Raw genomic sequence first — 57,671 nt, forward strand, 5'->3', positions numbered from 1 at the left:
ACGGCTCTTCCAAGCTGTCGAAACCTTGGCGCACGATCACATGGCAGGTGGTGCAGGCGCAGGATTTTTCGCAGGCATGGTCGATTTCGATGTCGTTGTCGAGCAGCAAATCGCAGATGGTTTGGCCTTCGGGGGCGTTGTCGATGATTTTGCCTTCGGGGCAGAGTTCGGCGTGTGGCAGTATGGTTACTTTCGGCATGTGTGTTCTCTTAAATGAAATGAAGTTATGGTCGGGCGCTATTTTACCCGATACGGCAGGTGCTGCTGCCGGTTTGCTATTAATGTTTTAAATGGGGCGGTAAGCGCTGCTTGAGATTTCCGCCGCTTGTTCGGTTGGGTAAACGGTTTGGTTTTTTCAGGCAAGCAGTTCCAAATGTTCGATCAGAATCGACGAGCCGATCACGATCAGCACGATGCCGCCCAACACTTCGGCGCGTTTGCCCACGGCTTTGCCAAACGAACGACCCAAAACCATGCCGGTGGCGGACATTAATGTGGTGGTGGTGCCGATCATAAAGGCCGCCAGCCAGATGTTGACTTCGACAAAGGCGAGGCCGACGCCGACAATCATGGAATCGATGCTGGTGGCGATGGCGGTAATGACGGTGAGCAGGAAACCGTTTTTCCCTGTGTTTTCGCCGCTTTCTTCTTGGTCGGATAAAGTGCCGTAAATCATTTTGCCGCCCAAACCCAGCAGCAGGATAAAGGCGACCCAGTGGTCCCATTCGGCGATGAAGGGTTTGGCTGCCGAGCCGCCCAGCCAGCCGATTAAGGGCGTAATGGTTTCGATAACGCCGAAAATCAGTGCCGTACGGCCGACGCGCCGCAAGGTCAGGCAATTGCAGTTGCAGGCGGCGCCTTTGGCTATCGAGGCGGCAAAGGCGTCGACAGACATGGCAAAGGCCAGAATGCTTAGGGTGTAGAGGTTCATGGTTGTCTTTTGCGGCCTTGTTCGGGCAACGCTTTATTTTTTTATTCAGCCGTTCGGGTAGGTGCTTGGCGGCTTTAGGGTGGTGTTATTGATTGTGTTATTTTCAGACGGCCTCAAGTTGGGAGGCCGTCTGAAATTTAAATATCGTTTACATTTTGTCCGGCCAGGGCGCGTTGGATGTTGCGGTTCATGCGTCGGCCGGCGAAGTCGTCGGTGGCATGTCCTAACGCGGATACGGCATTGCGGATTTCGTCGGCATTGCCTGTCTGAACGAGATTGTGCAAAGCGGCGATGCTGTCGCGGATGGCGGCGAGTTCGGTTTCTTTGAGCAAATCGCCATCCATTTCCAACGCGGTTTCTACGGCGGCGGTAAGACCTTCGGCTTCCACAACGGCTTCGGCGCGGGCGCGGGCGGCCATGTCGTCGGAGGCGTTCGACATGCTCTCTTTCAGCATGTTGGTGATGGTTTCGTCGTCGAGACCGTAGGAAGGTTTCACTTCGATTTGCGCCTGCACGCCGGTGGATTGTTCGCGGGCGGACACGGAAAGCAGGCCGTCTGCATCCACTTGGAAGGTAACACGGATGCGGGCGGCGCCGGCCACCATCGGCGGAATGCCGCGCAAGGTGAATTTGGCGAGGCTGCGGCAGTCGGACACGAGTTCGCGTTCGCCTTGCACCACATGGATGGTCATCGCGGTTTGGCCGTCTTTAAAGGTGGTGAACTCTTGGGCGCGGGCGGTGGGCAAGGTGCTGTTGCGCGGGATGATTTTTTCCGCCAGCCCGCCGTAGGTTTCGAGGCCGAGCGACAGGGGCGTTACGTCGAGCAGCAGCCATTCGTCTTCGTTTTTATTGCCCGCCAGCACATTGGCCTGCATCGCCGCGCCGAGTGCGACCACTTGGTCGGGGTTGAGGTTATTGAGCGGCGTTTGGCCGAAAAAGGTAGCCACGGCTTGCTGAACGTGCAGCATGCGGGTGGAGCCGCCCACCATAATCACGCCTTTCACGTCGGCCTTGCCCACACCCGCGTCTTTCAAGGCCTGCTTCACCGGCTCGATGGTTTTGGCCACCAGATGTTGGGTGAGGTTGTGGAATTCTTGGCGGGTGATGGCGGTATCGACCGTGCGGCCGTCTGAAAGCACGGTTTGCACGGTGGCGCTAGTGTCGGTGGTGAGGGTTTCTTTGGCGGCGCGGGCAAGGCTGAGCAGCAGTTGGCTGTCTTGCTCGTTGAGCTGCGAGAGTTTGTTTTGCTCCAGCAGCCAGCAGAACAGGCGGTGGTCGAAGTCGTCGCCGCCGAGCGCGCTGTTGCCGTTGGTGGCTTTCACTTCAAACAACCCTTTGGTGAGCTGCAACACGGATACGTCGAGCGTGCCGCCGCCGAGGTCGTACACCACAAACGTGCCTTCCGAGCGGTTGTCCAAACCGTAGGCAATCGCGGCGGCGGTCGGTTCGTTGAGCAGGCGCAAAACGTTTAATCCGGCCAAACGCGCGGCATCTTTGGTGGCTTGGCGTTGGGCATCGTCGAAATAGGCAGGCACGGTGATCACGGCACCGACAAGCTCGCCGCCGAGGTTTTCTTCGGCACGCTGTTTCAAAACTTTCAGAATTTCCGCTGAAACTTCAATAGGAGTTTTAATGCCTTGACGGGTATGCAGTTCGATAATCCGTTCGTTGCTGCCGAAGCGGTAAGGCAGATAGGCGGCTTCTTTTTGTACATCGTTAAGGGTTTTGCCGATTAAGCGCTTGGCGGAGCTGATGGTGTTTAGGGGATCGATTTTTTGTGCTTTTAACGCATCATGGCCCACTTCGATACGTTCGCTTTCGCAATAACGGACAACCGAGGGCAGGGTTACCCGATCTGATTCGTCTTTCAAACAGACGGCGCTGCCGCTTTTGACGGAGGCAACAAGACTGTTGGTCGTGCCTAAGTCGATGCCGACGGCCAAGCGGTGCTGGTGGGGAACGGCAGATAAACCGGGTTCTGCAATTTGGAGTAATGCCATGGTGTGTTGTGCCTTTTTTCGGAGAGATACACCGCGTTGCATGTGCGGCCGTCTGAATATCGTTATCTATTCGGTTGTGCCGGGCCGTAGGCGGTGCATCTTGCTTCATTTTTAAAATCAGCGGTATTTTAGCAGATTCGTTACAGATAGTTGAGTGTTTTTATCAAGAATATTGAGGCCGTCTGAAAAAACGGAGGGATGGATTTTCAGACGGCCTATTTGATATTCAAACTGAAATTTATTGGCGCTCGCGTATCGATTGGATGGTTTGTGTGATGGCGTTGGTTTTGTTTTGGTCGAACCGGCGCTGCTGCTCGGGGGTAAATCCGTTGTGGTTGAGGCTTTCCAGTTCGGTCAGTGCTTTTTGGTAGGCTTTTTTGCCGATACGGGTTTGCTCGATACGCCAAAAAGTTTTTCCGTTTTCTTTGATTTCGGAAGCCGTCCATAAGCCGTGCCGGTGAAAGTGCTCCAGCACCAGGCCGGCAAGGGTTTTCATATTGGTTTTATTGTGCGTTGTACCGATTTTTCGGCCGATACGGTTGTTTCTCAAATCAACGGCTTGGTCTGCCTGATAGCGGTCGGCGTAGTCTTGTTGATCTTCCCGGATACTGGGATTGATTTCATAGGCATCGCCGATTTTTCGGGCAATATCGGCATTGAAACGGGATGTGATGGCGGCTTGCCAAAGCGTGTGGCGGACGGCATTGATTTGTGTGCCCCGGCCGTCGCGGTGGCTGTTGTCTAATTTGGTGGCATTGGAAAGACGGACGGCATTGCTGGTAATGTTTGTTGCCCGGTCGCTGTCGAGACCGATGGTTTGTGCGGCAATAGGGTGGCTGATGATAAAGCGGATGACTTTGCTGCGGCGGCTTTCCGTGGCTTGTGCTTGGCAGGCTGCAAGCAGGCAGACGGAAAGTGTGAGGAGTAACCTTTTCATGTGTTGCCAGAATAAATGAAAAGCGTATTTTAGCGTTGTAACATACAATCAAGGACAGACGGCCGCTGTTTTTACTTGTTTTTTCAGACGGCCGTCTGAAAATTTGCCAAGCTTTTCAAGATCGGGCTTGTCGGATTTCTTGGCGCAATTTGTTTAGGAAACGGCCTTTTCGTACCAGTTCTGCGGCCTGTTCGTATTGAGCTTGCTCGAAAGCGGTTTGCAGTTGGCCGTACAGTGTGTTTTGCTCGCCGGAAATATCGTTGTCCAGATTGGCAAGCGCGGTTTGATTATTTTCTGCCCGGGCATCTTCCAAAGCTTCACGCCATTCCATCTGCTGCATCAGGAAATCGGGAGCAAACGAGGTATGTTCGGGTGCGTCTGCGTCGATTTGCTGTTGTTTGAGCAGATAGGCGGCGCGCTCCAAAGGGGATTTTAAAGTTTGGTAGGCTTCGTTTACCAACGAGGCCATCATCATGGCCTGTTTCTGTTCGAATGAAGAAGCGGCGGCAAATTTGTCGGGATGGCATTGTGCAGCAGCAGTGCGGTAGCGTTGCTCCAAAGCATCGTTATCGAGGGGAAATTGTTCGGGCAGTGAAAACAATTGAAAAAATTGGCTCATAATATTCGGCTGTCGGTTTTAAGGTTTGATGGATCGATTCGGTTGGCGTATGATCCGTTTTTTATTTGGAAAACAAAGTTATGGCACAAAGAAAAATCGAAATCAATAAAGGCGTGATTCAAGATAACGCGCAAAAGGCTTTAGTCCGATCCAATGTGTTCCGCCATAAGGTGGAGCGTCAGAAAAAGGGCAAAGGCAGTTATAACAGGCAGGCTGCGAAAAAATGGCGGGACGGTTTTGAAACTGTCCCGTCTTTATTTATGGCCGTCTGAAATTTTCAGACGGCCTTTTAAATTTTATGCTTAAACGTGGAAGCTCTCGCCGCAACCGCATTCGTCTTTCACGTTCGGGTTTTGGAACTTGAAGCCTTCCTGCAAGCCTTCTTTGGTGTAGTCGAGCTGTGTGCCGTCGAGGTAAACATGGCTTTTCGGATCGACAAACACTTTTACGCCGTGGCCTTCGAATACCAAATCTTCGGGCTGGATTTCATCCACAAATTCAAGCGTGTAGGCCATGCCGGAACAGCCGCTGGTTTTCACGCCCAGGCGGATGCCTTCGCCTTTGCCGCGCTTGGTAAGGAAGTTTTGGATATGGTTGGCGGCTTTTTCGGTTAATGTAATCATCGTCTTATCCTTTACGCTTATGTGCGGGTATCTTGTCATTCCGTAGGGCGGGCATCCCTGCCCGCCGGCAAAATCAGGTTTGCGCTAAAGATTGTCGGTTTTATCAAGCGGCGGGCAGGGATGCCCGCCCTGCGGTTTTTCAGACGGCCTTTATGAGCTTTGAGGCCGTCTGAAAAATTAATTTTGCGCCTTAGCCCATTCTACCGCTGCGGCAATGGCCGCTCTAGCTTGCGGGCTGTTTTTCCAGCAGGTCGAGCCGGTTAACGCCGCGCCTTGCTGCAAAATATCGTCCACATCTGCCGCGGCGAGTTTGGCGGTGTCATCCAAGCCCATTTGCTGCAAGCGTTGCAAAATGGTTTTGCCCACGCCTTTTTGCGCCAGCAGGGATTGCTGTTGTTCGGGAGTGAAGGGCATGGCGATTACCTTGTTTTCAAATGTGTTTGTATTTTCAGACGGCCTATTTTAATTGGCTGTCTTTGCTGCCGCGACGGTTATAGGCCGTCTGAAAAGCCTGTTGTTTGTCGGCTTGTTCTTGGCAGGCAATACATAATTGCACACCCGGCAAGGCTTGGCGGCGGGCTTCGGGAATCGGTTCGCCGCACTCGACACATTCGCGTGCACTTTCACCCGCAGGAAGATGTTGCCGAACCAAAGCCAGCGCATCTTCCAGCGAGGCTTCGATCTGCTCTTGCTCCGCACGGTCCGGCGCCCAGCCGCCCGCCATGTTGTTTCAGCCTTATTCCGCGCCGTGTTTCTTTTTGTAGTCGGAAACTGCGGCTTTAATCGCGTCTTCCGCCAGAATCGAGCAGTGGACTTTTACCGGCGGCAATTCCAATTCTTCGGCGATTTCACTGTTTTTAATCGCCAAGGCTTCGTCGAGGCTTTTGCCTTTTACCCATTCGGTAATCAGTGAAGAAGAGGCAATGGCCGAGCCGCAGCCGTAGGTTTTGAACTTGGCATCTTCAATCACGCCTTCGTCGTTCACTTTGATTTGCAGTTTCATCACGTCGCCGCAGGCAGGCGCACCGACCATGCCGGTGCCGACCGATTCGTCGTTTTTGTCGAACGAGCCGACGTTGCGGGGGTTTTCGTAATGATCAATCACTTTATCGCTGTATGCCATGATGTGGGTTCCTTGTGTATATATTGGGTTATTCGGTTTATTTAAGGCCGTCTGAAAGGAATTCAAGTATTCAGACGATATTATATATTTGATAAATCGAAAGTTTTTAATTTATCAGTCGCAGCATTTAGCAGGTTAGATTGTTAAACCCAACATTTCAGAAAGCTTTACGGGTTTGTTGGGTTTTCAATCTAACCTACGCTTGTTATATTTATTCCATTCCGATACCTATTTCTAGATTTAATCGTTTACACTCGGCAATATATTTTTCAATTTTTTCTAAATGATCTAATAAGAACTTTACATTTCCAGCCTGTGTTGCAAGAGATTCTTTGGCATTAGGGTACACTAATGCATAATGGGTTCCTGAACGGGTGTTATTACAGTCCATGGTGTCAAAGTCAATTTTCAGTTGCTGTTTAATGTTTGTTATTTGAGTATTATTTTTAACAAAATAATACTCAATAAATTCTTTACTATTAACATCATTTACATTTGAGCTATTTATACCTATAAATTTTTCTGAATAGTCTCTAAATAGAGTATTCAAATCTGTGTCAGACCGAAAATTTATCTCTGCTTTTTCCATAAAATCACTTAGCTTTTTTTATTACGTTTTTTGAAGAATTTATTAATAAATTCCATAACTAATTATCCTTACGTTTAGTTAGCAAGTGTAAAACTGTGTTAATAACTCGTTAGTCAGCAACATCAAACACGGTCAATCAAGGGTATTGCAGGCCGTCTGAAAAACCGTATTTCGTCTTTTCAGATGGCCTTTGGCATCAATCTTAATGCTCCGCCCACTCAACCGTATTCAAATCAATCCCTTCTTTAAACATTTCCCACAGCGGTGAAAGTTCGCGCAGTTTGCCGATTTTCGATTTAATCAGTTCGGCGGCGAAAGCCACTTCTTCTTCGGTGGTCATGCGGCCGAAGGTAATGCGCAGGGAAGAGTGTGCCAACTCGTCGTTGCGGCCTAATGCGCGCAGAACGTAGCTGGGTTCCAGCGAGGCGGAGGTACAGGCGGAGCCGCTGGATACGGCGAGTTCTTTTACGGCCATGATCAGGCTTTCGCCCTCGACGAAGTTGAAGCTCACATTGAGGTTGGTGGCGACGCGGTGCTCCAAATCGCCGTTGATATACACTTCTTCAATGCCTTCGATGCCTTTGAGGAAGATTTCGCGCAGCTTGAGGGCGTGGGCGATGTCTTGTTCCAATTCCAAACGTGCCAAGCGGAAGGCTTCGCCCATGCCGACGATTTGGTGGGTGGGCAGGGTGCCGGAGCGGAAGCCGCGTTCGTGGCCGCCGCCGTGGATTTGGGCTTCGAGGCGCACGCGGGGTTTGCGGCGTACGTATAATGCGCCGATGCCTTTGGGGCCGTAGATTTTGTGGGCGGACATCGAGAGCAGGTCGACTTTGGCGGCTTCTACGTCCACAGGGGTTTTTCCGCAGGCTTGGGCGGCGTCAACGTGGAAGATGATTTTGTTTTCGCGGCAGATTTCGCCGATGGCGGGAATGTCTTGGATCACGCCGATTTCGTTGTTGACCCACATCACAGAAATAAGGATGGTGTCGGGGCGGATGGCGGCTTTGAGTTCTTCCAAATCAATCAGGCCGTTTTCCTGCACGCCGAGGTAGGTTACTTCAAAGCCTTGGCGTTCAAGTTCGCGCATGGTATCCAAAACGGCTTTGTGCTCGGTTTTAACGGTAATGAGGTGCTTGCCTTTGGTTTTGTAGAAGTGCGCCGCGCCTTTGAGGGCGAGGTTGTTGGATTCGGTGGCACCGCTGGTGAACACGATTTCTTTGGAATCGGCGTTAATCAGTCGGGCGATTTCGTTGCGGGCGTTTTCTACTGCTTCTTCCGCCGTCCAGCCGAAGCTGTGGCTGTTGGATGCGGGGTTGCCGAAAAGCTCGGTCAGGTAGGGAATCATTTTTTCGGCTACGCGCGGGTCAACGGGGGTGGTGGCGGCGTAATCAAGGTAAATCGGGGTTTTAAGGGTCATGGCAGTGTTCTTTCTTCGTCTGAATTTAAAATTTGCTTGGATTTCGGTTTGTCTTGTTTTGAAAAAGTCTAAATTAATGGATATGCGTAAAGGTAACGGTGTGGTTGCCTTGCGCTGCCTGGTTGTGGTCGTCAACGATATTTTGCAGGGTAATGCTGCTGAGATAGTCGTTGATGGTTTTATTCAGGTTTTCCCATAAATTATGGGTCAGGCAGGGGGCGCCGTTGTGGCAGTTGGCTTTATTGCTGCATTGTGTTGCATCTAATTTATCTTCTGCTGCGGCGATGATTTGTGCGATGTTGATTTTTGAAGCGGGTACGGCAAGGATGTAGCCGCCGCCGGGGCCGCGCAGACTTTCCACCAGCTCTGCGCGTCTTAATTTGCTGAACAGCTGCTCCAGGTAGGAGAGGGAGATATTTTGCCGCTCGCTGATGGCGCTGAGTTTGACTGCGCCCCGTTGGGCATTCATGGCCAAATCGATCATGGCGGTAACGGCAAAGCGGCCTTTGGTGGTTAATCTCATATGGATGTGTCTGCCTGTGTGCTTGGATGTGGTTGTTTTATTTTGCAGGGATTGTCTAATATCCTAGTGATTCAGTCAAGTATGTTTTGTTATGGGGCGGGTTGAAAAAATCAATCTTTCGTTTTTAAAAGCTAATCATATTTATTACGGTTTTATTTTTAAATTTATGTTGATATTAAATATTAAATTTAATGTAAATTTTTATTTTAAAATGCTGTTTTGTGCGGTTGTTTTGCGGTTTTTATTGGAAAAACATTTGCAATGTTGTTTGGCTTGGTATACATTGAAAAATTAAACCGGTTGCTTGGTTGGTATCCGCGGAGACGGGAGGGTTTTCTGTGCGGTTATCCGGTTTTTTGTCAATCTAAAACAGACAGGATATTGATATGAAACGTGATTTAAGCAAAATGACTTGTATTGAGGATTTGCGCCGCGTAGCGAAGCGTAAAGTGCCGAAGATGTTTTATGATTATGTGGATTCAGGTTCTTGGACTGAAACAACTTATCGTGAAAATACAAGTGATTTTGACGGTATTAAGTTGCGTCAAAAAGTTTTGGTCGATATGGAAGGGCGCAGTTTGGCCGCTAAAATGGTCGGTCATGATGTAAAAATGCCTGTTGCGATTGCGCCGACCGGTTTTACGGGTATGCAGCATGCCGACGGTGAAATTTTGGCGGCGCGTGCGGCGGAAAAATTCGGTATTCCGTTTTCGCTTTCTACCATGTCGATTTGTTCGATTGAAGATGTGGCGGAGAATACCAGCGCACCTTTCTGGTTTCAACTGTATGTGATGCGCGACCGCGAGTTTATGGAAAACCTGATTAAGCGCGCTCAGGCGGCTAAGTGTTCTGCATTGATTTTAACCGCCGACTTGCAGGTTTTGGGCCAACGCCACAAGGATATTAAAAACGGCCTGTCTGCGCCGCCCAAGCCGACCATTCCGAATCTGATCAATTTGGCGACCAAGCCCGAATGGTGCATGAAAATGCTGAACACAGAGCGCCGCACGTTCCGCAATATTGTCGGTCATGCGAAAAACGTGGGTGATTTGTCTTCGTTGTCTTCTTGGACTTCGGAGCAGTTCGACCCTCGTTTGAGCTGGGATGATGTTGCCCGCATTAAAGATTTGTGGGGCGGCAAGCTGATTATCAAAGGCATTATGGAGCCGGAAGATGCGGAAATGGCGGTAAAGAGCGGTGCGGATGCGTTGGTGGTGTCCAACCACGGCGGCCGCCAGCTTGACGGTGCGCAGTCTTCGATTAAAGCTTTGCCGGATATTGTCAGTGCGGTCGGCAGCGATATCGAAGTGTGGTTGGATAGCGGTATCCGCAGCGGTCAGGATATTTTGAAAGCCTGGGCTTTGGGTGCGCGTGGCACGATGATCGGGCGTGCGTTCTTATATGGTTTGGGTGCGTATGGCGAGGAGGGTGTTACCCGTGCTTTGGAAATCCTTTATAAGGAAATGGATGTGACTATGGCCTTTACCGGGCACCGTAATATTCAGGATGTCGACAGCAGCATTTTGGTTAAAGGTACTTATTGATTGCTGCAAATGTTATATCGGAGGCCGTCTGAAATTTTCAGACGGCCTTTTGGCATTTATAACAAAATCGTCTTTGATTAAAACCAACGGTTCTTTTTATTTTCAGACGGCCTGTATTACATTGTTTCCGTAGCGGATAAATTTTTTTATGTTTTTCCGGTTATTGGACAGATTTAGAGGAGCGTATATGGAATCGGGTAAGAAGTTTGCGTTGGTGGCTTTATTGGGGAGCGTGTTGGCCGTGTCGGCTTGCTCTAAGCAAGAAGAAGCGCAGCTTCAGGATAAAAATCAGGACGCAGTAACCGGGGAAGTGAAGCTGTTGAATGTTTCTTATGATGTGGCCCGCGATTTTTATAAGGAATACAACCCGATTTTTATTCGGCATTTTAAAGCTCAGAATCCGAATACGGATGTGGTGGTGCAGCAGTCTCACGGCGGTTCGAGCAAGCAGGCTTTGTCTGTGGCAAACGGTTTGCAGGCAGATGTGGTTACGATGAATCAGACTTCCGATGTTGAGATTTTGGAAAAAAAGGGGCTGATCAAGCAAGGATGGCAGGAGCGTTTGCCGGATAATGCGGTACCGTTTACCGGAACAACGGTGTTTTTGGTCAGAAAGGGCAATCCGCTTCAAATCCGCGATTGGTCTGATTTGGCCAAAGACAATGTGAAACTGGTGATTGCCAATCCGAAAACCAGCGGAAACGGTCGTTATACGTTTTTGGGCGCGTACGGATACGGTTTGAAACTGCACAATGGGGACAAGGAAAAAGCCGGCGAATTTGTGGGCAAGGTGCTGAAAAATACGCCGGTATTTGAAAACGGCGGACGTGCTGCAACCACAACATTTACCCAGCGCAATATCGGAGATGTGTTGGTAACCTTTGAAAACGAAGCGAACCACGTCAGCCGTGTATTGGCACCGGGGCAATTTGAAATCGTTTATCCGAGCTATACCATCGCTTCGGACAGCCCGGTGGCCGTGGTGGATACGGTAGCGGAGAAGAAAGCTACGGCAGAAATTTCAGCGGCATATCTGCAATATTTATGGAGCGAGCCTGCACAAGAATTGGCAGCCAAGTTTTATTTCCGTCCGAGCAATAAAGCGGTTTTGGAAATGCACCGCGAGGTATTTCCGGAATTGGAAACATTCCGCCCCGACGAAATGTTCGGCAATTGGGATGAAATTATGCAGACTTATTTTGCCGACGGCGGTTTGTTTGACCGTTTGATTGCGAAGCAGTAAAGCAGTCTGATTGATGACTATCGGAAAGGCCGTCTGAAATTTTCAGACGGCCTTGAATTTATGGATACGGTCAATTTTGATTTAGCTTGCCGTATGCGTATGCCGTTATTGGGTAACGGTTACTTTTTTGATAACGATGGGTTCGACCGGAACATTTTGATGAATGTATTGGCTGGTGGTTTTCACTTTGGCAATGCGTTTAACCACATCCATGCCGCCGACTACTTTACCGAATACCGCATAGCCGTAGCCTTGATGGCTTTTGTTTTTGAAATTCAGAAAATCATTGTCGGCCACATTGATAAAAAACTGGCTGGTGGCCGAATTGGGGTGGATGGTGCGCGCCATGGCGATGGTGCCGACGGTGTTTTTCAGGCCGTTGTCGGCTTCGTTGCTGATGGCTTTTTCAGTGCTTTTTTGTGCCATATCCGGTGTGAAACCGCCGCCTTGAATCATAAAGCCGTCGATAACGCGGTGGAAAATAGTGCCTTCGTAAAAACCTTTTTCAGCGTAGTTGATGAAGTTTTTCACGGTTTTCGGCGCTTTTTTTTCGTCTAACAGCAGCTCGATTTTTCCCATATTGGTTTCGATCAGGGCGCGGGTTTCAGCTTGGGCGTTGAGGGTGGCCAAAGCGAGCAGGGTGCCGGTGAGAAGTGCGGATAAGGTTTTCGTCATTGTTCTTTGCCTTTGTATTAAAATTTTCCGCCGAACCATACCTTGGCAGTTTGGTTTGGCGGATGCCGTTTTCGGCGGCTTCGGTTGTAAAAAACGCTGATATTATCTCGGATTTTGCCGTTGCGGTTTTTAAAAATATGTAAAAGGCCGTCTGAATTTTTCAGACGGCCTGTAAATGCTTATTCAAATGAAAATCAGCGGTGGAGTTTGTGGACGTATTCGACTTCTTCACGGCTGCCGATGACAACGGAAACGCGTTGGTGCAGGCCTTCGGGTTGGATGTCGAGCATGTTTTGAACGGTGTTGCTGCTGGCTGCACCGGCTTGTTCGAGTACCAAACTCAAGGGGTTGGCTTCGTACATCAGGCGCAGTTTGCCGGGTTTGCCCGGATCGCGCGTGTCTTGCGGATACATAAACACGCCGCCGCGCATTAAAATGCGGTGGATTTCGGCCACCATCGAGGCCACCCAGCGCATATTGTAGTTTTTGCCGCGCACGCCGGTGTCGCCTGCCAAAAGCTCGGCAATGTATTGCTGTATAGGCGGGAACCAATGGCGCTGGTTCGACATATTGATGGCAAATTCTTTGGTTTGCGCCGGTACGGTCGGGTTGGCTTGCGTTTGTACGAATTGGCCGTCTGAATCGAGCGTGAACACAAACACGCCGTGTTTCAAAGTAAATACCAGCTGGGTTTGCGGGCCGTACAGCACATAACCGCTGCCGACTTGTTCGCGGCCTTTTTGCAGGAACGATTCGGTAGTCAGTGCGCCTTCGGGTTTGGCGAGAATGGAGAAAATGGTGCCGACGGAAATGTTGACGTCGATATTGGAAGAGCCGTCGAGCGGGTCGAACAGCACGAGATAGCCGCCGTTTTCATTGCAGGCGACAAAAGTGTCTTCTTCTTCGCTGGCCAAGCCGCCGACGTTGGCATTTTGTTTTAGGGCTTGGATTAGGGTGTCGTTGGCGATAACGTCCAATTTCTTTTGGTCTTCGCCTTGAACGTTGCCGGTGCCGGCCTCACCGAGAATGCCGGCCAAAGCCCCCAAGCGTACCTGGTTGTTGATGGTGGTGCAGGCGGCAATGATGGATTCCAATACGCTGCCCAGTTCGGTCGGAATATGGTTTTCGCTCAAATGGGCAGGGAGAAATTGTGCCAAAGTAGTCATAAAGATTCGCTTTCTGCTTGAATGGGAGGCCGTCTGAAATTTCAGACGGCCTTAGTTTGTGCCGGTTGTACCGTGGAACGGTACGGTTATTGATTTAACGGCAATAGTTTATTTGGCTTGAGCGGCAGGCTCGACTTTCAGCAGTTTGATGTCGAACACCAAAGCGGAGTTGGCGGGAATATTGCCGGTTTGGCGGTCGCCGTAGGCCAATTCGGCAGGGATAAAGAATGTGTATTCCGCACCTTCTTTCATCAGCTGAACGCCTTCACCCCAGCCTTTGATAACTTGGTTCAAGGGGAAGGAAATCGGGCCGTTGCTGTTTTTGCTGCTGTTAAAGACGGTACCGTCAATCAGACGGCCTTCATACTCGACGACAACGGTATCGGTAGCTTTCGGAGATTTGCCGGTGCCTTCGCTTTTAACTTGATATTGCAAGCCTGAAGCAGTGGTTTTAATACCTTCTTTTTTAGCGTTTTCGCCCAGGAAGGCTTTGCCTTTGGCCAAGTTTTCTTTAGAGGCTTCAGCCAATTTGGCTTGGGCTTTTTGCTGCTGTTCGGTCAAGAAAGTCATCATGATTTCTTGGGCTTGGATTTCGTTGATTTTGGGCTGTTTGCCGTCCATCATGGTTTGTACGGCTTCGTTAAACAGCTTGAGATCGACGGCTGTGCCTTGGTCTTTCATTTGCTTGAGTGTGCGGCCGATATCGACGCCCATTGCATAGCTGGCTTGCTGTACGGGGTTGCCTAATGAGGCAGGATCGCCGGAAGTTTGCGTTTGCGCTGACTGCGTATTGGAAACTTCCTGTTTGCAGGCAGAAAGAGAAACAAGGGCGGCTAGTGCGATTGCGCTGATTTGTAAGGATTTTTTCATTATTCGAATACTCCGGAAAGAGGAAAAACATTATTATATAGTGAATAAAGGCCGTCTGAAATATATCGGATTTTCAGACGGCCTTTGCATTGTCGGTAACGGCTTTGCAGCAGCGGTACAACTGAGTCGGATACTGTACTTGCGGTTTTCCGATTTGTCTAGAAAATCAATTGGATTGACTGTAAATATCCCAAATGGTTTCGACAACGTTTTTAATTAGAATTAAAGACGGATCTTCTTCGAATTCGGCCGGATAAATAAAGCTGAGCGGCAGGTTTTGCCGGTAGTTGTGGAGAATGGCAACGGGCTTGCCGTCGTTGCGGGCGGATTCGGCTTTGTGTGTCGGTACCATGGCGATACCCATATCGGAAGCGACCAAGTCGATAATGGTTTGGGGATAGTCGCAGATAATTTGATGCTTCGGGGAAATTTTGTTTTTTGCCCAAAATTGATGCAGGTGCTTGCTGCTGCCTGAAACGCCGGACATTTCGATCCAGGCATATTTTTCCAGCTCTGAAATGTTTTTATTTTGAATATTGTCGGCTTCGCCGGCAGGACAGATAAGCGAATATTGGATGTTTTCCAAAAACAGGCAGCGTAAGGCATTGTGTTTGACCGGCCCGAGATAAAAACCGCCGTGCAGCTGCTTGTCCAACACGCGCTGTTTGATTTCATCGCTCATGCCGTATTGGATATGCAGGTGGATGGACGGATTCTGTTGCAATATAGACTGGGTCAGGCGGGCGATTTTGGCGGGATCGGCCGGATGGATCAAACCTAATCCTGCGCGGTGGACGTAGCGTTCGGACAGGCTTTTGGCAAAGTGGTCGAGCTTGTGGTGGTGTTGGAGCAGGGATTCTGCCTCAGGCAGGAAGCGTTCGCCGGCAGCGGTCAGGCTCATGCCGTGCGCATTGCGGTTGAACAGTTGGATATCCAGATTTTTTTCCAGCGATTTGATTTGTGCCGAAACGGCCGGCTGCGATAAATGCAGGCGCTCGGCTGCTTGTGTGAGATTGCCGGTGTGGGCAACGACGGTAAAAGTTCGTAGTTGGGTGTAATCCATTATTGCTCCTTTGCCTCGCAGTTGGTGTGTTCCGCGGAGGTTTTGGCGGTGTGTATTGTTATTTTCTCTATATTTTTAACATATTTAGCGTTAGTCTGAAAAGTTTTTTATGGCTTCCATCAGAATTTTGAATGACTATGCCGTGAAGCCGTTTGGTTTGGAATAAATGGGAAGTTTTGTATCGGAAATTGGGGATAAATATGAATCGAGGCCGTCTGAAATTTTCAGACGGCCTGATTTTTAGTGTTTAACAATTTGATGGTTTCAAATGTTCGGGCTTAAAGCAATAATAGTTTGTTTACGGAGTGGGTTGCCGAAAGCGGATGACAATGGAGGTTTCATGCCCGGATGATGCGGAGTATGTTTATTCTTCAGCATTCCGGCACACATCCACTGCTTCCTGCAAACTGCTCACACCGTAAATCTGCAAGCCCGGGAAATCTTTAGGGTTGCGCGGCAGATTGGCTTTAGGCACGACAGCGCGTTTGAAGCCGAGTTTTTCCGCTTCTTTCAAGCGTTCCTGCCCGCGTGCTACGGGGCGGACTTCGCCGCTCAAGCCGATTTCGCCGAAGGCCACCATTTTTTCGGGCAGCGGGCGGTTGCGGAAGCTGGAGAGCATGGCAAGGATGATGGCGAGGTCGGCGGCGGGTTCGTTGATTTTTACGCCGCCCACGGCGTTTAGGAACACGTCTTGGTCGAAGCAGGCGATGCCGGCATGGCGGTTTAAGACGGCCAACAGCATGGCGAGTCGGTTTTGTTCGAGGCCGACGGTAAGGCGTTTGGGCGTAAAGCCGTGTGCGTCGTCAACCAATGCCTGAATTTCTACTAACAGCGGGCGGCTGCCTTCTTGCGTGACCAGCACGCACGAGCCGGGCACGTCGTCGCGGTAGCTGGCGAGAAAAATCGCCGAAGGGTTGGACACGCCTTTCAAGCCGTGTTCGGTCATGGCGAAAACGCCCAGCTCGTTGGCTGCGCCGAAACGGTTTTTGATGGCGCGTATCATGCGGTAGTTGGAATGCTGGTCGCCCTCGAAATAGAGTACGGTATCGACCATATGCTCGAGCACGCGCGGGCCGGCGATGGCACCGTCTTTAGTAACGTGGCCGACCAAAATCATGGCAATGCCCATCTGCTTGGCTATGCGGGTGAGCTGCGCGGCACACTCGCGCACTTGCGATACCGAGCCGGGTGCGGAAGTGATTTGGTCGGAATACATGGTTTGAATCGAATCAATCACCACCACGGCGGGTTCGTGTTGTTTTAAGGCCGTCTGAATGGCTTCCATGCGGATTTCCGCCAGCAGGTTCACGCCTTCGCTTTGTAAGCCCAAGCGTTGCGCCCGCAGGGCGACTTGTTGGGCGGATTCCTCGCCGGATACATACAGCACTTTGCGGTTTTTCGCCATCATCGCTATGGTTTGCAGGAGCAGCGTCGATTTGCCGATACCGGGGTCGCCGCCGAGCAGAATCACCGCGCCGCTCACCAAACCGCCGCCCAATACGCGGTCGAGTTCGCCCATGCCGGTCGGTTCGCGCGGCACTTCGGTGGCCGTTACTTTGGAAAGATCCTGCACCTGCGCGGTATCTGCCGCCCACGATTGGAAGCGCACGTTTTTCGGTTCGGGCGCGGCAAGGCTTTCCTGCAAGGTATTCCACTCGCCGCAATGCGGGCATTTGCCCTGCCATTTGGGGGTAGTACCGCCGCATTCGCTGCATTGGTAAACGGTTTTCGGTGCTTTTGCCATGGTTGGAAACGGATACTGAAAAGCGTGATTGTAACATTTTCAGTTCACTGTCTGTTTGGTGAATTTAAAGTAAATGTTTTTATGAAACAATAAGTAAGAATGTGTATTGCAGATGAGTTGCCAAAATCGTACGAAAAATGGCGTATTTGTTTTATGGTAACTAAGAGAGTAATTTCTAAAGAAATATATTTGAATTATAATTTAATCACGTAAGTTTTTAAAAACTTAAATTCAAATTGCATAATTAAGAAATTACGACTATGACACATTACAAATCGGATAAAACTCACAAAAATCAAAAAAACTCGGTTAATCGTTCTGCAGATGCGGATTTGCTACCGCAAGAGCAGCCCGAATTGTTTTACCAGCTTGTCGGAGAAGAAGGGGAGCCGATCGAGCAGCCTAAGGTAAAACTTGTTGAAGAAGATATGTGGCTGGAGCTTAATTCCAACACAGAAGGTCATCCTGAGTTTATTTTACAAAATGCGAAAAACCATTATCCGGCCTCTTATGCCGGATATTGGGGTAAACCTGAGCAGGTTTATGAAGAAGCGGTTCTTCCGGTTGCTGAAGAAGTATTGATTAACGGCAGCTTGACCAATTTCCAAAAGGGTATGATCGGCTTGGGTGTTCTGGGTGCCGCTACCGGGATTTCGTTGGGTAGCGCAGGAGGATCCGGTTCTTCAGGCGATTCTGCTGAGAAAGTTGCAGCCAAAGCCCCTGTGATTACATTTAATCCGATTGCGGAAGACGACATTATCAACCTGCTTGAATCCAGACAGGAAAGCACGGTACTTTCAGGCCGTGTGGAACATGCAAAGGATAATGACGAGATCGTCATTACCGTTGGACAGGCTGTTTACAAAGGCTTTATTGCAGATAAACAGTTTTCCGTTTCGGTCGACACCAAGTCTTTATTGAATCACGGTAAAGTCTCTGCAGCGGTAAGCACGGCTGACGGCGAAAGCAATACCTTAACGGGCCATACGGAACATACATATTCTGTAGATACCGAATATGCTCCGACGATTAGTTTGAATAAGATTGCCGGTGACAACGTATTGAATATCGAAGAATCGAATAATACTGTTACCGTTACAGGAACCGTAACCGATGTTGCCGATAATGAGGATATTGTCATTTCATGCGGCTGCGAAAGTTGCGGTAGCGTGAAGTGGATTGATATTGTTACCAAAGTTCAAAACGGTAGCTTCACTGTTGATTTTGAAGGAGCGCAATTATCGAAAAACGGTTACAACCTGATTAAAGCAAAAGTGACTTCTAAAGACACTGCGGGCAATACGGCTGCTGTGGAGACGATTCAAGAATATACCAAAGACTTGGAAGCTCCTCGGGTAAGCGTGGAAATCAATACCATTGCAGGCAATAATATTCTGACCAAAGCCAAGCAAGCACAGCAAGAACAAACTGTCAGCGGCACCATCGGCGGTTTGCAGGAAGGCGAAAAAATCAGAGAAGTTTCGGTTTCTGTCGGCGGACAAAATTATGCGGCGCAGGTGGAGGGTAATCTCTATTCTGTCAATATTCCGTCTTCGGAATTGGCAAAAACAGACAATGTAAACGTATCTGTAACCGTAACCGATAATGCGGGCAACAGTGCAACTGCGGAAAATAGCCGTTCATACAGAGTCGGCGAGCTTGAGCCGGTTATCACCTTGAATGCTATTGCGGATGACAATTTCATCAACCGTGCCGAATTTGAACGGGGTGAGTTTATCCTGAGCGGTAAGGTGGAAAATGTAGAAGACGGAACGGAAATTATTTTGCGGTCAGGCAACAAGACCCTGACCGCCCAAGTGGAAAACGGTGAATTTAGTGTAATTGCCGACGACATATTCTTGGGCATTTTGCCTACTACGGAAAATTCAGACGGCCTCGTTACTGCAACGGTTAAGCTGGATGCGGATAGTGCCGCAGAATCGACGTATTCTGCGCAACAAAGTTATAAAGTCGATTTGCAGAATAAAACTGCTCTGACATTACATTCCGTGACCGACGACAATACCTTAAATGCAACAGAAATGTCGCGCTCGCATGTTACTGTAAGCGGCATCGTGACCGATGGTGCCGAAGGCGGAATCGTGACCATTAAAATCGGTCAGGCAACTTATACCGCACAGATTCAGGCTGACGGCTCTTACAGTGTAGAAGCGGAAATTGCAAAAATCGCTCCCAATGGCAACGACGGCAAATATTGGGTTTCGGCCAGTGTTGAAAGAGTCGATTCTGCAGGTAACGGAGATAAAGGCACGATAAGTTTTGCACGGACATTTTCGATTAACCAATCTGCGCCGAACGGCACAGTGGTGTTTGATCCGATCGCAGATGATAATGTGATCAACAAAACTGAATCAGAACTTCAAACCATACGTGTAACAGGCAGAATCCTTGGATTGGGCGAAGGTGATGATGTTGTTTCAACAACGGTAAGCGTGGGTGGAAACGAATATACCGCAAACGTAACCGGCTCTGCCTTTAATGTGGAAATTCCCGTTAATGTATTGGTTGCCAACAGCCAGATTACCGGCAGAGCGGAGTTAAAAGATGCAGGCGGTCAGACGGCCTCAGCGGTAGAAGGTTCGCAAAACTATAGCCAAAAAATAACTGAGCCCCATGTTGATATAACAATTAATACAGTTAATGGTGGCAAAGCCATAAATATTGAAAGCCTGCATCAAGATATTATTTTGACAGGTTCATTTGAGTTGGGCGAAAACGTCGTTCGCGGTACGGAAGAAGTAACTATTGATATAGGCGGCGTTTCATATAAAGCGGAAGTTTCGGAGACTACTTGGAGGTTGTCTGTCCCTGCTGCGGTATTGGCAGCTCATAACGCTAAACCTGAAATCACGGTTTCTATCAGCGTAACAGACGAGCACGGTAATAAGGCTTCAGATACCGTGAAAGGCCAATATACGGTTGATACTGTTGCTCCCGTTCCTGTTATTGAATTGAATCCGCTAAATCAAAATAATGTGATCACTGATGGTGACGCATCAAATACAACTACGACATTAACAGGCCGTGTAACCGGTGATTTCAAGCCGAATGATAAAGTTGACATTACGGTAGGAAACGTAAAAAAAGAAGTTTTGGTAGGAGCGGATGGCACCTTCCAAGTAGCGCTTGAAACTTCGCAATTAACAGCTTCCGAAAAACCAGTCATTACTGCAGCGATTGCAACGGCAGATGATGCCGGCAACAGCGCCGGCGCACAAACATCGCTGGCATATAGTGTCAACAAAGGTAATCTCGGTATCGAACTTGATGTGATTACCGGAGATGATTTGATCAATGTTACCGAAGCCAAGCAGGAGATTGCGATTTCTGGCAAAGTCACCGGCACTGATGCTAAAGAAGGGCAAATTGTTGATTTGCTTGTTAACGGTAAAACTATTAAAGCTACGGTTGGTAGCGGATTAACTTTTACAACCAAGATTGCGGCTTCTGAGCTTATTTCAGATGGCGACTATACGGTTCAAGCAAGTGTTTCTAACAATGGTTCAACTGCCAAAACCGCGCGCGTGTATAAGTTGTCTTCCGAAGTGGCCGCTTCCATTGATATTACCGGTATTGACAGCGATTTCAGCATTGATACTGCGCAGGCTTTTTCCAATACGCGTATCGGTGGCGTGATTGAGCTCGAGGGTATGTTCGCGCAAGGCTTAAACAGCGGGCGTATGCGTCAAATCACAGTGAATATTGATGATAAAACTTATAAAGCCGGTGTTAAGTCAGACAGAAGCTTTTTCTTAGATATTCCCACCAAAGAGCTGGTCAAACTCAATGGCAAACCAATCAGCTTTAAAGTTGAGGCAGATCCGCAGTTATTCGATTTGACCAAAACCGGAGATAACACATATAGGGTAAACAACTTAAAGCGTTTTGAAGCTGTTCAGGTGAAAGACATTAAGTTTGACAGCCCTTATATTATCAAGGACACAAAAACAGACGGCTATGTTGTCTCTGGCGTAAAAGATTCTGCAGCCGTTATTCACGGTAAAGTCGGAGGTACGGCTAAAGCAGGCGATAAAGTAGTATTGGAAATTGGTCAGAAAGTTTACCAAACCGAAGTAGACTCAACCGGGAAAGCTTTTTCAGTGGAGGTTTCTGCGGCCGATTTGGTTGCCGATAAAGATCAAACCATTAAAGCAGTTTTGAAAACAGCAGATTTATCCGGCCGGTCGGTTACGGTAAGCGATGTGGAAAAGTATACCGTAGTAAAACAAAACGACGGTAAGTTGGTGGAAAGCCATAGCAAACCTGCGATCATAAACAGCGAGCATATTTCCTCCGGATATAATTTCCCTTACTTCATTGATAAAATCGGTAATACCAACGGCAGAAGTTACAATATCCCGTTTGGAGGCGATCAAAACGGCCCTACCGTTGTGAAATACCACTTCATGACTTTAGATGAAATCGGCACATTATCGGAAAATCATAACCGTTATGTGGACCGGATTTCGATGAGAAGCTACCCTTCCGAGCTTCAAGATATTGTGCGTAATGCCTATAAGGAAATTAGTGCGGTAACCAATCTTCAGTTTGTTGAAGTGGGCACGATGGCCGAAGCCAATACCAATTATTATATGGGGGATTTGAAGTCAGGCTTCGAAGGTGCATCTGCTATTGCTTATAACGGCGGATTGATTGCTTGGAACAGCCGCCACAACTATATGGGCTGGGGCAAGGACTTTCTTCACTATACCGTGTTGCATGAAGTAACCCATACTTTGGGTATGACTCATACTTCCCATGGTTTTAAAGGCGATTATGCGCCGGAAGAAAGCATCGAATTTTCCAATATGTCTTATAACGCTTATGCCAATAACGGTTTCTTCATAGAAAAAGGGCAGTTGCGTACTTACGACTTGGCTTACTTGCATTACACAGCCGGTATGAATAAAACCGTGAGAACCGGAAACGATATCTACACGTTTAAAAACTACAATATGTATAGCCAAGATTCAGATCTTTACATTTGGGATGCTGGCGGTGTAGATACGTTTGACGCGTCTCAAGAAAAGGCCGGTGTTCACGTTAACCTTACTCCGGGATCGTGGATTTATGTCGGTAATGAGCTGTCCAAAACATTCGGTGTGAAGAGTGCCGCCACCTACGATATGCGCAGTTATTTTAATTTGGCTCACGATGCGTCGATTACAGGTAACGCCAGAAATGAAAAAGTTACGCTGAATACCTACACCGAAGGCCAAGCGTTTATCGGGTACGGTACGCAAATCGAAAACCTGGTGGGTTCGCAGCATAACGACGTTTTAGCCGGAAACAGAGCGGATAATAATATTTCCGGCGGCGCCGGCAACGATATTATTCGCGGCGAAGCAGGTAACGATTATCTGGACGGCGGGTTAGGCGAAGATACGCTGATTGGCGGGACGGGTGATGACAGTTATGTCATCGACAACGAGCGTGATTCTATTGAAGAGCTTGAGAATCAGGGTACGGATCATGTGTATAGCACGATCACTTACACTTTGGGCAACCATCTGGAAAACCTGACTTTGCTGGGTAGCAATACGATTAACGGTACAGGCAATGCCGCAGCCAATACCTTGCGGGGTAATGATGCGGACAACGTATTGAACGGTATGGATGGAGACGACCGTATTATTGGCGGTGGCGGTAATGACACGCTCACGGGCGGTAATGGCCGGGATACATTCGTATTCGATCAAATTTTGGACGGCAGCGTATCGACGATTAGCGATTTCGTGTACGGCGAAGACACGATTGAGCTGTCTACGGCAATTTTCGGTGAGTTGAAAAATAATCAGTCTTGGTTTAACAGCCACATCAGTTATGAATCAAGTACGGGGCGTTTGTACTACGATGCAGATGGGGCCGGTAAAACAGATAAGATTCATTTTGCAGCATTGAAAGCTGATTTGACCATCGATGAAACCAGTTTCAATATTGTCTAAGTAGCCGATTAAACTAAAGCCTGTTTGATATATTGTTCAAACAGGCTTTTTTTACAGTCGATATTTTCAGACGGCCTTAAAAGCTGCTATTGCTATATCGTATTGTTTGTATTTTAGAAAAAGGCCGTCTGAATTTTCAGACGGCTTTTAGGGGTTTTAAATAAGCTTATTTTAGATTAGTGCAATCGGCTCCTCATTCATGGTAACGAAAGAATCGCTTGCAATGTTTGCGTAAACTGCATGATCCGATGAGCTGTTACCGGAGGAGGCCGGTGCGGCAGTCATCTGATTGATTGCATTATCTAACGCATTTTCTTTTGCTGTGTTTTCAAACAACCCGTCATCCGATAAACCGTTTTCTGCAGTTTTCAGGCTGCTGATTTTGGCTTTGTTGACTGAAGCCGTGTAGCCGGCAGGTATCGCTGCGGATTCGGGAGTAACGGTATTGCCGCCCAAGTCTGCCAAGCCGGTTGGAAGCGGATGGTTTTGAATCAAGTCTTCAAGCGAATAGGTTTCGCCGGAGTCGAAACGGATAGAGCTGACCGTTAAAGCCGGTATGGAGTAGTCAGGAAGATGCAGATCTCCGGAATTTACACCCAAAGTCACGGTATCACCGGTATCTTTTACAGTAATAACGGTTTTGTCTCCCGTATAACGGATATCCAAGTCGTTTAACGTCAGACCGCCGGTAAAATGAATTTCCGGTTTGCTTTCATGCAAGGGATTGCTCGGCGTGACATTGCTTATGCCGGCGTAATGTTGATTAACGATAGTGTCGTGTCCGTCTCCTGCACGGAACACGATAGTTTCGATATGGCTGTTATAGCCATCGAGTTTATCGTTGCCTTTACCGCCGTCGAATACTTTGATCGGATTATTGGCACTGGTTACCGACAGCGAATCATCGCCGTTTCCGCCGTAGAAGCTGATGTTTGCCTGCTCGCCTTCTCTGCCTACATGAACCTTGTCATTGCCGTTTCCGCCATAGGCGCTAATCGATTCAAGAGAATAAGCGGCAGTATATTCTTCCCTGTATTGGCCGAAGTGGAAGTTATCCTGATCAGACGTACCGTAGAAATTGGCGTGGCCGTCTTTATCTATGGTGTAAATTTGGCTGGCGTTTTGAGCGGTTATCTCTTCACCGCTTAAACCTTTATGCTTTAATTCGAAAAACTCGGAAGCGGTATAGGATTGGTTTGCAAATTCAAATACGGCAATTGCTCCCATAACCGGTTTTTGGTTCAAGATGGTCAGGGTATCATCGGTGTTTTTAACTTTGATTATCCAAGTATCGCCGTTCGTCACGGGGTGGGTAGTATAAAATTTATCTAGCGGCGAATTCAGCAGTGTATCGGGCAGGTGATAGCCTTTGTAAATAGAAATCTCCAAGTCGTCCGGCGTGATACCGTCTACAAAGGAAACACGGTTCCTATTGCTGTGGGTATTGAGATATTCGAAGTCGGAAGTCAAGGTGTAGTCGAAGATAACGTCGTGGCCGTATCCTTTTCCGAAAATATAGGTGTCGCTGCCGTCTCCGCCTTCTATAAAGTCGTTTCCGGTTCCGCCGTCTAAATAGTCTGAACCTGTATCTGCATGAAGTGAATCGTTGCCGGCTCCTCCGTCAAGATAATCGTCCCGGTCAGCCCAAGTGCCGCCGTAGTAAGTGCGGCTGTGTTCGACAATAACATCATCCCCGTCTTTGCCATACAGTTTGTCCCTACCGTCGCTGCCGCCGTCAATCTTGTCGTTGCCGGCAGTTCCGGTTAAGACATTGTCTTCATCGGTTCCGGAAAGTACCAAACCGGCTTCCGGTTGGTTTAATGCATCAAAGAACGCCTGTGCGGTATAGGTTTTTCCCTCGACGATAAAAGATGAAATGCTGGTTTTACCATCGCTTGAAAACTGATTGGAAATGGATAAATTGTCTGCAGTATCCGAGATAGAAATCAGCCAGTCTGTACCGCCTTTGTCATTTTTAATGCTTTGCAGGCTTAAATTTTGCAGCGTTACGCTGTTGTCGAATCGAACTGTATTGCTGCCTAAGCTATCGGTGATGGTATCTGAATCATAACCTCTGCCGAATACGTAAGTATCGTTACCGGCACCACCGTACAATGCATCGTTGCCTTCTTCTCCGTTGAGATAATCGTGGCCGTCATCTCCGTGAAGTTGGTCATGACCTTCGCCGCCGTTTAAAGTGTCATCGCCGGCATCGCCGTATACGGTATCGTTGCCGCGACCTGAGTTCAAACGGTTGTTACCGGCATTGCCTTTAAGAATATTGTCCGAATTGTTGCCTGAGCCGAAGATATTGGCGTTACCCATCAATATCAGATTTTCGACGTTGGTATTCAAAGTGTGGCTTACCCAGCTTTTGACTTCGTCAACACCTTCGCCGTTTTTTTCGATAACTTTGTCATTTTTATTGTCGACGTAATAAAGGTCATTGCCGGCGCCGCCATACATCGTGTCGGCACCGCTGCCGCCGTTGATTTCGTCATGGCCTTTATTGCCATATAAGGTGTCGTCGCCTTCGTAGCCGTACAGCTTATCGTTCCCTTCGGTACCGTTTAGGGTCTCGCCTGCTTTACTGCCGCGAATATCCAGTGGATTGTGTTCGGCAGGAGCGGTAATGCTGATATTGGCTTTTTGGGCTATTTCATAGGCGTCATAAGTTTTCGAACCTACCATGAATGATTGAACGGCGGGTTTGTAAGAAGATTTGGTATATTGGTTTTTTACGGTTAATTGCGAATCTTCATTCAATTTGATGATTAAGGAAATATTGCCTTCGGCATCTGTGGTTGACGAAATATTCAGATCTTCAAGCGTAATGTTTTCGTCCAGTCGGACAGTGTTTACGCCTTGATGGTCGATAATGGTGTCAAAGCCGCTACCGGCCTTGAAGATATATGTATCTTCTCCGACGCCACCGGAAAGCATGTCGTCTCCTTTGCCGCCGTTCAAGGTGTCGTTACCTTCGCCGCCGAACAAATAATCGTTGCCTTCTTCGCCGTTAATGTTGTCGTCGCCGCTGTCTCCGTATAGCGAATCATTGCCTTCGCCACCGTTAATGTTGTCGTTACCGCCCTGTCCGTAGACTGTGTCGTTACCGCGTCCGCTGTTTAAGCGGTTGTGTCCGGTGTTCCCGAACAGCGTGTTGTCTGAATTATTTCCCGAGCCATAAATATTTTGATTTCCGACCAGGGTTAAATTTTCGACATTCGTGGGCAGCACGTAATCACTGCTGCTGTATACGCTGTCTTTGCCTTGATTGGGATTTTCTATGATTTTATCGGCACGGTTGTTGACGTAGTAAACATCGTCATCGGAAGAACCGGTAAATGTTTTAGGCTCTGTGGCTTTAGCCATGGTTAAAACCGCATCTGCATGCTTATTTGCGGAAAGGAATGTTGTGTCATTGTTACGCATATTTATCACTCACTTTTTGTAGAAATAATTAAGGTAAGATTATTAGATATGAAATTATGTTGGATAGTTCATTGAAATTTTAAAAAAATATGCATATTTTTTATTATTTTAACTATTATTTTTATTAATTTATATTTAATGAAATTTAATTTATTGTTATATATTTTTCAGTTAATTTTTTTATCAATTATTCTATGTGTATATTTTAATTTGATTTTATTACTTTTATATGAATATGTTGATAATAAATTTCAAAATATTCTGTATTTTTTAATATTATGGGGTTGTATTTATTAAATTAAAATGATTAAGAAGATTGATACTATAGAAATTTTGTTAACACTCCCGGCTGTTACATTTTCCGCCTTGGGTATCTTATGTTAAGAGCAGTATTAGACACAGTAAAATTAAAACAGAAACTTTTTCTAAAAGTAGAGTGAATCCTTATTTAACAGTTGACTTTAAGGAAGCGAGTTATCTTTTTATTGGCTTTTGAGCATTGTGTAGTGGAGCATTGTATATAGCTATAATTGTGTGGTTACAGCTTTTATTTATTCGAACAAACAGTGCAATCTTTGATAGAGATAACTCTGTTTTGGTTTTTTATGTTTATTTTTAAAATCTCATTAATGATGCACAAACTTTTTGATACAGGATAATTATTTTGATGTATAATTTAGAAACTTATATATTTCGTATAAGTTGAATATTCATTTGTTATTTCTATTGAGAGAATTTATAAATGGTTAAAAAAGCTTTGATGGCTTCTGCCGCATTATTATTATCTGGAACTGCTTTGGCTGCTCCTGGCGTGTATGTTCAAGGTGATTTGGGGTATAGCAAAGTAAGAGTTTCTAGTGGTGGCGAATCAGTATCAGAAAATGGTTTTAGCCCACGTCTTTCTGTTGGTTACGACTTTGATAACAACTGGCGTGCTGCTGTTGACTATACGCACTATAAAACTGCTAAAGCAACTTACGTAGAGGGCGAAACAACTGAAAAATATAAGTCGAAATTGAGTAGTGTGGGTCTTGCTGCTATTTATGATTTCCCCACGAGCGCACCTGTAAAACCTTATGCTGGCGTACGTCTGGGTTTGAACCGTGTTGCTAGCGACTATTCTGAAAAAAGTCCTGCTGTTACTAAAGAAGAATCTTACCGAAAAACCAAAGCCGGTTTGGGCGTATTGGCCGGTATCGGTTACAACGTAACTGAGAATGTGGTGCTAGATGCAGGTTACCGCTATAACTACTGGGGTAAATTCGAAGATGAAAAAGTTTCTTCTCATGAAATTTCTGCCGGTGTACGCGTGAAATTCTAATTGTTGCTGATTGCTTAAGAGGCTGTCTGAAAAGTTTTCAGACGGCCTCTTGTTTATTCAAGCTGAGACCTTTGCAAACCCTCAGATGTGGATGCAGTTCAAGGCGTAGCAGCGCAGCGAGTGCAGACATATCATACAGATAGGCAAACGAGCGAGCAGCGCACAACGCAGAAATGCGCCGCAGATGGGGGTTTGCAAAGGTCTCAGCTATTTATTCAATACCCAATAGCATCAATTGGCGCAGCAGGTCGGCCAAGCTGTCGGCTTGCATTTTCTGCATCAGGTTAGCACGGTGGACTTCGATGGTTCGCACGGCGACGTTTAATTCGTCAGCCATGTGTTTGTTGGTATAGCCTTTCACGAGATACGAGGCGATGGCTTGTTCTTTTGCGCTCAAGAGTTTGAAGCGTTGTTTGCTTTGCCATTGGGCGTAGTTGTCGAGCGTTTGCTTGGTGGCGGTGTTTAAGGCGCTTTGGAGGCGGTGGAGGGAAACGGGTTTTTCTAAAAAGTCCACCGCGCCTTGTTGCAGCATATCGACTGCCAGCGGCACGTCGCCGAAAGCGGTCATCACGATGAGGGCTAAGGGGCTTTCGCGTTGGATTAAGGCTTGTTGAAGCTGCTGGCCGTTGAGCCACGGCATGTTCCAGTCGGTGAGTACGATGCCCGGTTTATCCAGCTCGGCTTGCTCGAGGAATATTCTGGGGTCGCTCCAGAGTGTGGGGCGGTAGTCCAAACTTTCGAGCAGAAAACCGCAAGCGTCCAACACGGCTGCATCGTCATCGACAACGTGGATATCGAGTTCAGGCATCGGTGTTCCTTTCGGGTAAAGAGATTTCGATTCGGGCGCCGGCAATGTCGTCAGAGCGGTTGGCTAAGGTGATGCTGCCGCCGATGCCGCGCAGCAGGCGGTCGCAGATGACCAAGCCTAAACCCAAGCCGTCGGATTTGGTACTGCGGAACGGGATAAAAGGTTGGGCCAAGATGTCTTGGTTGAAGCCGCCGGCATCGTCTTCAATACGGATTACCAGCTCTTCGGATTCAGGCCGTCTGAAAATGGTGATGTCGATCCGCTTGGCCTGTTGTTGCTGGCAGTTGAGCAGGCAATTCATCAAAACTTGTTCGACAATGCCGGCAACGGTGCGGATGGAGGATAAGCCGCTTTGATTGTGCCAATGCAGCTGCGGGGCGTGTTTTTGGCAGGCCAGCCAGTCGGCGCAGTGTTGCAGGATGTCTTCTATGCGCGCGTCGGTATAAACGTGTTCGGGCGTTTTGCTCCATTGCCGCAAATTGCGGATGATGCGGCTGCCGCGCTCGGTGGTTTGGATGATGTTGTGCAGGGCTTTGCGTATGGATTCGGGCTGTTTGCCGGCTTCCAATAATTGTAGGCAGGCTTCGGCGTAGTAATGGATGGCGGCCATCGGCTGGTTGAGTTCGTGCGCGAGACCGGCCGCCATTTCGCCGGCGATGTTCATGCGGTCGGCGTGTGCCAGCAGGCGGTCGCGCTCTAATAATTGACGGTAGGCTTGTTCGAGCTTTTTGCGGCGTCGGTAAGCCAGCCAGCCCATCCAGCCGTAGTTGATGAGGGAAATCACCAGCATCAGCGCCACGGCGCCGACAAGTATCGTGTTTTCATACAGCCAGTTTTTCCATTGCATCTGCCAGTTGGGATGCAGGGGATGCCGCCCTAAACTCGCCAACACTTGTTCTGCCTCCACAAACGAAACCGGCGGAGACCACGACGGTATGCCTGCTGCGGCGGTGCTGCCCATCAAGGAGGCGGCGATGCGCGAGGCGGTTTGCTCCGGCACGGAGGGCAGGGCGGCCAGCACCCAATGCGGGAAAACAGGCGTGCCGGAGATGCAGTTGTTGACGACGCTGTGAACGTGCAGCGGTTTGAAGCTGCTTTCGGGCAGACCTTGCTGCACGCGCCATTCTTCCATCAGGCACAAAGGCGTGATGGCGGCATCGACTTCTTTGTTTTGCAGGGCGGTTAAGGTCTGCTCCACAGGATAGCCGGTAAACACGACCTGATAATCCCGCCCCGAGCGTAATCCTTTTTCCAATAAAGCCGATTCGGCCAACATAAACCCGCCGAACGCCTGAACGTCAACGGCGGCAACGGTTAATCCGCGCAAGTCGGTTTCGCTGCCCAAACCCGAATCGGCGCGCACCCAAATCGTGCTGGCGACTTGTTCGGCCGCTTTCGGCTTATGCCCGCTGGGGAAACGCGCTGTCGCCAGCCAACGCCAGCCCTGCGTATCGGGCAGCGAAACAAACTGCGCCTGCGGCCCCAGCGCGAAATCAATCCGCTGCGAAGACAGCTCTTTCTGCCAATTGTTCAAACTTAAAGGAACGAGCACAAACTGCTCGCCTTCCTGTTTCTTGCCCAGCCAATCCAGCCACGGCTGCCATTGGCTGCGCGCCGCTTCCGCACCTTGCGGCGCCAAGACGCCGACATACCATGTTTTCGCCGAAACGGTGGCGCAAAACAGTGCGGTGATGCAAAAAAACAGCCGAATGATCATGGATATCCCTATGTTTTATTGCGTTAGGTCAAATATGGCTGCTTTATGTGGTTTTCCACAATAGAGCCGCCACGGCCGGTGGTACGACAATGTGCTCAAGCACAAATAAATATTCTTTTAAGCATCAAAGCACAGATTCATTAAACTGTAAATATAACGATGCCGAAGGGTGGAAAAAAGGAGCACATATGAAAATGTTTACCAAAGCGGCTCTGGCTGTGGCGATATTGTTCGGCGCGGCATACGGCGGAGCCAAATGGATAACCTACAGCCGCAGCCCTCAAAGCGCGACGGCGGTTGAGGCAAGTTCGGAGACGATCAAACGCGGCGAATACGTTGCCCGTTTGTCGGACTGCTTTGCCTGCCACACCGCACCCAAAGGCAAACCCTACGCGGGCGGTTTGGCGATGCAAACGCCTTTAGGCGCGGTGTACAGCACCAATATCACGCCGGATAAAGAAAGCGGCATCGGCAATTATACTTACGCCCAGTTCAAAAACGCCGTGCAACACGGCATCCGTTCAGACGGCACCCCGCTGTATCCGGCCATGCCTTATCCGTCTTATACGATTATGCCCGACGACGATATGCGCGCAATGTATGTTTATTTTATGAACGGCGTGGAGCCGGTATCCCAAAAAAATGCCGACAGCACCCTGCCGCCCGTATTGAATTGGCGCTGGCCTCTCGCGTATTGGCAAGCGATGTTTGCACCGCAGCGGCAGTTTGAAGCCGACCGCCGTTTTGATGCCCGCATCAACCGCGGCAAATATCTGGTCGAAGGCCCCGGACACTGCGGCGCCTGCCATACGCCGCGCGGCTTTGCTTATCAGGAAAAAGCCTTGAGCGACGATAAACGCCATTTCTTGAGCGGTGCCGTGATTGACGGCTGGCGCGCGAAAAGCCTGCGCGGCGAAGAACGCGGTTTAGGCACATGGAGCGAAGCCGAGTTGCAGGATTTCTTTGCCAGCGGCCGCACCGATGTTACTGCTGCATTCGGCGCTATGGCCGAAGTGGTGGAACACAGTACGCAATATTGGACGGACGAAGACCTGAAAGCCATGTCGGCTTATTTGAAAACGTTGTCTCCGTCGCCCGATAAAGCACAAGGGCTGCCCAAACGTGAAGACACGACCACAGCCATGCTGAAAAGCGGCAAATACAACAGCCGCGGTGCCATGCTGTATGCCGAACACTGCATCGCCTGCCACCGTGCCGACGGCAACGGCATGGCGCGCATTTTCCCGGCGTTGAATAAAAACAGCGCGGTTTACGCCAACAACGCCCAATCCGTGATTCAAGTGACGCTCGAAGGCGGGCGCACGCCGCACACCAAGCACGACACTATGGCGTTTACCATGCCCGGATTCAGGCACTTGAGCGACGAAGACATCGCCGAAGTCGTGAATTTTGTCCGCAACAGCTGGCACAACCAAGCTCCGGAAGTCAAAGCGGGCGACGTTGCCGAAATCCGCCGTTTTGTCAACACCAAAGCACCCAACATCGTGCCTCAAACCGCATCGGGAGACCATCATGAATAAAACACTCGCTTTATTGGGCATGACCGTCGGCGCGGCTCTTTTCGGATTGGCAGGCTGCAACGAGAGGCCGTCTGAAAAAACAGCCGAACACCCCTACACCTATCCGATTGTGACCGGCAAGGGCGACCAGAAAAAAGTAGTCGGCCAATACACGGTACCGGCCGACAGCGACATCGAAAAAGAGCCGAATGCCGAGCAAATCCGCTACGGCCAACGCTTGATGAACGAAACCCCGCGCCTGCTCCCCGAGCATGTCGGCAGCAAAATGAACTGCAGCAGCTGCCACATCGCACAAGGCAAAGTGCCGGGCGGCAACCCCTACATCAACACCTACAACCGCTATCCCCGCGTGATGCCCCGCCCGGGTAAAGAAATCGACTTGGTCGGCCGCATCAACGGCTGCTTCCAACGCTCCATGAACGGCAAACCGCTGCCCAAAGACAGCGAAGCCATGCAGGCGATGGTGGCCTATATCAAATGGGTCGGACAAGGCGTACCCAAAGGCCGGCAAGTCGATATCGTAAACGCCGTGAAGATAGACACCAACCTCGTGCCCAATCCCGAACGCGGCAAAAACCTGTATGCCCAACATTGCGCCGCATGCCACGGCAGCAACGGCGAAGGTAAAAAAGACGGCACCGGCGTCTATGCCTTCCCGCCGCTGTGGGGTGACGAATCCTTCAATATCGGCGCAGGCATGGCACGCACCTACAAAGCCGCCGCCTTCATCAAAGCCGCCATGCCCATGGGCGCACAAATGCACGGCATGTGGGGCGAAGGCAAAGTCTTGACCGACCAAGAAGCCGTGGACATCGCCGAATATTTCACCCACCAACCGCGCCCGGACTTTGCCGGCAAGGTTAAAGACTGGCCGAACGGCGACAAACCGAAAGACGCACGGTATTGATGGGAGAGTTGGGGTAGCCATACCTCATATCGTATTGCTGTGCGGTATGGTTATATTTTTACAGATAGTTTGTAGTAGAAGGCCGTCTGAATTTTCAGACGGCCTTTGTTTGTCTTTATTTAAGGTAAGCCAAACCGATTGATTACAGTCATGGTCGGGTTGCAACCAACATCAATAGCAAACAGATAGCAGGAGGCCGTATGAAAATTCAGACGGCCTTTGTTTGCAGAAAATTAAAGCGATTTTTTGCGGATATTATTTATCAAGAAGAGATATTAGAAAATAATATAAACCAAACAGATCATAAAAGGCCGTCTGAAAAATATTTTCAGACGGCCTTGCTTATCAATTAATGCAGCAGATAAACGCTTAAACACTTTTATTATTGCGTTTATCAGCCATATCACGCAGTCGGCTTAGCGGGTGGCAAACGTATTGCATTGGTCGATGTTGCCGCTTTGCAGGCCGCGGCGGAACCAGGCTTTGCGGTCGGCAGACGAGCCGTGGGTAAAGCTGTCCGGCACCACATAACCCTGATGCTGGTGTTGCAGGCGGTCGTCGCCTACGGCTTCGGCGGCGGCAAAGGCTTCTTCAATATCGCCTTGCTCGAAAATATTGTTGGCAACGGCATAGTTGCCCCAAATGCCGGCAAAACAGTCGGCCTGCAATTCCAGTTTGACAGACAGTGCGTTGGCGCGGGTTTTGTTGGATTCCTGCTGTGCCTGCTGCACTTGAGGCAGAATGCCCAGCAGATTTTGAACGTGGTGTCCGACTTCATGCGCAATCACATAGCCGAACGCGGCATCGCCTGACGCGCCGAGTTTTTTACGCATATCTTCGTAAAACGATAAATCCAAATAAATTTTCTGGTCGAGCGGGCAGTAAAAAGGCCCCATAGCGGCTTGTCCCATGCCGCAGGCGGTTTGCGTGCCGGCGGTGTAAAGCGCGAGCTTCGGCGGAGTGTAACGGCTGCCGTGTTTGGCAAAATATTCGCCCCAAGTCAATTCGGTATCATGCAAAACCACACCGGCCAGCTCTTTAAGCTGCGCTTCCTGTTTGCTTTCCAATACGGGTTGGTTGGCAGGGGCGCCGCCGATACTTGCCGCACCGCCGCCGACAACACCGGATAAGTCGATGCCGTAATATGCGCCGATCAGTAATACGATCAGGCCGATAATGCCTGTGCCTTTACCGCCGACGCGTCGGCTTTGGCCGCGTCGGTCTTCGATATTCGAGCTTTGTTTTCTTCCTTGCCAGCGCATGGTGGGTTTCCTTTTGAATGTTATGAATAGAATGTTTGACCGTGTGGGGATTTATTGTTCAGACGGCCTTTGTTTTTTTATGTTGGGGCGGCTGTTTCAAATCAACCAGGCGCGTACCGGCCAGATAGTCGTAGAGAAATTGCCGGTCGCTGTTAAACCAGGCAAAGCCCCAGGGCAGTATCCACCAAATCAAAGCCGCGCCGAAAGCGGTTTTCGGCGGTACGCCCATCAGATAACGTAAGGCCAGATAAGCCAGTAGCGGCACAAAAACAATAAATACGCAGGCCCACATAAAGCGCAAACGCAGTTGGGGCAGCGCAGGTTGTATGCCGTTCAGGTCGGCCAAGCCGATTTTCCAAACCTGCATGGGCAGGGTTTGGCCTTTTTTATGCCAGTTGAGTTTGAAGTAATACCACCATGAAGCCATCAGAATCAGCGTTACCGCCAAGCTCGACAACAGCGGCGACAAAGTATTCAAACCCATTGCAGCAACACCGGCAACAAGTGAGGCAAAGGCGGTAACGGCGCCGACCAATAAGGCTTCGTACATTAAGGCGGCAGTGCGCCGTTTTAAAGTAACCGGACGGAGATTTTGCATAATTATCGGTAAAGTAGAGTCAGCGTTTGCGTAAATAAACGGATTCCGGCTGCGGTTTGCCGGCAGAAAAACCAGTTGGTTTGTCGCATTATACCGCAGGTAAAACGGATACGTTTCTATAAACCGAAATGCCGTTTTGCAGCTTCGGAGGCCGTCTGAAAAATATTGTCGCGATACGGATCCGTGCTTTGCGAAAACGGAATTTTCCGCAGCCAAGTCAGCTGCCGTTTGGCAAGCTGGCGGGTGGCCGCCACGCCTTTTTCGATAAACGACTCATAATTCAGACGGCCTTCCAGATAGTCCCAAGCCTGACGGTAGCCGACACAGCGCATAGACGGCATATTCTCATCTAATTCAGGGTAGAGTGCCTTCAGATTATGCATTTCATCAATCAATCCCTGTTCCAACATCAAATCGAAGCGGCGGGCAATCTGTGTGTGCAGTTTGGCACGGTCTTCCGGCAGCAGGGCAACCGTGTGCAGGCTGAGCGGCGGAGAGAAAGCCGCCTGCTCGCTGAAATGTACGCTTAAAGGCTTGCCGGTCAATGCATACACTTCCAAAGCACGTTCGATGCGCTGGCTGTCCTGCGGCTCCAGCCGTCCGGCGGTTTCAGGATCAATTTCCTGCAAACGGCGGTAAAGATGGGAAAGGCCGAATTCCGCTTTTTCTGCCTGAAGCCGGCTGCGTACATGCCCATCCGCTTGCGGCAGTCGGTTCAAGCCTTCCGTCAGCGCATGGAAATACATCATCGTCCCGCCGACAATCAACGGCAACCTGCCGCGCGCATGAATATCGTCCACCAAGCGCACGCAGTCGGTTACAAATTCCGCCGCGCTGTAACTTTGCAGCGGCGAAATAATATTGATCAAATGATGGGGAACCGCCGCCATTTCTGCAGCCGTCGGCTTGGCAGTGCCGATATCCATGTTTTTATACACCAGCGCGGAATCCAAGCTGATGATTTCAATCGGAAAATGTTGGGAAAGCGCCAAGGCCAGACCGGTTTTCCCGCTGGCTGTCGGGCCTAATAAAGCCAATGCTTTGGGTGTGTGCATGGGAAGGCTGATGCTGATAAAAAAGGGATTTATTATCGCAAATAAACGGTTTTTCTGCTATGGCATTGCCGGTTTTGGAGTGGGAATGGGAGATTTTGAAAAAAGGTAAAACTTTTATGCAATCTGCTTATCATAAGTAAAGGGCCGGAATAATTTATCGTGCGTAGTCTGCAGTTGGAAAATTTATATCGTTTTGAGGCCGTCTGAAATTTGCGTTTTTTTTATCAGACGGCCTTTTCGGTAGAATAAATAAGCATTTTTATCTCAACAGCATATTCACATTATGCTTCCCGTTCAAACACAAAAAGGATACCGATATGGACAACAAACTCGGCTTCAAACCGATACCCGCTGCCATTGCAGTAGGTTTGGCCTTATTGATTTGGTTCGTGATTCCCGTGCCAGAGGGCGTAACGCCCCAAGCATGGCATCTGCTGGCAATGTTTGTCGGCGTGATTGCCGCCATTATCGGCAAAGCCATGCCGATCGGCGCACTTTCGATGGTGGCGATTATGCTGGTGGCCGTTACCGGCGTTACCGCCGAAAAGCCCGCCGACGCCATTAAAGATGCTTTGAGCAGTTTCGCCAGCCCGTTGATTTGGCTGATTGGCGTATCCATTATGATTTCGCGCGGCATCCTGAAAACCGGCTTGGGCGCGCGTATCGGTTATCTGTTTATTTCCCTGTTCGGCAAAAAACCTTGGGCATCGGTTACAGCTTGGCCTTGTCGGAGCTGCTGCTCGCCCCCGTTACGCCGAGCAACACCGCACGCGGCGGCGGCATCATCCACCCCGTGATGAAAGCGATTGCCTCCAGCTACGATTCCGACCCTGAAAAAGGCACGCAAGGCCGCATCGGTAAATATCTGGCGCTGGTAAACTATCACAGCAATCCGATTACTTCTGCCATGTTCATCACCGCCACCGCGCCCAACCCGCTGGTGGTCGATATCGTTGCCAAAGTCACCAATTCCGACATTCATCTCACTTGGGGCACTTGGGCGCTGGCCATGTTGCTGCCCGGTTTGGCCGCCATGTTTTTGATGCCGTTGGTGCTCTATTTCATCTATCCGCCCGAAATCAAAGAAACACCGAACGCCGCCCAGTTTGCCAAAGAACGGCTGAAAGAATTGGGTAAAATGAACCGCGGCGAAAAAATCATGCTGGGCATTTTCGCGCTGCTGCTGATCTTGTGGGCGGGCGTGCCTGCCATGTTGTTCGGCAGCGGTTGGAAAGTCGATGCCACCACCACCGCCTTTATCGGCCTTTCCCTGCTGTTGCTTTCCGGCGTGCTTTCTTGGGACGACATTCTCAAAGAAAAAAGTGCGTGGGACACCGTAACGTGGTTCGCCGCACTCGTCATGATGGCCACTTTCTTGAATAAACTCGGCCTGATCGCATGGTTTTCCGGCGTATTGGAAAGCAGCATCGAACATCTCGGCTTGGGTTGGGTGGGCGCATCGACGCTGCTGTTGCTGGCCTATATGTATGCGCACTATATGTTTGCCAGCACCACCGCCCACATTACCGCCATGCTCGGTGCTTTCTACGCCGCCGGTATCGCCTTGGGTGCACCGCCCATGCTGTTCGCCCTGTTGATGGCGGCCGCTTCCAGTATCATGATGACGCTTACCCACTACGCCACCGGCACGTCACCCGTGATTTTCGGCTCGGGCTACACCACACTCAGCGAGTGGTGGAAAGCCGGCTTCGTGATGAGCGTCGTCAACCTGCTGGTATTCATTTTTATCGGCGGCGTTTGGTGGAAAGTTTTAGGTTATTGGTAATATAGTGTTATAGTGTTTATGTTAATGAGGCCGTCTGAAAACGAGCTTTGCGAGTTTTCAGACGGCCTGAGACCTTTGCAAAACCCTCAAAAATCCTCTAAATTTCCACTCACATCAAACTCCGAGAATTTAGAGGATTTTGTTCATGAGCAGCTTTTTACACACCGACGCCCTCCACCACATCGAAAAACATCTCGACCGCTTCCCACTCATCAAACTCGACCGTATTCTTGACTGGACACCCATCGAACAATACCTCGCCGGCCGCAAAACCCGCTACGTGCGCGACAATGGCGGCCGTCCCGCCTATCCTTTGCTCTCCATGTTCAAAGCCATCCTGCTCGGCCAATGGCACAGCCTCTCCGACCCCGAACTCGAATACAGCCTCATCAATATATTGATTATACGCCATCTTTCCTTTGGGTAGTCAGCCCGATGTTTGCCCGCTTGCCGGATTCCCCTACTTCACTTGGCTTACACTTTGGCAGACATCGGTTTGACATCTACTCCCTACTCTTTCAATAAAATTACAAATAATTCCTATTTACATAAATTACATATTGATTTAATATTTTAAAAAACGAAATAGATTGTAATGATTTACGGTCTTTTCATTAAATATACGCTTCTCACATAACAAGTGCTTTTTAACGCACAAGTCAAACCATCTATCGGGATTACTCCCAGTTTTACTGATTTCCAAAGCAACATCTTCTTCGATAAGAACCTGTTTTGCATAAAAATATTATCAAACACAACTTATCGGATTGACGCATATTTACAAAACCGAACACCTTGATATTTAACAGATGCTGGGCGTAATGAATCAGTATGCCTGCCTGCTTTAAACAACACATTAAAAAAACCGTTGTTACAAAACACCATTGATACGATATAAGGAAACAATAGATGCAGCAGCTCAAAACACTCTCACTTTGCAGCCTTACCGCCATGCTTACCGCTTGTGCGGGCGGCAGCTTCGATACGCTGAACGTCAACCCCGAACCGCCCCCGCTACCCGAACCGCCCAAAGTAGAAAAAGTACCCGAACCTCGCCAAAATCCGGAAGAGCAGGCTGCCTTAAAACAACCTGCCGCAGGTTTTGTGATGAAAGGCTTGCGCCGCAACAGAGCCAAGCACGATCAAAACGGCAATCCGTTGTTGGACGCATCGGGCAATCCTACCGAAGCGGAAATCTACATACCGCTCAATCCCAACGATGTCGAAGCCGTTAACGATGCAGATTTGACTATTCCCAAGCTGAAAGAAATGCAGAACGACCCTAACAACCGCGGGGCTCATCATGTTTATCACACAGGCAAACAGCAAGAAGGCAAATACCAATATATCCGCTTCGGCCACGTTACTGCCGATTATCCCGAAGTAATTGAAGAAACGGTTAGGGATAAAGAGGGCGATTTAAAATGGTATACGCAAAGAGAAGGCTGGAACGTTCACACCTTTTATCACGGCACCTCTGCCGCAGCCGCCCTTCCCGTTGACAACAACGTAAACTATCGGGGTGAGTGGTATTTCATGAGCGACGTAAAAAAAGGCAAAGGAAAAGAACCCGGAAGCAACCCTCACCTCGGCAACGGTTTTAACAGCCTGAAAGGTAACGGCGATATTGCCAGTGCAACCGGCCAAGCAAATGAGACTACCGACAAAAAATATACGTCTGACTTTACCGTTAATTTCGCCGATAAAAGCATGACAGGCGGGCTTCATTACGAATCACGCATCGAATCCAAAAGGAAGCTGTACGACATTGAAGCACAGCTCAACGGCAACCGCTTTACCGGAAAAGCCTTATCTAAGGTAAACGACGACTCTTCAACCTTAGACAAAGCATTTTTTGCTGCCGACTCCAACCTGCTCGAAGGCGGTTTCTACGGCCCCGAAGCCCAAGAGCTTGCCGGCAAATTCTTAGCCAACGACAACTCTTTGTTTGTCGTATTCGGCGCAAAACGCGATAGCGACAATCCGAACCAACCTAAAAAAACCAATGCATTATTAGACGCTTTCTATATTACCGTTCCCAAACGGGTTGATGTGGAGTACGAAGAGGAAGAAGAAATCAACGAAACCGACACCGCCGCAAACGACGCCCTTACAGAAGAAGACTTTACCGAAGAAGAAGAAAAAGAACCCGAAGTCCGCCAACACCTCACCGAAACCGAGCGCAAACCTTTAGCCAATTTCGGCTATGCCATGAAACTGCGCTTCGGCAACAAAGTTTTCGACTTGGAAAAAGCTGAGCTTGACGAAATGCTGAAAAACGCCAACGCCGAAATAGGTGCCGACACAACAGGCAAAACCCACAGCATTACCCTACCGGAGAACAGCGAAGGCAAGCCCCGCGAGTTCGTGCAGGTGTGTTGCAGCAACTTGAGCTATCTGCGCTTCGGCCAATTCGTGTTACAGGAAAAAGCAGGGCAAGACCCCGTGCACGCTCTCTATCTACAAGGCGAAAGAACCCCCGTATCCGATCTGCCGCAATCAGGAAAAGCCACATACTTAGGCAGCTGGACCGGCTTTATCAAAGTACAACCGCCGCAACGCCACGCATTCGGCAACCCCGACTACGGTCATAACGCCACCATGAAAAACATCAGCTCAAGCAGCAGATCCGGCGTTTCATCATTTGACGTTGATTTTGATAACAAAAAGCTGAACGGCGCATTAATCGGCACCGACAGCCGCAGAGTATTCAATATCGAAGCCAATATCAACGGCAGCGGCTTTACAGGCCGAGGCTATACCGACGGCAGCTTCCCCTTCGACCCGGGTAATCTCACTAAAGGCTATTCCGCCTATGTTCCCGATGCCAAAGTGGAGGGCGGTTTCTACGGCCCCGGCGCACGCGAACTGGGCGGCACGCTGATCTACAACTCACCGGATAAAGACCAAGACAGCACAGATATCCGCGCAGGTGCGGTATTCGGCGCAACCAAACAAGAATAAGCCGCAGGCTGAACCCGGCAGGAGAAGCGGTTTGCCCGTTTCATCCTGCCGCCTAGCCGCCTGGGTTTTCAGACGGCCTCATCCGCCGATACCGACAACAATCATAAATCAATACAGCAGACAACCATTATGTTTACTACTCATCCCTCACCACAGCAAAAAATCATCGTAACTTCGTTATCTCTATGTTTTGCCGCATTTTCCGGCAACCTGCACGCTGCTGACCAAGCGCAAACCGAAAGTGCGGTCGAACTTGACACCGTGTATGTAACCGCGCCCAAAAAAATCAACCGTAAAACCCAAGAAGTTACCGGCTTGGGCAAAGTGGTTAAAAATGCCGAACAGCTCGAAAAAGAACAAGTGCTGAATATCCGCGACTTGGTGCGCTACGACCCGGGCATCTCCGTAGTAGAACAAGGCCGGGGCGGCAGCAGCGGGTTTTCCATCCGCGGGGTGGACAAAAACCGCGTACAGGTATCGGTAGACGGCATTCCCCAACTGCAATCCTATGCCGACACCACTTCGTCCAGCGGCGGCAGCGGCTCCATGAACGAAATCGAATATGAAAACGTATCGGCCGTAGAAATCAGCAAAGGCAGCAACAGCGTTGAAGCCGGCAGCGGCAGCTTGGGCGGCTCGGTAAACTACCACACCAAAAACGTCGGCGATTTTCTTCAAGAAGGCGAAAAATGGGGGCTGACCGGCAAATCGGTTTACAGCAGCAAAGACAAACGATTCGCCCAAACCCTCGGCGGTGCGTTCAGCTATAAAGGTTTTGAAGGTTTGCTGCAATACACCCACCGCAAAGGCAACGAAATCGATATCCACAAAGATGCGGGCAACACCAGCCAATCGTTTTACAAACAACATGTTTACGAAGACAAATACGACCTGCGCGGAGAGCCGGGCCTCTTGAGCAACAATATGTTCCGTTTTGAAGACGAACCCGATGTTATCCGCCACAAATCCACCCCTACCCGCTCCGACTTATGGCAGCCGCAAAGCCGCACCGAGCCTTTCACGCCCGAAGAAGAAGCCCAGCGCCGCCACGCCATGCGGCATAAAAAAGAAACCGTGTCGGCTAAAGAATACACCGGTGCTAACCGCATCCGCCCCAATCCGATGGAATACCGCAGCGGTTCGTGGCTGGCTCGTTTGGGCTACCATATTTCTCCGCAGCATCATATCGGCTGGCTGACGGAACACACCAAACAGAACTACGACAGTCGCGACATGCGCTACCCTTCCTACTACCCGCCTTTATCCAAACCCCTCTTCGAGCTGAACGATGACGGCGTTTGGCGCAACGACCTCCGCGAAGGCTACTCCAAGCTGCTGTGGTCGCGCGCCCGTTTCTTGCAAGAGCGGCACAGCAAAATGCGTAACGGCATCGCCTACCGCTACAAACCTCAAGAAGGCGGAACTTGGGCCGACGCTTTAGAGCTGAGCATCGACCGCCAAAACATTAAAACCGACACCGGAACCGTTCACGCACATTGTTCCCGCTATCCGGATTACAGCACAACGCTCAACTGCGCCCCCAGCAAAGACAAACCCGGTTCTTTTTTAAGTGAAGAGCAAATCGACTACACCGAAAACCATACGTTGTTCAACACCAAATGGAACAAAAAATGGCAGTGGGGGCGCAGCAAACACGACGTTCAAATTGCAGCCGGCTACGACCATTTCGATTCGAGCTTTGCCAAAGCTTTCCGCGAAACCTCTGCACAGAAAAACCAAGTCAGAATAGGCACGGAAACCCGCGTTATCAACGGGCAAAAGCGCGTCATCGACATTTATAAAGACTTGGGTACCGTTATAACTGATGTATATCCCTGTATCGATTGGAAGATCGAAACCTGCTCGCGCAAACCGATTAAAGGCAACAGCTATTATCTCGCCCTGCGCGACAATATAGCCTTGGGCAAATACATCGATCTCGGCCTCGGCTTACGCTTAGACCGCCACCGTTTCCGCTCCGACGATGTTGCCATTAAAAACAAAAACTACACCAACCGCTCGTGGAATGCCGGCCTCGTTGTCAAACCCAACAGCAGATGGGCGCTTTCCTACCGCGCCTCCAACGGCTTCCGCGTACCCAGCTTCCAAGAGCTTTACGGTTACAACGTGCCGGGCATCCCGCGCGACAGCAAAGTCCACTACGTTGCCGATTTGGAGCCGGAAAAATCGTTCAACCAAGAATTTGGCCTCACGTTTAAAGGCAACTTCGGCAATATCGAACTGAGCATGTTCAACAGCCGCTACCGCGACCTGATTGCCTATGCCATCACCAAAACCGACAAAAATAATTACCAAAATATCGGTAACTTCAACCTTCAAAACACCGATCTGAACGGTATCAATATCCGCTCGTCGATAGACTTGAACGGCATGTGGAGCAAACTGCCCGAAGGCTTGTCGTTAAACATGGCCTACAACCGCATCAAGGCCAAACGCCTGTTTAACAACCACCCCGAACGCTACACTTGGCTGGCCGACTATCCGCTCGAAACCATCCAGCCGTCGCGCTATGTGCTCGGGCTGAATTACGACGCCCCTTCCGAAAAATGGGGAATGTCGATGAACTGGATACACTCGCGCGGCAAAAACCCGCAGGAACTCATCAGCAAAGCCTATTCGGATACCGGCCCCACCATCAACCGCGCCGTTACCAAAGCGGCCACCAAACCGTGGACAACCGTCGATTTGATCGGCTATTACCGTCCGTGGAAAAAAGCCACCCTGCGAGCGGGCATTTATAACGCCATGAACTACCGTTATCTGACTTGGGAAACCGTGCGCCAAAGTTCCATCAACTCCCTGTCGCAGCAAAAAGTACCCGGCTCCGACTACCAACAGTTCGCCGCACCCGGCCGCAACATTACCGTAGGGTTTGAAATGAAGTTCTAACCAACAGGCTTTAAACACTAAAGGCCGTCTGAAAAACATTCAGACGGCCTGAGCCGTGCCACAGCGCACACCATATCGAACTGACCTGCGGTTTATTACACCGCTTATCTTACTTCACGACATCACATACCATGCACACCAACACACACCGTTCAGGCCGTCTGAAAACCAGCAAAGCTGGTTTCGCTAAAACGAGCTTTGCGAGTTTCGCCAAAATCGGCAAAGCCGGCTTCACTAAAACGGGTTTCACCACTGCCTTGTTGCTGTTCACATGCACCACAACGGCACAAACACTCACGCCTGAACAAAAACCCGAACCCGTCCAACCCGAACTGCCCGAACTGGCATCCGATCAGCCCGTATGGCAACCCGCCGAAGCAGCCTCCGCGCCCATACAGGATATCGACGAAGCCACTTTGCTCGCCCGACCGCAACTGCTCAACCTGCTGCTGGATAAAAGCGTATTGCGAAACGACTTTGACGGCATCGGCGTATTACTGCCCGTTTACCGCAAACTGCCCTCAAGCAACCGCGACCCCATCCTTTTGCAATTGGCCGAAAGCAAACTGGCCATGCACCAAGGCCGCTTCGGTGAAGCCGTAGCCGGGCTCCGCAACCTGATTGCCGAAAAACCCGAGCTAAACGTAATCCGCATGTATCTGGCGATTGCTCTCTTCTACGACCGCCAAGACCTCGCCGCCAAAGACCAATTTACCAAACTTCTCGCCCAATCCGACCTGCCCGAACCGGAAAAACAAGCCATCAACCGCTTTCTCGACGAACTGCGGCAAAGCCACCGCTGGCAATTCAGCGGCGGAGCCAACTACACCTACGAACCCAATATCAACAACGCCCCCATCGTCAAACAACAAGGCAATCTCGACACCCGATCGCAACCCGAAAGTGCCCACGGCGTCAGCTACCGTATCGGCGCAGAAAAAGACTGGGTGCTGCCGCACGGCTTCACCGCCAAATTCAGCACCGACATCCACGGCAAGCACTATCCCGCACACAAACAATACAACGATCTGCTGGTTAACACCGCCGCCGGTATCGGCTACCGCAACGCCCGTTTTGATGCCGAAATCATGCCGTTCGTTTCCAAACGCTGGTGGCGGGGCGGCAAAGAAGAAAGCGGTCTGAAACCGTATTCCGAGAGCTTCGGCGCCACCCTCGGCGTAAGTACCCGACTCGACCGCCGCTGGCGGCTGAACCAATACGCCCGCATCGAAAAAATCAACCACGAACACCGCTTCCGCTTCGACGGCATCCGCCGCCAAACCGGCCACACCCTGATTTACCAATCCAACCCGCGCCAAGCATGGTTCGGCGGATTGGATTTCCAGCGCGAAACCCTACACGACCCCGACAACAGCAACCACCAATGGACGGCATCGCTGGGCTGGATACAGGAATGGCCCAAAGGCTTCAGCACCCGCACCCGCGCCGCATGGAGCAAACAAACCTACCACGCCCCCATGCCTTGGCCGATTCAAAAAACCCGAAAAGACCGTGCCTTGCAGCTCAACCTTTCCGTATGGCACCGCAATATCCATTTCTGGGGCATTACCCCGCGCATCACTTGGCAGCATACCCGCAACAAGAGTAACGTGTTTCTCTATGATTACCGCAAACAGAATATGTTTGTAGAATTTTCCAAAACATTTTAAAGCCCTCTCAAGCTCGCAAAAATTCAGGCCGTCTGAACATTTCAGACGGCCTGCTTAGCCCTTCATTTACAGAAAATCAAAGATTTACCACAGAAAAAAGCGGTTCGTCCGCTCACGTTCCGCCTTACGGAATGCCCACGGTGCCTGCGGCTCGCTATCCCGCCACAAGCCGAGCCGTTGGTTGCGGGCAACCGCCTCGGCATAAGCGTAGGCGGCAAAATCCTGTTTGTGCTGCCTACGCTTGGCAATCGACGCATAGTGCCAAGCATAGCCCTGTTGAATCTGCATTAAATTCACATCCTGCCGCTGCACCCACACTTGCGCCACTTCCCGACCATAACTGTCAATATCGAAAATACGCACTTCTGCGGTTTGCCCCCAAACGGCCTTTTCCAACATCCTGCGGGCGGCCAGCCCGTGTGCCTGCTGCAATTCCGGCGCATCAATATAAGCCAGACGTATTTTGTGCTTTCGGCCGTGGGTATCGGTCATTCTCAGCGTATCGCCGTCTGAAACCGCCGTAACCACACCTTCGTAATATCGGACGTAAGATTCGTTCCTCTGCTTCTGCCCGGCCGGTTTGGCGGTGTTGCGGTAAGATTGCCACCACGAAAACAAATCATCGGCGTGGAGATTGCCGGCGGTAAAGCAGCAAAGCAGGAGCAGAAATGCAGTTTGGCGCGTCATAAAACGGTTTAGAGATAAGTATAAAGACAAGCAGGATAACGTCTAAGGCGGTTCGCTGGCAATCACAGACCAAAACCTTTGCGCCTATCTTCCGCTCATTTCTGAGTTAGGCGCCGCCTGCCCGTTGGCCTATGATGCGATATGCCAGCATCCCCTACGCAGCTGCGCATTGAACTGCACTTACATCGGGAGGGTTGGTAAAAATCACAGGCCGTCTGAAACCCTGTTTTCAGACGGCCTTTCTTTCCAGCAGCCCGTTTACTTCTCCCCCAACTTCTTCAAAACCGCTTTCACCGCTTGAATCCGTGTTTCCACATCTTCCATCACCGCGCTTACGCGCAATTTGTCTGCGCCGGCCATGCGGTAGTTTTTGTTGCTTTGCATCAGCAGGATAATCTGCGCGGGGTCGATGTTGTGGTGTTTGCCGAAGGTGAGGGTAACGGCGTCGCCGGTGGCATCGATCGCGTCTATGCCCATTTCTTTGGCCGTCAGGCGGATGCGGTGGCTTTCTATCAGGGTTTTGACGGGTTGTTCGGGCAGGCCGAAGCGGTCGACGAGTTCTTCGTGCACGCTGTTGATTTGGCCTTCGGTTTCGCAGGTGGCGAGGCGTTTGTAGAGCACTAGGCGCTCGTGGATGTCGGGGCAGTAGCTTTCGGGCAAGAGCGCGGGGCTGTGCAGTTTGATTTCGGTGGTTACGCCCAGCGGTGCATCGAGGTCGGGCTGGCGGCCTTTTTTGAGGTCGCGCACGGCTTGTTTGAGCATTTCGGTGTAGAGGGTGAAGCCGACCTGCATCATTTCGCCGCTTTGCCCTTCGCCGAGGATTTCGCCGGCGCCGCGGATTTCCAAATCCTGCATGGCAAGGGTGAAGCCTGCGCCGAGTTCGTCGGCGGCGGAAATGGCATCGAGGCGTTTTTCAGCATCTTTGGTGATGTATTCGGGCGTGAGCAGGTAGGCGTAGGCTTGGTGGTGGCTGCGGCCGACACGCCCGCGCAATTGGTGCAGTTGGGCAAGGCCGAATTTGTCGGCGCGGTTGATGATGATGGTGTTGGCGTTGGGGATGTCGATGCCGGTTTCAATGATGGTGGAACACAGCAGCAGGTTGAACCGCTGTTGCAGGAAGTCGCGCATCACTTGTTCGAGTTCGCGCTCGCGTAATTGGCCGTGAGCTACGCCGATACGGGCTTCGGGCAGCAGGGTTTCGAGGCGTTCGCGCATGTTTTCGATGGTTTCGACTTCGTTGTGTAAAAAGAATACTTGCCCGCCGCGTTTGAGTTCGCGCAGCACGGCTTCGCGCACGCTGGCTTCGCTGAAGGGCTTGACGAAGGTTTTAACGGCCAAACGGCGGCTGGGCGCGGTGGTGATGAGCGAGAAATCGCGCAATCCTTCGAGCGCCATGCTGAGGGTGCGCGGAATGGGGGTGGCGGTTAGGGTGAGGATATCGACGTTGGCGCGCAGGCGTTTGAGTTGCTCTTTTTGGCGCACGCCGAAGCGGTGTTCTTCGTCGATGATAACCAAACCTAAATTTTTGAATTGGATATCGTCTTGCACGAGTTTATGCGTGCCGATAACGATATCGACCGTGCCGTCGGCCATGCCGGCGAGCGTGGCTTTGGTTTCTTTGCTGCTGTTGAAGCGGGAAAGCTGGGCAACTTTAACGGGAAAATCGGCGAAGCGGTCGCTGAAATTTTGTGCGTGTTGTTCCACCAGCAGCGTGGTAGGCGCAAGCACGGCCACTTGTTTGCCGCCCATCACGGCCACGAAGGCGGCGCGCAAGGCGACTTCGGTTTTGCCGAAACCGACATCGCCGCACACGAGCCTGTCCATCGGCTTGCCTTGGGTGAGGTCTTTGAGTACGGCGGCGATGGCGGCGGCTTGGTCTTCGGTTTCTTCGTAGCCGAAGCCGTCTGAAAAGGCTTGGTAGTCCAATTCGTTAAACTGGAATTTAAATCCTTCTTGCGCGGCGCGTTGGGCGTAGAGATTGAGCAGTTCGGCGGCGGTGTCGCGGGCTTTTTCGGCGGCTTTGCGCTTGGCTTTGCCCCATGCAGCGGTGCCCAAGCGGTGCAGTTGCACGTTTTCATAGGCATGGCCGGAATAGCGGCTGATCAGGTGCAGCTGCGACACGGGCACATAAAGCTGGGCTTCGTTGGCGTATTCGAGCAGCATCATTTCGGTGCTGCCTTCGCCCAAATCCATGCTGACCAAGCCCATATAGCGGCCGATGCCGTGCTCTTCGTGTACCACGGGGTCGCCGATGTTGATTTCGGCCAAATCGCGCAAAAGGCCGTCTGAAACTTGAGCGTGTTTCTTGCGGCGTGCGGTGCGGCTGCGGGCGACGTATTGGTAGAGGTCGGATTCGGTGATGACGGCAAGGCCGGTTGTAGGTCGGATACTTGTATCCGACATTTGTGCCGATTGCGTTTTGTCGGATTCAAGAATCCGACCTACGGGTTCTGCATCAATGGACAGGCTACCTGAAAGGCCGTCTGAAAGATGGGCTGCCGTAGGTCGGATACTGGTATCCGACATTTGCTCTGATTGTGTTTTGTCGGATTCAAGAATCCGACCTACGGGTTCGGCCGATTCGGAAATACCGCCCGCGTTTTCAGACGGCAGCTGAAACCCGTACGCCAACTGCGTGACGGCAATGCACAGCGGCGCATCGCTGTTTAAAAACGCCTGCCAGCCGTCCACGCTTTTCGGTTTCAGACCGTGTTGGGCAAAAAAGCCGAGCATGGTTTCGCGGCGGCCTGCGCTTTCGGCGCACAACAGAATCCTGCCCTCAAAGGCCGTCTGAAAACCGTGCAGGGCGGCGAGCGGGGTTTCGGATTGGCGGTTCACGGCCACATCGGGCAGCGCGTGTTGTTTGCCGTGGAAGTCGGGCAGGATTTGGCCGTAAGGTTTCAGACGGCCTGCAAACTGGTCTTCACTGAGATACAAATGCTGTGGATGCAAAGGCGGGTAAGTTTCATCGCCCTTAGCCATCGCAAAGCGCGATTTGACATCCGACCAAAAGCGCGAAGCCTCGGCGTGCACGTCGCCGATGCAGACCACCAGCGCTTCTTCGCCGATGTAGTCGAACAGCGTGGCCAATTCGTTTTCAAAAAACAGCGGTAGATAATATTCCACGCCCGCGCCGAAATGGCCGCTGCTCACGGCTTTGTAAACGGTGGCGGCGTTGTAGTCGCCCTCGATTTCTTCGCGGAAACGGCTGCGGAAGATTTTTTGCGCGTCGTCGTCGGTCGGGAACTCGTGCGCGGGCAGCAGGCGGATTTCGGAAACGGGCGCGATGGTGCGCTGGGTGTCGGGGTCGAAGGTTTTGATGCTGTCGATTTCGTCGCCGAACATATCCAAGCGGTAGGGCGCGTCGCTGCCGCTGGGGAAAATATCCAAAATGCCGCCGCGCAGGGCGAATTCGCCGGCGGCAATCACGTTGGAAACATTGCTGTAACCGGCTTCCACCAAGTTTTCCCGCAGCGCGTCGATATCCAAAGTTTGGCCGGTTTTCAGCCAAAACGTGCGCCCCATCAAAAACGACACCGGCGCGAGCTTCTGCATGGCGGTGGCCACCGGCACGAACACCGCATCCGCCGCGCCCTGCTTAATCTGCCACAGCGCGGCCAGCCGTTCCGACACCAAATCGTGATGCGGCGAAAAACGCTCGTAGGGCAGCGTTTCCCAGTCGGGCAGAAACACGGCCTTATCCTGCGGGCGGAAAAACTGCCACGCGGTTTGCAGGCGCAGGGCCTGCTCCACATCTTGCGTCAGAATGATTTTAACGGGCTTTTCAGGCAGGCATCGGGCTAGGAAAAACGGCAGGCTGCCGCGGGAAAGGTCGAGCCAGCGGGATTTTTGGGCGGGGGCGGGGATGGGATAATTCATATGGATACGGATAGCAGTTTAGGCCGTCTGAAACATTTTCAGACGGCCTGTGTTGAAGATGCGCTTATTTTATCATGTATCCCGTGCTCCATTTACAGGCCGTCTGAAAAAGGTTTAGCATGGAAGCATTGTTTGTTATTCAGGAGCCAATCAAATGTATCCGATTCAAGAACCTTACAACAGCGGCTTGTTAAAAGTATCCGACATCCATCAAATTTATTGGGAAGAATCCGGCAACCCGCACGGCATTCCGGTGATTTTTCTGCACGGCGGGCCGGGCGCGGGGGCATCGCCGAAAGCGCGCGGCTTTTTCAACCCCCGCAAATACCGCGTGGTGATTATCGACCAGCGCGGTTGCGGGCGTTCGCTGCCCTATGCCGAAACGCGCGAAAACACCACTTGGGATTTGGTGGCGGACATCGAAAAAGTGCGCGAAATGCTCGGTATCGACACATGGCTGGTATTCGGCGGCTCATGGGGCAGCACGCTTTCGCTGGCTTACGCACAAACCCATCCGGAACGTGTGCGTGGCTTGATTTTGCGCGGCATCTTCTTGGGGCGGCAGAGTGAAATCCGCTGGCTCAACGAGCAAGGCGGTGCGGAACACATCTACCCCGAACAGTGGCAGCATTATCTCGCCCCCGTGTCCGAAGCAAAGCGCGGTGCAATCGTGCAGGCCTATCATGAAATGCTGTTCGGCCAAGACCGCGAACAGGCTCTGCGGGCGGCGAAAGCATGGGCGGAATGGGAAAGCTGGCTGGTGCAGTTCGACCCGAAACCGGTGGAAGAAGATGCGGAACAGGCGTTGGCGATTTCGCGCATCGAAAACCATTATTTCGTCAACGGCTGCTGGTTGGAGAACGAAAAAGCATTGCTGGCGAATGTAGACAAAATCCGCCATATCCCCACCGTGATCGTGCAGGGGCGTTACGACATCTGCACGCCGATGCAGAGCGCGTGGGAATTGAAGCAGGCATTCCCCGAAGCTGATTTGCGGATTGTGCAAGGCGGACATGCGGCGTTTGAGGGCGAAGTGGCCAAAGGCTTGGTGCGGGCGGCGGACGAGTTTGCCGATAAATTGGCCGTCTGAAAATGGAAATGGTTTGAAGCAAAACGTTTTGTCGGTTTTTGAAGAATTCAAATCATTAAGGGTCAATATTGATAAGGCCGTCTGAAAACAGTTTTTCAGACGGCCTCAATGCTATTTCAAACGCGGATTAACGGTGATAGTGTCGAGACAATTCGTGCACCGTGTCCACCAGCAATTTAGCGTGTTCGGGGTCGGCATGTTGGTTGATGCCGTGGCCGAGATTGAACACATGGCCGCTGCCGTTGCCGTATGCTTCCAGAATGCGGGCGGCTTCGGCACGGATGCTCTCCGGCGTGCCGAACAGGGCGAACGGGTCGAAATTGCCTTGCAGCGCCACTTTACCGCCCACGCGCTTGCGGGCTTCGCCGATGTTGCACGTCCAATCCAAGCCGAGGGCATCGGCACCGGTGTCGGCCATTTTTTCCAGCCACAAACCGCCGCCTTTGGTAAATACAATTACCGGCACGCGGCGGCCTTCGCTTTCTCGTTTCAAACCGCCGACAATCTGCTTCATGTAGCGCAGACTGAAGGCTTCAAACGCCTCATCGCTCAACACGCCGCCCCATGTATCGAAAATCTGCACCGCCTGCGCGCCCGCATCGATTTGCGCGTTCAGATAGGCGGTTACGGCTTGGGCGTTGACATCCAAAATCTTGTGCAGCAAGTCGGGGCGCGAATACATCATGGTTTTGATGGTGCGGAATTCCTTGCTGCTGCCGCCTTCCACCATATAGCAGGCCAGCGTAAACGGGCTGCCGGAAAAACCGATTAAAGGCACGCGGCCGTCTAAGGCTTTGCGGATGGAGGTAACGGCATCAAACACATATTGCAGCTTGCCCATGTCCGGCACTTCCAGCTTGGCGATGTCGGCTTCATGCTGCAAAGCACGCTCGAATTTGGGGCCTTCGCCTTCGGCAAAATACAAGCCCAAACCCATCGCATCGGGCACGGTTAAGATGTCGGAAAACAGAATCGCCGCGTCCAGATCGAAACGCTCCAGCGGCTGAATGGTCACTTCGGTGGCCAGCTCGGTGTTTTTGCACAAATCCAGAAAACTGCCTGCGCGGGCGCGGGTGGCTTTGTATTCGGGCAGATAGCGGCCTGCCTGACGCATCATCCAAATCGGTGTGTATTCAACGGGTTGCTTAAGCAAGGCACGCAAAAAGGTGTCGTTTTTCAAAGGAGTCATATCCGGCTTTCGAACAGGTTTGAGACAGCTGAAGATAATATCATGATTTATTTCAGGCTTCATGATGATTTGAGATAGATGGAATTTATTGCGCCTGCGTATCGGTGGTGGGTTGGGGAATAAAAAACATCAGGGCCGAACGGTATCGGCCCTGATGGAGAGTGTCGGATAAGTACCGGTAGATTAGCGGTTACATCGCTCCGTAGTTCGGGCCGCCGCCGCCTTCGGGGCAGACCCATGTGATATTTTGGGTCGGATCTTTGATGTCGCAAGTTTTGCAGTGGACGCAGTTTTGAGCGTTGATTTGCAGTTTCGGTCCGCCGTTTTCCTGAACAATTTCGTAAACGCCGGCCGGACAATAGCGCGTTTCGGGAGAAGCGTATTCGCGGTGGTTGACCTTGATCATAGTATCGGGATTGGCCAGCTTCAGGTGGGAAGGTTGGTTTTCTTCATGGCTGACGTTGGCAAGGAATACGCTGCTTAAACGGTCGAAGGTCAGCTTGTTGTCCGGTTTCGGATAGTTGATGGGTTGGCAGGCCGAAGCTTTTTTCAGCGATTTGTGGTCGCTGCCGTGATGGCTGATGGTCCACGGGGTTTTACCTTTGAAAACGTATTGTTCCAAGCCGTTGTAAACGATGGCAGGCCACAAACCCCACTTGAAAGCGGGGCGGATATTTCTTGCGGCGTGCAGCTCTTCAAACAGCCAGCTCTGTTTGAATAAGTCGTTGTAGGCAACCGCTTCCGCGCCGTTTTCGCCCGCTTCTTCGGCAAGAACGGGAAACACGGCTTCGGCGGCCAGCATGGCGGATTTCATGGCGGTGTGTATGCCTTTGATACGCGGCATATTGAGGAAGCCTGCGGCATCGCCGACCAAAACGCCGCCTTTAAAGCTTAATTTGGGCAGGCTTTGCAAACCGCCTTCAACCAGCGCGCGTGCGCCATAGGCAATACGGCGGCCGTTTTCAAAGGTTTTACGGATTTCCGGATGGGTTTTGAAGCGTTGGAATTCTTCAAACGGCGACATATAAGGGTTTTGATAGTCCAAACCGACCACAAAACCGACGGCAACTTGGTTGTTGTCGAGATGGTAGATGAACGAGCCGCCATAGGTTTTACTGTCTAACGGCCAGCCTGTGCTGTGTACCACCAAACCGGGTTGGCATTGCTCCGCCGGCACTTCCCAGATTTCTTTGATACCGATGCCGTAGGTTTGCGCCTGACTGTCTCTGTCGAGGGCAAACTGCTTGATGATCTGCTTGCTCAGCGAGCCGCGGCAGCCTTCTGCGAAAATGGTTTGCTGAGCCCATAATTCCATGCCCGGCTGGAAGTTGCCGGTGGGTTCGCCGTCTTTGCCGACGCCCATATTGCCGGTAGCAATGCCTTTGACCGAGCCGTCGGCATGATAGAGAATTTCGGAAGCGGCAAAGCCGGGATAAATTTCCACGCCCAGATTTTCCGCCTGTTCGGCCAGCCAGCGGCACAGTTGGCCGAGGCTGATGATGTAGTTGCCGAGGTTGTTGAAACTGGGTGTGGTTGGGAGTTTGAACGCTTTGTTTTCTGTTAGAAACAGCACTTTGTCTTCGGTAACGCTGCGGGTGAGCGGTGCGCCCAAGGCTTGCCAGTCGGGAAACAGCTCGCCGAGTGTGCGCGGATCGATTACCGCGCCGGATAAAATATGCGCGCCGACTTCGGAACCTTTTTCAACCACGCAGATGCTGATTTCACGCTCTGCCTTTGCGGCAAGCTGTTTCAGCCTTATCGCTGCACTGAGGCCGGACGGGCCGGCACCGACGATGACAACATCGTATTGCATGCTGTCGCGTTCAATAAGTTCGGTCATGGTTGTTATCCTGAAGTTTTTTGTTTGTAAACGGCGGTTTGCACCGTTCCGTATTTCTTGATAGGGGTTACCGGCTGTTTTCAGACGGCCTTGTCATAGAAAAGCGGTTTGCAGACAAGCGTGAAGCAGAATAATCTTGCTGTAAAACATGAAATTATACAATATCGGCCACAGCTGTTAAACCACTAAAAAAGGCCGTCTGAAATTTCAGACGGCCCGGATGCTTAAACCAAGGATAAATTAAATCCAACCGAGCGTATTGGCAAAAACCAACACAATGGCAATCGGCGTCAGATAGCGCAGCGCGTTATACCAAAGCTGCGGAACCAAAGCCGGCATCGTGCTGCCCGAACGCATATGGTTTATGACGGTATGGCGGTCTTGAACCCAAGCCACAAACAGCGAAATACACAGCGCACCCACAGGCATAATCCACGCCGTAATCAAATAATCCCAAAGATCAAACACCGTTTTGCCGAACACCGTAAAATCCTGCATCACCCCGAACGACAAGGCCGAAGGAATCCCGACCAGAAAAATAGCCAAACCGATTTGCCATGTGCGGCTGCGCCGTTTGCTTTCATCATTGCGGATAACCGCCGCAATCACCGTTTCCAACATAGCAAACGCCGAAGTCAACGTTGCAAACGAAACCAAAACCATAAACACTGCAAACAGCACTTCGCCGAACGGAATATGCTGGAACACCGCAGGCAGCACCACAAAAATCAGCCCCGGCCCCTGATCCGGCTTAAAGCCGAAGGCAAAAACCGCCGGAAAAATCACCAAGCCCGCCAGCAGTGACACCAACAGATTCAGCCACATCACACTATTGGCCGAACGGAACACATCCTGCTTCTCCCCCAAATACGCAGCATAAGTAATCATGGCCGACACACCCAAGCTCAACGCAAAAAACGCCTGACCCAAGGCCACCAGCATCGTTTGTGGATTAAAATAATGCCAATCCGGTTTCAGCAGAAACTCCACCCCGGCCATCGCCCCCGGCAGGCTGACCGAGCGCACAACCAACACCAAAAACAAAATAAACAGCGCCGGCATCAAATACTTATTGGCCTTTTCAATGCCCCCCGAAATGCCGCTGCGCACCACCCAAACCGTCATCAGCATAAACAGGCCCTGATAAAACAGCACACCCCGAGGATCGGCAATCGTTTGCCCGAACAGCGCCCCGAAATCCGTTCCCGCATCAACCGAACCGCTAAACGCATGCACCACATAATTCAAAACCCAGCCGCCGACCACGCTGTAAAAAGACAGCAAGATAAAGCAAGCCAGCACACCCAAACGCCCGACCCAATGCCAAAGACTGCCCGGCGCCAACGTTTTAAACGCATCAACCGCATTCTTACCGCTTTTACGGCCGATATAAAACTCAGCCAGCAAAACAGGCAAACCGATTAACACGGTAAACAGCAGAAACAGCAGAAAAAAGACAGCGCCACCGTTGGTACCGGCGGTATAAGGGAATTTCCAAATAGCACCCAAACCGATGGCCGAACCGGCGGCGGAAAGGATAAAGCCGATTCTGGAAGACCAAGAAGCGGATGTTTTCATAAAATTTGCCTTAAACAGGAAAAACAGGCACGACATGCCCGAAAAAATAAAACGGCAGACGGATAATGTTGGGGCCGTCTGAAAAAAAACGGCATATTTTAACAAGCCGTACAAAGAGATGTAAATTCAAGTGAAGCGCAGGAAACTGCCGTTATACGCCGTATTCATTTTATTTTATTTATTTTTATTGCGAATATTTTAAAATTTATGATTTTATATTTTAAAAATTCACATTATATTGAACAGTAATTTTTAGTAGGAGAATGAGCTTGATACGAACCGCTTTTTAACAAGGCCGTCTGAAAACCAACCGCGTTTTCAGACGGCCTAAAACTTTCAGACGGCCTAAAACTTTCAGACGGCCTAAAACTTTCAGACGGCCTAAAACTTTCAGACGGCCTAAAACTTTCAGACGGCCTAAAACTTTCAGACGGCCTAAAACTTTCAGACGGCCTAAAACTTTCAGACGGCCTAAAACTTTCAGACGGCCTAAAACTTTCAGACGGCCTAAAACTTTCAGACGGCCTAAAACTTTCAGACGGCCTAAAACTTTCAGACGGCCTAAAACTTTCAGACGGCCTAAAACTTTCAGACGGCCTAAAACTTTCAGACGGCCTAAAACTTTCAGACGGCCTAAAACTTTCAGACGGCCTAAAACTTTCAGACGGCCTAAAACTTTCAGACGGCCTAAAACTTTCAGACGGCCTAAAACTTTCAGACGGCCTAAAATTCTCAGACGGCCTAAAATTCTCAGATGATCCGAAAATTTTTAAATTGTCTCGGGTTGTATCGGGAAATTGGATGGTGATTTCCAAATAAGCGTATGAATCATAGTCTTTGTGTGAAAAAGGCCGTCTGAATTTTCAGACGGCCTTGACGGATGGGGAATAGTGCGGGTAAAGCTTAATCAATAATGCGTTCTTCGGGCAGTCTGCCTGCCCAATCGCAGACGAATTGCCAGGCGGTGCGGCCGGAGCGGTTGCCGCGTGCGAGCGACCAGTTTAAGGCTGCTTTGCGTGCGGTTTCGTCAAAGGGGAGGTTGAAATCATCGAGCCAGTTTTCGACGGCTTGGAGATAGTCGTTTTGGTCAAAGGGGTAAAAGCTCAGCCATAAGCCGAAGCGGTCGGACAGCGATACTTTTTCTTCGACGGCTTCGCGCGGGTGGACTTCGCCGCGTATGCCGCTTGCGGCTTGGTTTTCGTCCATGTATTCGGGCATGAGGTGGCGGCGGTTGGAGGTGGCGTAAACCAGTACGTTGTTGCAGCGTTGCGATAGGCCGCCGTCTAGGGCGGTTTTTAGGGCTTTGTAGGTTTCGTCACCGGGTTCGAACGACAGGTCGTCGCAGAAAACGATGAATTTTTCTTTGCGTTTTTCGAGTATGGGCAACAGGGCGGGCAGGGTGATGAGGTCGGTTTTGTCAACTTCGATCAGGCGCAGGCCTTGATCGGCGTATTCGTGCAGCAGGGCTTTGACCAGTGAGGATTTGCCGGTGCCGCGTGCGCCGGTCATTAAAACGTTGTTGGCGGGACGGCCGTTTAAAAATTGTTCGGTATTGCGTACCAGCCGCCGGGTTTGTTGGTCGACTGCGGCCAGGCGGTTGAGCGGAAAGGTGTGCGGCCGGGGCAGACTTTCGAGTATGCCTTTGCGGCCGATATGCTGCCAGCGGAAGGCGAGGGATTTCCAGTCGGGTTGGCGGTTTTCGGGTGGGAGCAGGGTGTCGAGCCGTTTTAATACCGAGGCGGCCAATGAGAAGAATTTGGTGGGTTTCATATTGTTTCTCCTGTTGTTTTGTCGGCTTGAGAATAGCATAAAAAAGGCCGTCTGAATTTCAGACGGCCTTTGGGGTTATAAAACGGTGTGCGGCGGTTCGTATGAAATGATGTCGCGGATTTTGTTGGTTTCGTCAACCAGGACGACTTTGGGTTCGTGGGCGCTGATTTCGGGTTCGGAAAGCATAACGTATGACATGATGATGACGATGTCGCCTTTTTGAACCAGTCTGGCGGCGGCGCCGTTGAGGCAGACAACGCCGCTGCCGCGTTCGCCGGGAATGGTGTAGGTTTCTAAGCGGGCGCCGTTGTTGTTGTTGACGATTTGGACTTTTTCGTTGACGCAGATGCCGGCGGCGTCGAGCAAGTCTTGGTCAATGGTAATGCTGCCGACATAGTTTAAGTCGGCTTCGGTTACGGTGGCGCGATGGATTTTGCCTCCGAGCATGGTGCGGAACATAAATTTCTTTCGTGTGTGTTTGTGTGTGGGAGACGGCGGCGGATTGGTTCAGGGTTGGGAGGCCGTCTGAAAAAAGGCGTTATTGTACACGTTTTCGGGGAATCTTTCAGACGGCGGATATAGAAAAAATTTATAGGCCTGTATGCTGTTTGAGCCATTTGAGATAGGGTTTGAA

43 protein-coding genes and 1 pseudogene (2 of these 44 running past the window's edge) are annotated in these 57,671 nt (G+C 50.6%); 13 read left to right on the forward strand and 31 right to left on the reverse strand.

Annotated elements, in window-relative coordinates:
- The 5 genes from fdx to hscB all read right to left on the reverse strand — a co-directional run.
- Positions 1-199: the 5' portion of an ISC system 2Fe-2S type ferredoxin gene (gene fdx, locus EL309_RS09940; RefSeq protein WP_004286265.1), read on the reverse strand. Its footprint begins 143 nt before the window's first position; 199 of the gene's 342 nt are visible here — the first part of the coding sequence; its start codon is at positions 197-199; its stop codon lies off the left edge, out of view.
- A 156-nt stretch (positions 200-355) separates the two neighbouring features.
- Positions 356-931 carry a manganese efflux pump MntP gene (locus EL309_RS09945; RefSeq protein WP_004286267.1) on the reverse strand — a complete coding sequence of 192 codons (576 nt, stop codon included), beginning with the start codon at positions 929-931 and terminating at the stop codon, positions 356-358.
- Between the two features lie 137 nt (positions 932-1,068).
- A complete protein-coding gene (gene hscA / locus EL309_RS09950; RefSeq protein WP_004284925.1) occupies positions 1,069-2,931 on the reverse strand; it encodes a Fe-S protein assembly chaperone HscA in 1,863 nt (620 codons plus the stop codon).
- 238 nt (positions 2,932-3,169) lie between these two features.
- Positions 3,170-3,868: a DUF6973 domain-containing protein gene (locus EL309_RS09955; RefSeq protein WP_004284923.1), complete on the reverse strand. Its 699-nt coding sequence runs from the start codon at positions 3,866-3,868 to the stop codon at positions 3,170-3,172.
- Positions 3,869-3,983: 115 nt separating this feature from the next.
- A complete protein-coding gene (gene hscB / locus EL309_RS09960; RefSeq protein ID WP_004284922.1) occupies positions 3,984-4,487 on the reverse strand; it encodes a Fe-S protein assembly co-chaperone HscB in 504 nt (167 codons plus the stop codon).
- A gap of 80 nt (positions 4,488-4,567) precedes the next feature.
- On the opposite strand from hscB, the gene arfA reads away from it, so the two are divergent.
- Positions 4,568-4,759, forward strand: a complete 192-nt coding sequence (gene arfA / locus EL309_RS09965; protein WP_107726151.1) for an alternative ribosome-rescue factor A — start codon at positions 4,568-4,570, stop codon at positions 4,757-4,759.
- A 30-nt stretch (positions 4,760-4,789) separates the two neighbouring features.
- Here arfA and iscA read toward each other — a convergent pair whose 3' ends face one another.
- The 7 genes from iscA to iscR all read right to left on the reverse strand — a co-directional run bounded on the left by iscA (position 4,790) and on the right by iscR (position 8,762).
- Complete coding sequence (gene iscA / locus EL309_RS09970; RefSeq protein WP_004284919.1) at positions 4,790-5,110, reverse strand: iron-sulfur cluster assembly protein IscA; 321 nt, start codon at positions 5,108-5,110, stop codon at positions 4,790-4,792.
- A gap of 177 nt (positions 5,111-5,287) precedes the next feature.
- Positions 5,288-5,524 carry a hypothetical protein gene (locus EL309_RS09975; protein WP_004284917.1) on the reverse strand — a complete coding sequence of 79 codons (237 nt, stop codon included), beginning with the start codon at positions 5,522-5,524 and terminating at the stop codon, positions 5,288-5,290.
- A gap of 43 nt (positions 5,525-5,567) precedes the next feature.
- Positions 5,568-5,834 carry a DksA/TraR family C4-type zinc finger protein gene (locus EL309_RS09980; RefSeq protein WP_004284916.1) on the reverse strand — a complete coding sequence of 89 codons (267 nt, stop codon included), beginning with the start codon at positions 5,832-5,834 and terminating at the stop codon, positions 5,568-5,570.
- 12 nt (positions 5,835-5,846) lie between these two features.
- Positions 5,847-6,233: a Fe-S cluster assembly scaffold IscU gene (iscU, locus tag EL309_RS09985; RefSeq protein ID WP_004284914.1), complete on the reverse strand. Its 387-nt coding sequence runs from the start codon at positions 6,231-6,233 to the stop codon at positions 5,847-5,849.
- 211 nt (positions 6,234-6,444) lie between these two features.
- Entirely contained in the window at positions 6,445-6,822 is a 378-nt protein-coding gene (locus EL309_RS09990; protein ID WP_004284913.1) for a hypothetical protein, read from the reverse strand.
- Between the two features lie 202 nt (positions 6,823-7,024).
- On the reverse strand, positions 7,025-8,239 hold the full coding sequence (locus EL309_RS09995) for an IscS subfamily cysteine desulfurase (protein ID WP_004284912.1): 1,215 nt from the start codon (positions 8,237-8,239) through the stop codon (positions 7,025-7,027).
- 73 nt (positions 8,240-8,312) lie between these two features.
- Complete coding sequence (iscR, locus tag EL309_RS10000) at positions 8,313-8,762, reverse strand: Fe-S cluster assembly transcriptional regulator IscR (protein WP_004284911.1); 450 nt, start codon at positions 8,760-8,762, stop codon at positions 8,313-8,315.
- A 386-nt stretch (positions 8,763-9,148) separates the two neighbouring features.
- Between iscR and EL309_RS10010 the strand changes: the two genes are divergently transcribed.
- Both EL309_RS10010 and EL309_RS10015 read left to right on the forward strand, forming a co-directional pair.
- A complete protein-coding gene (locus EL309_RS10010) occupies positions 9,149-10,306 on the forward strand; it encodes an alpha-hydroxy acid oxidase (protein ID WP_004284909.1) in 1,158 nt (385 codons plus the stop codon).
- A 187-nt stretch (positions 10,307-10,493) separates the two neighbouring features.
- Entirely contained in the window at positions 10,494-11,549 is a 1,056-nt protein-coding gene (locus EL309_RS10015) for a sulfate ABC transporter substrate-binding protein (protein ID WP_004284908.1), read from the forward strand.
- A gap of 105 nt (positions 11,550-11,654) precedes the next feature.
- Here the strand turns inward: EL309_RS10015 and EL309_RS10020 are convergent, their stop codons facing one another.
- The 5 genes from EL309_RS10020 to radA form a co-directional block, all read right to left on the reverse strand.
- Positions 11,655-12,224, reverse strand: coding sequence for a peptidylprolyl isomerase (locus EL309_RS10020; protein ID WP_004284906.1), 570 nt, complete (start codon positions 12,222-12,224; stop codon positions 11,655-11,657).
- Between the two features lie 194 nt (positions 12,225-12,418).
- Entirely contained in the window at positions 12,419-13,390 is a 972-nt protein-coding gene (locus tag EL309_RS10025) for a class 1 fructose-bisphosphatase (RefSeq protein WP_004284904.1), read from the reverse strand.
- A gap of 108 nt (positions 13,391-13,498) precedes the next feature.
- Positions 13,499-14,260: an FKBP-type peptidyl-prolyl cis-trans isomerase gene (locus EL309_RS10030; RefSeq protein WP_004284902.1), complete on the reverse strand. Its 762-nt coding sequence runs from the start codon at positions 14,258-14,260 to the stop codon at positions 13,499-13,501.
- Positions 14,261-14,426: 166 nt separating this feature from the next.
- Positions 14,427-15,323 carry a LysR family transcriptional regulator gene (locus tag EL309_RS10035; RefSeq protein WP_004284901.1) on the reverse strand — a complete coding sequence of 299 codons (897 nt, stop codon included), beginning with the start codon at positions 15,321-15,323 and terminating at the stop codon, positions 14,427-14,429.
- Positions 15,324-15,687: 364 nt separating this feature from the next.
- Positions 15,688-17,067 (reverse strand): DNA repair protein RadA, encoded by a 1,380-nt coding sequence (radA, locus tag EL309_RS10040; protein ID WP_004284900.1) that lies wholly within the window; start codon positions 17,065-17,067, stop codon positions 15,688-15,690.
- A 260-nt stretch (positions 17,068-17,327) separates the two neighbouring features.
- Here radA and EL309_RS10045 point away from each other — a divergent pair, with 260 nt between their 5' ends.
- The gene (locus EL309_RS10045) at positions 17,328-23,033 is read left to right on the forward strand and encodes an Ig-like domain-containing protein (protein ID WP_004284897.1); all 5,706 of its coding nucleotides are present in this window, start codon (positions 17,328-17,330) and stop codon (positions 23,031-23,033) included.
- A gap of 171 nt (positions 23,034-23,204) precedes the next feature.
- Here the strand turns inward: EL309_RS10045 and EL309_RS10050 are convergent, their stop codons facing one another.
- Positions 23,205-26,465 carry a calcium-binding protein gene (locus EL309_RS10050; protein WP_004284896.1) on the reverse strand — a complete coding sequence of 1,087 codons (3,261 nt, stop codon included), beginning with the start codon at positions 26,463-26,465 and terminating at the stop codon, positions 23,205-23,207.
- 742 nt (positions 26,466-27,207) lie between these two features.
- On the opposite strand from EL309_RS10050, the gene EL309_RS10055 reads away from it, so the two are divergent.
- Positions 27,208-27,786 (forward strand): opacity family porin, encoded by a 579-nt coding sequence (locus tag EL309_RS10055; RefSeq protein WP_004284894.1) that lies wholly within the window; start codon positions 27,208-27,210, stop codon positions 27,784-27,786.
- Positions 27,787-27,997: 211 nt separating this feature from the next.
- On the opposite strand, the gene EL309_RS10060 is transcribed toward EL309_RS10055, so the two are convergent.
- Together EL309_RS10060 and EL309_RS10065 are read right to left on the reverse strand one after the other, a co-directional pair.
- The gene (locus EL309_RS10060) at positions 27,998-28,594 is read right to left on the reverse strand and encodes a response regulator (RefSeq protein ID WP_040670067.1); all 597 of its coding nucleotides are present in this window, start codon (positions 28,592-28,594) and stop codon (positions 27,998-28,000) included.
- Positions 28,587-30,311: a sensor histidine kinase gene (locus EL309_RS10065; RefSeq protein ID WP_004284891.1), complete on the reverse strand. Its 1,725-nt coding sequence runs from the start codon at positions 30,309-30,311 to the stop codon at positions 28,587-28,589. The genes EL309_RS10060 and EL309_RS10065 overlap by 8 nt, the downstream gene beginning before the upstream one ends.
- A gap of 188 nt (positions 30,312-30,499) precedes the next feature.
- Here EL309_RS10065 and EL309_RS10070 point away from each other — a divergent pair, with 188 nt between their 5' ends.
- Both EL309_RS10070 and EL309_RS10075 read left to right on the forward strand, forming a co-directional pair.
- Positions 30,500-31,852: a cytochrome c gene (locus tag EL309_RS10070; protein ID WP_040670066.1), complete on the forward strand. Its 1,353-nt coding sequence runs from the start codon at positions 30,500-30,502 to the stop codon at positions 31,850-31,852.
- A complete protein-coding gene (locus EL309_RS10075) occupies positions 31,845-32,759 on the forward strand; it encodes a c-type cytochrome (protein WP_004284888.1) in 915 nt (304 codons plus the stop codon). Before EL309_RS10070 ends, EL309_RS10075 begins: the two co-directional genes overlap by 8 nt.
- Positions 32,760-33,175: 416 nt before the next feature.
- On the opposite strand, the gene ypfJ is transcribed toward EL309_RS10075, so the two are convergent.
- From ypfJ to miaA, 3 genes are all read right to left on the reverse strand, one after another.
- Complete coding sequence (gene ypfJ, locus EL309_RS10080) at positions 33,176-34,021, reverse strand: KPN_02809 family neutral zinc metallopeptidase (protein WP_004284885.1); 846 nt, start codon at positions 34,019-34,021, stop codon at positions 33,176-33,178.
- A 58-nt stretch (positions 34,022-34,079) separates the two neighbouring features.
- The gene (locus EL309_RS10085) at positions 34,080-34,619 is read right to left on the reverse strand and encodes an RDD family protein (RefSeq protein ID WP_004284884.1); all 540 of its coding nucleotides are present in this window, start codon (positions 34,617-34,619) and stop codon (positions 34,080-34,082) included.
- A 116-nt stretch (positions 34,620-34,735) separates the two neighbouring features.
- The gene (gene miaA, locus EL309_RS10090; RefSeq protein WP_004284882.1) at positions 34,736-35,674 is read right to left on the reverse strand and encodes a tRNA (adenosine(37)-N6)-dimethylallyltransferase MiaA; all 939 of its coding nucleotides are present in this window, start codon (positions 35,672-35,674) and stop codon (positions 34,736-34,738) included.
- 317 nt (positions 35,675-35,991) lie between these two features.
- Between miaA and EL309_RS10095 the strand changes: the two are divergent.
- The 5 genes and pseudogenes from EL309_RS10095 to EL309_RS10115 all read left to right on the forward strand — a co-directional run bounded on the left by EL309_RS10095 (position 35,992) and on the right by EL309_RS10115 (position 45,004).
- A pseudogene (locus tag EL309_RS10095) lies at positions 35,992-37,460 on the forward strand (DASS family sodium-coupled anion symporter).
- A gap of 145 nt (positions 37,461-37,605) precedes the next feature.
- Positions 37,606-37,887 carry a transposase gene (locus EL309_RS10100; RefSeq protein ID WP_372513003.1) on the forward strand — a complete coding sequence of 94 codons (282 nt, stop codon included), beginning with the start codon at positions 37,606-37,608 and terminating at the stop codon, positions 37,885-37,887.
- Between the two features lie 482 nt (positions 37,888-38,369).
- Positions 38,370-40,424, forward strand: coding sequence for a transferrin-binding protein-like solute binding protein (locus EL309_RS10105; RefSeq protein ID WP_193777304.1), 2,055 nt, complete (start codon positions 38,370-38,372; stop codon positions 40,422-40,424).
- A gap of 129 nt (positions 40,425-40,553) precedes the next feature.
- Positions 40,554-43,334 carry a lactoferrin/transferrin family TonB-dependent receptor gene (locus EL309_RS10110; RefSeq protein ID WP_040670078.1) on the forward strand — a complete coding sequence of 927 codons (2,781 nt, stop codon included), beginning with the start codon at positions 40,554-40,556 and terminating at the stop codon, positions 43,332-43,334.
- 131 nt (positions 43,335-43,465) lie between these two features.
- Positions 43,466-45,004: a surface lipoprotein assembly modifier gene (locus tag EL309_RS10115; RefSeq protein WP_004284997.1), complete on the forward strand. Its 1,539-nt coding sequence runs from the start codon at positions 43,466-43,468 to the stop codon at positions 45,002-45,004.
- Between the two features lie 84 nt (positions 45,005-45,088).
- Here EL309_RS10115 and EL309_RS10120 read toward each other — a convergent pair whose 3' ends face one another.
- Entirely contained in the window at positions 45,089-45,691 is a 603-nt protein-coding gene (locus EL309_RS10120; RefSeq protein WP_004284996.1) for a thermonuclease family protein, read from the reverse strand.
- A 258-nt stretch (positions 45,692-45,949) separates the two neighbouring features.
- Complete coding sequence (gene mfd / locus EL309_RS10125; protein WP_004284995.1) at positions 45,950-49,570, reverse strand: transcription-repair coupling factor; 3,621 nt, start codon at positions 49,568-49,570, stop codon at positions 45,950-45,952.
- Positions 49,571-49,724: 154 nt separating this feature from the next.
- Here mfd and pip point away from each other — a divergent pair, with 154 nt between their 5' ends.
- Positions 49,725-50,660 carry a prolyl aminopeptidase gene (gene pip / locus EL309_RS10130; RefSeq protein WP_004284994.1) on the forward strand — a complete coding sequence of 312 codons (936 nt, stop codon included), beginning with the start codon at positions 49,725-49,727 and terminating at the stop codon, positions 50,658-50,660.
- Between the two features lie 127 nt (positions 50,661-50,787).
- On the opposite strand, the gene hemE is transcribed toward pip, so the two are convergent.
- The 6 genes from hemE to cutA all read right to left on the reverse strand — a co-directional run.
- Positions 50,788-51,849 carry a uroporphyrinogen decarboxylase gene (hemE, locus tag EL309_RS10135; RefSeq protein ID WP_004286297.1) on the reverse strand — a complete coding sequence of 354 codons (1,062 nt, stop codon included), beginning with the start codon at positions 51,847-51,849 and terminating at the stop codon, positions 50,788-50,790.
- Positions 51,850-52,039: 190 nt separating this feature from the next.
- Positions 52,040-53,689, reverse strand: coding sequence for an electron transfer flavoprotein-ubiquinone oxidoreductase (locus EL309_RS10140; RefSeq protein ID WP_004284992.1), 1,650 nt, complete (start codon positions 53,687-53,689; stop codon positions 52,040-52,042).
- 240 nt (positions 53,690-53,929) lie between these two features.
- On the reverse strand, positions 53,930-55,267 hold the full coding sequence (locus EL309_RS10145; RefSeq protein ID WP_193777303.1) for a sodium-dependent transporter: 1,338 nt from the start codon (positions 55,265-55,267) through the stop codon (positions 53,930-53,932).
- 903 nt (positions 55,268-56,170) lie between these two features.
- A complete protein-coding gene (locus EL309_RS10150; RefSeq protein WP_040669703.1) occupies positions 56,171-57,037 on the reverse strand; it encodes an ATP-binding protein in 867 nt (288 codons plus the stop codon).
- Between the two features lie 75 nt (positions 57,038-57,112).
- Positions 57,113-57,496, reverse strand: coding sequence for an aspartate 1-decarboxylase (gene panD, locus EL309_RS10155; protein WP_004283434.1), 384 nt, complete (start codon positions 57,494-57,496; stop codon positions 57,113-57,115).
- Between the two features lie 130 nt (positions 57,497-57,626).
- Positions 57,627-57,671: the end of a divalent-cation tolerance protein CutA gene (gene cutA, locus EL309_RS10160; protein ID WP_004283432.1), read on the reverse strand. The gene runs 279 nt beyond the window's last position; the window shows 45 of its 324 coding nt (coding positions 280-324); its start codon lies off the right edge, out of view; the stop codon is at positions 57,627-57,629.

The organism is Neisseria weaveri (genome assembly GCF_900638685.1).
Classification (GTDB): Bacteria; Pseudomonadota; Gammaproteobacteria; order Burkholderiales; family Neisseriaceae; genus Neisseria; species Neisseria weaveri.

Coding starts and splice junctions, on each gene's coding strand:
- EL309_RS10115 (WP_004284997.1), top strand. CDS start 43,466: ATGCACACCAACACACACCGTTCAGGCCGTCTGAAAACCAGCAAAGCT.
- iscR (WP_004284911.1), bottom strand. CDS start 8,762: ATGAGATTAACCACCAAAGGCCGCTTTGCCGTTACCGCCATGATCGAT.
- EL309_RS10060 (WP_040670067.1), bottom strand. CDS start 28,594: ATGCCTGAACTCGATATCCACGTTGTCGATGACGATGCAGCCGTGTTG.
- EL309_RS10140 (WP_004284992.1), bottom strand. CDS start 53,689: ATGACCGAACTTATTGAACGCGACAGCATGCAATACGATGTTGTCATC.
- EL309_RS10035 (WP_004284901.1), bottom strand. CDS start 15,323: ATGGATTACACCCAACTACGAACTTTTACCGTCGTTGCCCACACCGGC.
- EL309_RS10145 (WP_193777303.1), bottom strand. CDS start 55,267: ATGAAAACATCCGCTTCTTGGTCTTCCAGAATCGGCTTTATCCTTTCC.
- EL309_RS09990 (WP_004284913.1), bottom strand. CDS start 6,822: ATGGAAAAAGCAGAGATAAATTTTCGGTCTGACACAGATTTGAATACT.
- EL309_RS10110 (WP_040670078.1), top strand. CDS start 40,554: ATGTTTACTACTCATCCCTCACCACAGCAAAAAATCATCGTAACTTCG.
- EL309_RS10045 (WP_004284897.1), top strand. CDS start 17,328: ATGACACATTACAAATCGGATAAAACTCACAAAAATCAAAAAAACTCG.
- EL309_RS10120 (WP_004284996.1), bottom strand. CDS start 45,691: ATGACGCGCCAAACTGCATTTCTGCTCCTGCTTTGCTGCTTTACCGCC.
- arfA (WP_107726151.1), top strand. CDS start 4,568: ATGGCACAAAGAAAAATCGAAATCAATAAAGGCGTGATTCAAGATAAC.
- EL309_RS10150 (WP_040669703.1), bottom strand. CDS start 57,037: ATGAAACCCACCAAATTCTTCTCATTGGCCGCCTCGGTATTAAAACGG.
- EL309_RS10010 (WP_004284909.1), top strand. CDS start 9,149: ATGAAACGTGATTTAAGCAAAATGACTTGTATTGAGGATTTGCGCCGC.
- EL309_RS10030 (WP_004284902.1), bottom strand. CDS start 14,260: ATGAAAAAATCCTTACAAATCAGCGCAATCGCACTAGCCGCCCTTGTT.
- EL309_RS10020 (WP_004284906.1), bottom strand. CDS start 12,224: ATGACGAAAACCTTATCCGCACTTCTCACCGGCACCCTGCTCGCTTTG.
- iscA (WP_004284919.1), bottom strand. CDS start 5,110: ATGATTACATTAACCGAAAAAGCCGCCAACCATATCCAAAACTTCCTT.
- EL309_RS10070 (WP_040670066.1), top strand. CDS start 30,500: ATGAAAATGTTTACCAAAGCGGCTCTGGCTGTGGCGATATTGTTCGGC.
- EL309_RS09975 (WP_004284917.1), bottom strand. CDS start 5,524: ATGCCCTTCACTCCCGAACAACAGCAATCCCTGCTGGCGCAAAAAGGC.
- EL309_RS10105 (WP_193777304.1), top strand. CDS start 38,370: ATGCAGCAGCTCAAAACACTCTCACTTTGCAGCCTTACCGCCATGCTT.
- EL309_RS10085 (WP_004284884.1), bottom strand. CDS start 34,619: ATGCAAAATCTCCGTCCGGTTACTTTAAAACGGCGCACTGCCGCCTTA.
- mfd (WP_004284995.1), bottom strand. CDS start 49,570: ATGAATTATCCCATCCCCGCCCCCGCCCAAAAATCCCGCTGGCTCGAC.
- hemE (WP_004286297.1), bottom strand. CDS start 51,849: ATGACTCCTTTGAAAAACGACACCTTTTTGCGTGCCTTGCTTAAGCAA.
- EL309_RS09995 (WP_004284912.1), bottom strand. CDS start 8,239: ATGACCCTTAAAACCCCGATTTACCTTGATTACGCCGCCACCACCCCC.
- miaA (WP_004284882.1), bottom strand. CDS start 35,674: ATGCACACACCCAAAGCATTGGCTTTATTAGGCCCGACAGCCAGCGGG.
- panD (WP_004283434.1), bottom strand. CDS start 57,496: ATGTTCCGCACCATGCTCGGAGGCAAAATCCATCGCGCCACCGTAACC.
- ypfJ (WP_004284885.1), bottom strand. CDS start 34,021: ATGCGCTGGCAAGGAAGAAAACAAAGCTCGAATATCGAAGACCGACGC.
- EL309_RS09945 (WP_004286267.1), bottom strand. CDS start 931: ATGAACCTCTACACCCTAAGCATTCTGGCCTTTGCCATGTCTGTCGAC.
- EL309_RS10055 (WP_004284894.1), top strand. CDS start 27,208: ATGGTTAAAAAAGCTTTGATGGCTTCTGCCGCATTATTATTATCTGGA.
- EL309_RS10025 (WP_004284904.1), bottom strand. CDS start 13,390: ATGACTACTTTGGCACAATTTCTCCCTGCCCATTTGAGCGAAAACCAT.
- radA (WP_004284900.1), bottom strand. CDS start 17,067: ATGGCAAAAGCACCGAAAACCGTTTACCAATGCAGCGAATGCGGCGGT.
- EL309_RS10100 (WP_372513003.1), top strand. CDS start 37,606: ATGAGCAGCTTTTTACACACCGACGCCCTCCACCACATCGAAAAACAT.
- iscU (WP_004284914.1), bottom strand. CDS start 6,233: ATGGCATACAGCGATAAAGTGATTGATCATTACGAAAACCCCCGCAAC.
- EL309_RS10065 (WP_004284891.1), bottom strand. CDS start 30,311: ATGATCATTCGGCTGTTTTTTTGCATCACCGCACTGTTTTGCGCCACC.
- EL309_RS10075 (WP_004284888.1), top strand. CDS start 31,845: ATGAATAAAACACTCGCTTTATTGGGCATGACCGTCGGCGCGGCTCTT.
- pip (WP_004284994.1), top strand. CDS start 49,725: ATGTATCCGATTCAAGAACCTTACAACAGCGGCTTGTTAAAAGTATCC.
- EL309_RS10050 (WP_004284896.1), bottom strand. CDS start 26,465: ATGCGTAACAATGACACAACATTCCTTTCCGCAAATAAGCATGCAGAT.
- hscB (WP_004284922.1), bottom strand. CDS start 4,487: ATGAGCCAATTTTTTCAATTGTTTTCACTGCCCGAACAATTTCCCCTC.
- EL309_RS10015 (WP_004284908.1), top strand. CDS start 10,494: ATGGAATCGGGTAAGAAGTTTGCGTTGGTGGCTTTATTGGGGAGCGTG.
- EL309_RS09980 (WP_004284916.1), bottom strand. CDS start 5,834: ATGGCGGGCGGCTGGGCGCCGGACCGTGCGGAGCAAGAGCAGATCGAA.
- EL309_RS09955 (WP_004284923.1), bottom strand. CDS start 3,868: ATGAAAAGGTTACTCCTCACACTTTCCGTCTGCCTGCTTGCAGCCTGC.
- hscA (WP_004284925.1), bottom strand. CDS start 2,931: ATGGCATTACTCCAAATTGCAGAACCCGGTTTATCTGCCGTTCCCCAC.